Genomic DNA, 57,671 nt, shown 5'->3' with positions numbered 1-57,671 from the left:
TTTAGTATGAAATAGTGCCATGCGTTTTACTCTCCCTCCTACTAGTAGAAGAGAAGTTGTGATGGAATACGCCAACGATATCAGCGAAGTGCTCCTGCTCCTGCAAGCGGAGCGCTTTTGAATTTAAAAATTCAGCGAAAACTCAGTAAATGTTGCGCCTTCGGTTTTTTCCGGTTCGACGACGGGCGCCGGCTCAGCTTTTTTGTTTGGGGACTTCTGATTGTTGATTAACCAATACAAATTGCTCGGTGAATCGGCGTGCGATAGTGCTTCTTGCTGGCTAATGATGCCAGCTTCGATTAATTGCATTAACGCCTGCTCAAACGTCATGGAGCCTGGTGCCAGACTTTTTTCCATGGCTTCTTTAATCTGGCTGATTTTGCCTTCTTCGATTAACTCTGCAATGTAGCGCGTATTTTGCATAATCTCTACCGCCGGAACGCGTTCGCCATCAACGTCTGTGACTAAACGCTGCGAGACGATAGCAGTCAGGGTCGATGCAAGGTCTTCTAACAACGCGGGGCGATTTTCAAGAGGGTAAAAGCTGATCACGCGGTTTAGCGCGCGATAGGTATTGTTGGCGTGTAACGTAGAGACCACCAAGTGACCAGACTGCGCATAGGCTAGTGCCGCCGTCATGGTTTCTTTATCGCGGATTTCACCGATCAAAATGCAATCTGGTGCTTGCCGCAAAGCGTTTCTTAGTGCCGCATTCAAACTATTGGTATCGGTGCCGATTTCGCGTTGATTGATGATAGAACGCTCATTCTTGAACAAAAATTCAATCGGATCTTCCAGCGTCAGAATATGGCCTGTTTGCGTTTTGTTGCGTTCATTGAGCATGGAGGCGATGGTGGTCGATTTACCCGAACCAGTGGCCCCCACTACCAGCAGCAGACCGCGTTTGCGCGCGATCAGTTCAGTTAATACAGGCGGCAAACCGAGCGACTCAAATGGTGGAATATTGGCTGGAATATAGCGAATAACGGCTGAAATATTACCGCGTTGTTTGAATGCGGATAAACGGAAATTGCCCACGCCGGGTACCGGTAATCCCATGTTCAATTCGCCGTCGCGATCGAGGTCTGCCAATTGCGTGCTCGGCACCACTTCTTTGAGCAGCATCATGATGGTCGGTGTATCCATCAATTGCTGATTAACGGCGATTAATTGCCCCTTAATCTTGATATGGATAGGTGAGTCAGCCGTTAAAAACATATCCGCTGCATTTTTTTCCTGCATCAAGCGAAACAAGCGATCCATGGCCATGATGATGTTCTTCTTATGATAAGTTGGTGCACGATTATAAATGAATGGCGATGTGGATTTGAAGAAATCGACACCGCCATTTCGGGCTTACTTAGAGCAGCATTGTTGCGCTTTTCAGCCCAACCTGCGCAAAATTACGCTTCGCGCAGCAATTCGTTGATGCCAGTTTTTGCACGTGTTTTTGCATCCACACGTTTAACGATCACTGCGCAATACAAACTATATTTGCCATCAGCCGATGGCAGGTTGCCAGAAACAACGACCGAGCCGGCCGGGATGCGGCCATAAGTCACTTCGCCGGTAGCGCGATCATAAATCTTGGTCGATTGGCCGATATACACACCCATCGAAATGACCGAGTTTTCTTCTACGACCACGCCTTCAACGATTTCTGAGCGTGCGCCGATGAAGCAGTTATCTTCAATGATGGTTGGGTTTGCTTGCATAGGCTCTAACACACCACCAATACCTACGCCACCAGACAGATGCACGTTTTTACCGATTTGGGCGCAAGAACCGACAGTAGCCCAGGCATCGACCATCGTGCCTTCATCGACATAAGCGCCGATGTTGACGAAAGAAGGCATCAACACAACATTTTTGCCAATGAAGCTGCCGTGACGCGCTACTGCCGGCGGCACTACACGGAAGCCGCCTTTAGCGAAATCTTCGGCGGTGTAATTAGCAAATTTAGTTGGCACTTTGTCATAAAACTGCATGTTGTCGCCAGCCGGCATGACGAAGTTGTCTTCCAGGCGGAATGACAACAAAACTGCTTTTTTGATCCACTGATTCACCGCCCAGTCGCCATCTATTTTTTGCGCTACGCGCAACGTGCCTTGATTGAGTTCGGCGATAACTTTGGCAACTGCTTCGCGGACATCTGCGGGGGCAGTTTTTGGAGAGAACTCAGTGCGTTGTTCCCATGCGTCGTTAATAAATTGCTCTAATGATTGCGTCATGATGTGCTTCTTTAAGTAAGTGATGTGAATAAATAAAATGAATACGTTGCTAACTATGCTGTTCGGTATTGATCAGAGTCCGCGGGCAAATTTAACGATCCGTTGTGCGGCTTCGAGGCATTCGTCGACTTCCGCTACCAACGCCATGCGTATGCGTTGCTGGCCGGGATTGAAGCCATGAGCGTCGCGTGCCAGATAACTGCCCGGTAAAACCGTTACATTATATTCGGCATACAGCCGCTTAGCGAATTCGGTGTCGGAAATGGTGGTGAGCTTATCAACTTTGGCCCACAAATAAAATCCCGCATCCGGCAAGTTAACATCCAGTACTTCTTGTAGCAACGGTGTGACTTGCTGGAATTTGGCGATGTACTTGGCACGGTTTTCGATCACGTGCGTTTCGTCATTCCAGGCTGCGATCGAAGCGGACTGTATGGATGGGCTCATTGCTCCACCATGATAGGTGCGATAGAGTAAAAATTTCTTCAGGATCGCAGCATCGCCAGCAACAAAGCCCGAACGCATGCCAGGAACATTGGAGCGTTTAGATAAACTGGAGAAAGTAATCAGACGCGGATAGCCATCGCGCCCCAGTTTATGCGCAGCTTCAAGACTACCCAAAGGGGCTTCTGCTTTGAAATATATCTCGGAGTAGCACTCATCGGCGGCGATCACAAAGCCATAGCGATCCGATAAGGCAAATAATTCTTTCCAGTCGTCCAGCGTCAGCACTGAGCCGGTCGGGTTGCCGGGTGAGCACAGATAGAGCAATTTGACTCTGGCCCAAACATCGGCAGGTACGCTGCTGTAGTCAGGAACAAAATTACGCGCAGGGTCAGAATTCACGAAATACGGTTGCGCGCCTGACAGATAGGCAGCACCTTCGTAGATTTGATAAAACGGATTGGGACACATCACCAACGCATCGCGATCAGATGGATCAACCACAGTTTGCGCCAATGCAAACAAGGCTTCGCGCGAGCCATTTACCGGCAGAATTTGTGTTGACGGGTTTAACGGTGGTATCGCGTAACGACGTTGTAACCAGTTTGCAATTGCGGCACGCAAAGGTTCTGAGCCGATAGTGCTGGGATACGTCGCCAGCCCATCCAGATTATCCGTCAATGCTTGTTGAATAAATGCTGGTGTCGGATGTTTGGGTTCACCTATGCCCAGGCTGATAGCGCTGTAGGCAGGATTCGGCGTGACGTCGGAAAATAAGGCGCGTAATTTTTCAAACGGATACGGTTGCAGACGGTCTAGTAATGGATTCACGTAGTAATCGATGAAAGGATGGAAGGGGAATCGGGGTACATTGCTTGTTAATATGTTAAATAACAAAGCATTAAACGAACTAAATTACATTATATACAGAAGCGCAAGCGGAGTGATTTGTAGTGCCGTGATTGTCATAATTTTGCATAGTGAATGTTATGATGCAGAATAATTGCGGGGCTGGTTTGCTCGTTCCTTTGGATTTTGAAGTTGGCGGAACTCATTTTCGCTTAATTTGACAGGAAAAATCGATAACGTGCGTTTAACTTCTATTAAATTATCGGGATTTAAATCTTTTGTCGACCCAACCAATTTTCAGGTGCCAGGCCAGTTAGTCGGCGTGGTGGGACCGAATGGTTGCGGAAAATCCAATATTATTGATGCCGTACGCTGGGTATTAGGTGAGTCCAAGGCCTCAGAGCTGCGCGGTGAGTCGATGCAGGACGTTATTTTTAACGGTTCTACCAATCGCAAGCCCGCCGGGCGGTCATCGGTCGAGCTGGTGTTTGATAACAGCATGGGCAAAGCCGCCGGACAATGGGGACAATATGCGGAAATTGCAGTCAAGCGAACACTGACGCGTGACGGCACCTCGACGTATTACATTAACAATCAAGCGGTGCGTCGCCGCGATATTCAAGATATTTTCATGGGTACCGGTCTTGGTCCTCGCGCTTACGCGATTATCGGACAAGGCATGATTTCGCGGATTATTGAAGCGCGCCCGGAAGAGTTGCGGATTTTTCTGGAAGAAGCCGCTGGCGTTTCAAAATATAAAGAACGTCGTCGCGAAACGGAAAATCGCCTCAATGACACCCGCGACAATCTGCTGCGGGTGGAAGATATTTTGCGCGAATTAAATGCGAATCTGGAAAAACTCCAGGCGCAAGCCGCTGTTGCGCAAAAATTCCACGAATTGTCGGGCGATCAGGAAGAAAAACAAAAACTGTTGTGGCTACTGCGTAAGAACGAAGCAAAAGCCGAACAGGAAAAGCATTTCCGCGATATCGAAAAAGCGCAAACTGATCTGGAAGAGCAAACAGCCAAGTTACGGCACGTCGAAGCAGAACTCGAGCACATGCGGCAAACGCATTACGACGCCGGTGACCGCATGCATCAGGCGCAAGGCCATCTGTATCAAACCAACTCCGAAATCGGCAGTCTGGAAGCGCAAATTAAATTCGTCATTGAATCGCGCAATCGACTGCAATCACAACTCAACTCATTAACCGCGCAACGCGACCAATGGCAGCGTCAAGGCACGCAACATCAGGATGAGTTGGCCGAAGCTGAAATGCATCTGGAAGAGTTAGCCGCACGTGTTGAACAGTCGCAGGCGACATCGCAGCAACACAATGATCAACTGCCAGCACTGGAACAGGCGTGGCGTGAGTCGCAATTAAAAAGCACGGAATCGCGTGCCAAGATCATGCAGTTTCAACAGCAGATAGAACTGGAATCTACGCATCAACGCAATGCCTCAAACATTCTCAATGGTTTGGTCGGACGGCGCGAGCGTTTGCAGCAAGAAAAGAGTGGCTTAAATCTGCCAGACAATACGCATCTGACGAATCTGAAGATGCAATTGGAAGAAAAGCAAGCCGGGCAGGAAGAAGTCAGCATGCAGTTGGAAGAAGTCCAGGAACAACAGCCGCGTCTGGAAGAAGAGCGACGTAGTGCGCAGCAACAAGTGAATACCGAAACGGCGAATAACGCGCAGCTGGAAGCACGCTTAACGGCACTGAAACAATTGCAGGAAAATGTACAGAGCCAAGGCAAAGTACAGCCGTGGTTGCAAAAGCACGAATTGGCTGAGTTGCCGCGCTTGTGGCAGAAGCTAAACATTGATCAGGGCTGGGAAACTGCGCTGGAATCGGTATTGCGCGAGCGGACTTCAGCATTGGAAATGTCGAATCTGGATTGGGCAAAAGGATTTTTCAACGATGCACCACCGGGGAAGCTGGCATTGTTTTCGCCAAATAGCATTGCTAGTGGTGCGTCAACAGCCAATGCAGACACGCCTTTCGGCTTCAAACCATTTTTGAATCTGCTGCAATTAAACGATCCGGGTTTGCGCGCCCTGATGCAAGATTGGCTGCACAATGTTTTTGCCGCAGACGATACGATAACTGCATTTGCTGATCGCAGTAAATTGCCACTTGGCGCATGTTTCGTGACGCGTCAAGGTCATGTGATCAGCAAAACCAGCGTGCGTTTTTATGCTTCGGATTCAGAACAAGACGGCATGCTGGCGCGCCAGCAGGAAATTGATAACATCACCAAGCAACTCCGTGCCCAGCATATGTTGGCAGATGAAGCGCGTGCCCGTTCGGTACGCGCCGATGCAACGTTGACGCAGGCGACACAACGCTTGCAGGAACTGCGTCAGCGCCACAACGGTTTGACGCAAGCGGTACATGGTTTGCAAATCGAGGTAATGAAATTATCTGAATTGCAGGAACGCTTCAATCAACGCAGCACGCAAATCGCTTCGGATCTGGCTGAAATTGCAGCGCAAGAAACTGAGCAGCAGCAAGTCAAAATGGAATCTGAGGTCAAGTTTGAACAGCTTGATGCCGAACTCTCTGAAATGCAGGAAAAGCATGAAGACGGTCAGACCACCTATTTGCTGAAAGAGCAGCAACTGAACGATGCGCGTAATCGTCTGCGCGAATTAGAGCGCAGTGCGCAAGAAACTGAATACGCCGAAAAAACGCATCGGAACAAGATAGAAGAATTAAAACGCAGTATCGCCACCGCCTTAGAGCAGGCGGCGCAACTTTTCGCCAATATGCAGCAAGGACATTTGGAGCTGGAAAGTCTGGACGATCAGGCAGCGCAAGCGGGTCTGCAGGACTTGTTGGATAAGCGTACCGCACAAGAACGTGCGTTGGCCGATGCGCGACATGAACTGGATCAGGTCTCACAAAATCTGCGACAGCATGATGAAGCGCGCATGCGCGCCGAACAAAGTCTGCAACCGCAGCGCGACCGTATCATGGAACTGCAATTGAAAGAGCAGGCGGCGCGTTTAAATCAAGAACAATACGCTCAGCAATTGGTTGAATTCGGTGCTGATGAAGTGGCATTGAGTGAAAAATTGCACGCGGACTTACGTCCTTCGTATCTGCAAGGCGAAGTGACGCGCTTAACCAATGCAATTGCTGCTTTAGGTGCGGTTAACCTGGCGGCGCTGGATGAGTTGGCCCAGGCATCCGAGCGCAAGAATTTCCTCGATGCGCAAAATGCTGACCTGACAGAAGCGATCAATACGCTGCAAGATGCGATCCATAAAATCGACAAGGAAACGCGCGAATTATTGCAAGATACCTTCGATAAAGTGAATCATCATTTCGCCGAATTGTTCCCGATTTTATTTGGCGGTGGTCAGGCTAAATTGATTATGACTGGCGATGAAATTCTGGACTCTGGTGTTCAAGTGATGGCACAGCCACCAGGTAAAAAGAATGCGACGATTCATTTGTTGTCCGGTGGTGAAAAAGCATTGACTGCGACAGCTTTGGTGTTCTCGATGTTCCAGTTGAACCCGGCACCATTCTGCTTGCTTGATGAGGTTGACGCGCCATTAGATGATGCGAATACCGAGCGCTTCTGCAAGATGGTTAAACAGATGTCAGCGCATACGCAGTTCCTGTTTATTTCGCATAACAAAATTGCGATGGAGATGGCAAATCAATTGATTGGCGTGACGATGCAAGAGCAGGGCGTATCGCGCATCGTGGCGGTGGATATGGAATCGGCGAGAGGATTTGCGGAGTCAGTGGCGGCTTAGAATAGGCCACTGGTTTGGCATCCGTATATCCCTGCTGTCGCCTGCGGGAGCAGGGATATACCCATAAATTTGTACTTAGTAAGATTTTGTATAGATGTTTAGTAATGGATGGCGCATCAGCGATAATCCATATTTGATTGTTAACCATGTTTGATACACATGCAACGCTGCATATCCGCGAGTATGGTGTGTCTGTTTAAGAAGGCCTCAGTAGCATGATGGATCTACAAACCAGTCTGTTTTTTGCCGGCGGCGCGATTATTATCGGCGTCATTTCTTACAATAAATGGCAAGAATATAAAGCTAAGAAAACCGTCGAACGGGCGTTTTCTTCATCGCATGATGATGTCTTGATGACGCCACCGACGACGCCGCCGGATCAGTCATCTGCCCCTTTGGAGCGGCATGAACCAAGGTTGTTTGATGCGGAAAGTACCGCCGTACCATTGACGGCTGCAGATATCCCGCAAGACGTGGAATTGACCGCCGAGCAGCTGGCAACCGAGCCACAGCCGGTACCGGAAGTTGAGCACGATATCCTTCCGGAATTACCGATAGATGCACTGATCGACTGCACGATTCCCTTGGCGTTGGAAACGCCGCTGCGCGGCGATAAAATATTGCCGATTTTGCAAAGTTTGCGCTATGTTGGCAATAAGCCAGTCAATTTTATTGGCGAAGACAGCCATGGGGACTGGGAGGCGATTGCCCATGGTGGCGTGTATCAGACGTTGATGGCTGGCGTCCAGATGGCGAATCGCAGCACGCCATTAAATGAAATTGAATATTCAGAATTGCTGGCCAGCTTACGTCGCATTTGTGATGATCTGGGAGCGGAGCCAGACGTGCCAGAAATGACCGAAGTGATGCAAAGCGCGCGTACTTTGCATCAGTTTGTGACGGAGCATGATGCACAACTGGGCGTCAATATTCAATCGAAAGGCGCGGCCTGGCCAATTAACACATTGCTGTCGGCATTGACCCGACAAGGATTTGATGCACGCCCTGATGGCCGTTTAGTGATGTCGGACGGTGACAACGGTATATTATTTTCGCTTTCCACTAATACCACTCAGGCACAGGAAATTACATCACGTCTGACCTTATTGCTTGATGTGCCGCGTGTCGCGCAAGCGCGTGACGGTTATGGCGCCATGGTGGCTTGCGCCCGTTCGTTAGCATCCCGCTTGGGTGGTGTGGTGGTTGATGACAGCAATCAGCCATTGGTCGATGCCCAGCTAACAGAAATCGCTGATCAGGTTGATGCGTTTTATCATGATATGGATGCCGCCGAGATTCCGGCTGGTTCGGTTCGTGCTTTGCGTTTGTTTAGCTAAAACGGAAAATAAAAATAAAGCAGATCGGAAACGCAGTGCGTTTTCCGATCTGCGCTGTCGCCCGTTTCAAACATCACGATTCAAACATCTTGATTCAAACATCTTTTATGCCATCAAATTTATCTGATACCACTGCCGATTGGCGTGCGCGTGCCGCTTGGTTGAGCACGGAATTAAATCGCCACAATCATGCTTACTACGTGCTTGATATGCCGTCGATTCCAGACGCCGAGTACGACGCGTTATTTCGCGAATTACAAGTTTTAGAGCAACAGCATCCTGAGCTACAAACTGCCACATCCCCTACGCAGAGAGTTGGTGCTGCGCCGCTACCGCAATTTGATCAGGTAACGCATTCGATTCCTATGCTGTCGTTGGGTAACGGCTTTGAAGATACCGATATTGTTGAATTTGATAGACGTGTACGCGATGGTTTAGACACGCATGCTGATGCCGAAATTGAGTACGCCGCAGAATTGAAATTTGATGGCCTGGCAATTAATTTGCGTTACGAAAATGGTGTGCTGGTACAAGCGGCCACGCGCGGTGACGGTGCAACTGGTGAAAACGTGACCAGTAATATTCGCACCGTACGTGCGATCCCGTTGAAATTACTTACCGAGTATCCACCTAAAGTGTTGGACGTGCGCGGTGAAGTTTTGATGTTCAAAGCAGATTTCGCCAAGCTGAATCAACGCCAGCGCGATGCAGAATTAAAAGAATTCGCCAACCCGCGCAATGCTGCCGCGGGCAGTTTACGACAGCTCGATTCACGGATTACCGCACAACGTACTTTGCGTTTTTTTGCTTACGGTGTCGGCTTGTTAGAAGGTGCCGATATGCCGTCGTCGCATTCGGCTTTGCTGGACTGGTATAGCGAACTTGGACTGCCTGTTTGTAATGAGCGTGCAGTCGTCAAAGGTGCGGCGGGATTGCTGGCATTTTTCCGCGATATAGGCACCAAGCGACCGCAGTTGCCATATGAAATTGATGGCGTGGTCTACAAAGTCAATCGCTTGCAACAGCAACAGATGCTCGGATTCGTTTCGCGTGCTCCGCGCTTTGCGTTGGCACATAAATTTCCGGCTGAAGAAGCGACCACGCAAGTGTTGGATATCGAAGTACAAGTTGGACGGACTGGCGCAATCACACCAGTGGCGCGTTTAGCACCGGTGTTTGTCGGTGGCGTCACGGTGACCAATGCGACATTGCATAACGAAGACGAAGTACGGCGTAAAGATATCCAGGTCGGCGATACAGTGATTGTGCGCAGAGCCGGCGACGTTATTCCCGAAGTGGTCGCCTTCGTGCCAGAACAACGCCCAGCGACGGCTAAACCATTCGTGATGCCGGCAGCGTGTCCGGTTTGCGGGTCGGCGATTATCAAGTTGGAAGATGAGGCGATTGCGCGTTGTTCCGGCGGTTGGGTCAAGTGTGCGGCGCAACGCAAGGGCGGTTTACAGCATTTTGTTTCACGTCGTGCGATGGATGTAGAAGGTCTGGGTGATCAGTTGATTGAACAATTGGTCGATAAACATATCATCACGACGGCCGCTGATTTTTATAAGCTGGGGATATTAAAACTGGCTGAACTGGACCGGATGGCCGACAAGTCGGCGCAAAATGTCGTGGCCGCATTGGAAAAGTCGAAACAGACAACTTTTGCGCGCTTTATCTACGCTTTGGGCATACGTCATGTTGGTGAAGCAACAGCGAAAGAGTTGGCCGGTCATTTTCCTTCCATGGATGCTTTGATGCAGGCATCGGAAGAGAAATTGCTGGAAGTCGCTGATATCGGGCCGGTAGTTGCCAAGTCTATTTTGAATTTTTTTGCTGATCCATTGAATGTTGAGTTGGTAGAGCAATTGCTGGCTGCTGGTATTTATTGGCCGCAGAACTCCCCAACAGAAGTACAGTCTAAACATCTATTGGGTAAAATTTTTGTTCTTACCGGAACATTGCCAACCTTGAGTCGCGATGAAGCAGCTGCGTTGATTGAAGCTGCGGGCGGCAAGGTCACAGGCTCGGTTTCTAAGAAAACCAGCTATGTTGTTGCTGGTGCTGAAGCAGGTAGTAAACTGACTAAAGCAGAGGAATTAGGTGTGGCTATCTTAGATGAAGCTGCGCTACGCACACTTTTAGAGAGTAACGTAGGAGCAAACGAGTGATGAAAAAAATTAGAAAAGCAGTCTTTCCTGTCGCCGGTCTAGGCAGCCGTTTTTTACCGGCGACCAAAGCACAGCCGAAAGAAATGCTGCCCATCGTTGATAAACCTTTAATTCAATATGCGGTGGAAGAAGCCATCGCGGCTGGTGCCACCGATTTAGTCTTTATTACTGGTCGCAACAAGCGCGCGATTGAAGATCATTTTGATACCGTGTATGAACTCGAAAGCGAACTTGAGGCTGCAGGAAAAACACGTTTACTGGAACTCGTGCGTAATGTGATTCCAAGCCATGTTAATTGCATCTTTATCCGTCAATCAGCGCCATTGGGTTTGGGGCATGCTGTGTTGTGCGCGCGTCCGGTAGTCGGTGATGAGCCGTTTATGGTGTTATTGGCCGACGATTTTATGGATGTCGACGCTGGTCAGAAGCCAGTGTTGGCGCAAATGGTTGACGTCTATGATGAGGAAGGTAGCAGCGTATTGGCCGTTCATGAGGTGCCGCTGGCAGAAACCAAACAATACGGGATAGTCAGCATTGACCCATACAAAACCGATATTGAAAAAGTTAACAGTATCGTTGAAAAGCCAAAACCAGAAGATGCACCATCAACATTGGCGGTGGTTGGCCGCTATATTTTGACCAATCGGATTTTTGATTGTTTAACCAAGATCGGCAAAGGCGCGGGTGGTGAAATTCAACTCACAGACGGTATTGCGGCGTTGATGGAAAAAGAACGCGTGCTGGCTTATCGTTACGCGGGCCAACGTTATGATTGCGGTTCCAAGCTGGGTTATTTGCAGGCGACTTTGGCAATGGGTTTAAAGCATCCGGAAACCGGTGAAGAGTTCGCAAAGTATATTAAACAGTTCCAATAAGTTGATTGAGGTGATGTCATGACAGTGCGTGAAATTCTCAAAATGGGTGATCCCCGTTTGCTGTTGCAAGCAAAGCCCGTGACCGATTTTAATTCTCCGGAATTGAAATCGCTGATCACCGATATGTTTGAAACCATGTACGCTGCCAACGGCGCAGGTCTGGCAGCGCCACAAATCGGCGTGGATTTACAAGTCGTGATTTTTGGATTTAAAAACAATACGCGTTACCCGGACGCAGAGCCGGTCCCGGAAACAGTGCTGATCAATCCTGTTTTGAAGCCTCTGTCGGATGTGATGGAAGATGGTTGGGAGGGTTGTTTATCGGTTCCTGGAATGCGTGGCGTGGTGCCGCGCTGGAGTAAATTGCATTACGAAGGACGCGATCAACATGGCAATGTGATCAGTCGTGACGTCGACGATTTTCATGCGCGTGTAGTACAGCATGAATGTGATCATTTGAACGGCATTTTGTATCCGATGCGGATTAAGGACTTTACACAGTTTGGTTATACCGAGGTGTTGTTTCCTGAGTTAGACGTGAATTACGACGATTAAAGAAATTAAAGCAATTAAAAAAAGCCCTTCATGAAAATGAAGGGCTTTTTTATTGTTGAGCGTGTTGAGTTCAACCTTCTGCAATCCGTTTCGCAATATGGTCCAAAGCTTCCTCAACCTGATCCACCAAAATCAAGCACAAGTCATCCTTTTCCAGCTTAGCCAAGGCCGCATCAATCGCAAAAAATTCACCAGTGATTTCTTGACTGGCAGTGGTGCGGCTGGCGCCTTTTAAACCTTCACGTAGCAGCGCTATTACTTCACCATCGGCCCGACCGCGTTGCGCTTGATCCTGATACAAAATCACTTCATCGAAAGCAGCACCTAGCAATTCAGTCTGCTGGCGGATATCTTCATCACGGCGGTCACCGGCGCCGCTGATGACAACGGTACGTCGTTTGGCAGGCATGTTGTTAACTGCCGCAACCAAGGCAATCATGGCATCCGGATTGTGACCGTAATCAGCGATGACTGTTGCACCGCGATGATCGAAGACATTGAAGCGTCCTGGAACGGTGGCAGCGTCGTTAATGAACGAGCGCAAACCTGCGCGTATCACATCCCAATCAAGATTGAGCGCCCATGCAGCAGCAGTGGCAGCCATGACGTTTTCAATCTGGAAGTGGATAGTACCGTTACGGGTAAGTGGAATGTCACTTAATGCCAGACGGATTTCCTGATTGCCTTCCGTAGCAACAATCGTGTCGCCATCCAGATAAACCACGCGATGCCCTTGCGCTCTGTGTGTGGTCATTACCGGATTATGGTTGTCGTTCGAGAAAAACGTGACCGACCCGGGGCAAACGCTGGCCATCGCGGTGACCATGGGATCGGTTGCATTCAATACTGCAGTCCCGTGAGGGGCGACGTTTTCAACGATGACGCGTTTGACGACGGCGAGGTCTTCTACCGTGCTGATGAAGCTTAAACCGAGATGATCTCCCATGCCGATGTTGGTTACCACTGCAACATCACAACGGTCAAAGCCCAGCCCTTCGCGCAAGATGCCGCCGCGCGCAGTTTCGAAAACGGCCGCATCGACATCAGGGTGCATCAATACATTGCGCGCGCTGCGTGGACCACTGCAATCGCCGGTGTCGATGCGCTGCTTTTCAATATACACGCCGTCAGAGTTGGTCATGCCTACACGTAGACCTTTGCAACTGAGCAGATGAGAAATCAGGCGGACAGTGGTGGTTTTACCATTGGTGCCAGCGACGGCAACCAAGGGGATGCGGCCATTGTCATCACCTTCAAACATCGTGTCGACAATCGCTTTGCCGACAGCACGACCTTTGCCATACGATGGATGCAAATGCATGCGTAAACCAGGCGCTGCGTTGACTTCAACGATTCCGCCTTCTTGTTCTTCCAACGGTTTATGGACGCTGTTGCACACTACATCGACGCCACAGATATCCAGGCCGACCATTTGCGCTGCCGCGATAGCACGTGCTGCCATTTGCGGATGCACGTCATCGGTGACATCGGTGGCGGTGCCGCCAGTGGAGAGGTTGGCATTATTGCGCAGCACTACGCGCACACCCTGTGCCGGGATTGCATCGGCTGTGTAATTTTGTTTGGCGAGTGTGGAGAGTGCAATCGGATCCAGGCGAATTTTCGTTAACGTAGTTGCATGGCCATCACCACGTAAAGGATCGCGATTGACTTCATCGACTAGCTGGCGGATGGTGCTGCTGCCGTTACCGATGACCAGTGGCGGGTCGCGTCTGGCTGCGGCAACTAACTGATTGCCGACTATCAGTAAGCGGAAATCATGACCGGGCAGGTAACGTTCGACGATCACTTCTGAACAGATCTCAGCAGCAATTTCAAAGGCTGCAAACACTTGCTCGCGGGCGCTGATGTTGACGGTGATACCTTTACCTTGATTGCCGTCGCGTGGCTTGAGTACCACTGGCGCGTCTATTTCCTGCACCGCTTCCCAGGCATCGGCAGCATTATCGACCACGCGGCCCTTCGGTACTGGAACACCAGCGGCATTCAGCAGCATTTTGGTGAGCTCTTTATCCTGTGCGATGGATTCCGCAATTGCGCTGGTAAAACTGGTTTCTGCCGCTTGGATTCGACGTTGGCGACTACCCCAGCCAAATTGCACCATGCTACCTTCAGTTAAACGGCGAAATGGCACGTTACGCGCAATGGCAGCGTTGACGATAGAGCCAGTGGAAGGGCCTAAGCGGACATCTTCGTCCAGTTCGCGCAAACGCGCCAGGGCATTGGCGAGATCAAACGGTTGATCTTGGAGTGCCGCATTGCATAAGGCTTCGGCTAGTTCAAATGCGAGTTTGCCGACCGCCTCTTCGCTGTATTCTACGATGACTTGATAGACGCCCGCGTCAACGGTTTGTACTGTGCGGCTGAAAGTGACTGGGCAGCCAGCTTGTGCTTGCAGCCCGAGAGCCGTACTTGTCAATGCATGTGCCAGCGAAATAGTGTGTGCAGGGTCTGTGGATTCCAAAATGCCGAGGTGCGGGAAGCGCGCTCGCAAACGGGTTTCAAAGTCATGCAGATTAGTAATCGACTGTTCGGCTTCGGAGCACGACACGATGGCTTCGATAGAAGTATGGCGACTCCACAAATTTGGACCGCGTAAAGCGCGGATACGTGATACGTCCATCAACAGGTTTCCTGAAAATTTTTGGTTAGTGTTTTTTGTTGACTACTTATTGACTACTTATTGATTACCTAATTTCGCATAACTTTTAATCGACTTCTTTCATAACCTATTTCCCAGCAAATTGATACTCACCAGTCTGGCTGCGCATGGTTGTTATAGTCGCGAAAGAAGTCTAATGCATTAAGCTTGCTTGCGGGTTTTGCTCGATGTCCTATGTGCTGCTTCATGAAAGGTTTCAATTCCGGCACGAATAAGATCGATAGAAATATCAAGAGCCCAAGCTGCCGCAACGGCGGCTAATACATTTTCAGTTTGAAATGGTGGCTGGCCATCTGCAGTCAATGGAATTGCAGCAACTCGTGCCAGCATGATTTCATTCTTGCCCGCCGCCAGCATTATTTGTCCATGACGCACAAAAACCGCGCGTTTACCTTGTTCCAGATGATAGTCGAGAACCGGCAACGCTTGGTCCGCGCCAAAGAAAATTACTTCGCCATCACATAGTGCGGCCATGTCCGCAACTAACGGGTCGGCTGCATTGAGGACGGCAATCCCGCCAGATAAGACAATATCAACCTGCGTGCGCAGCACTCTGGCCATGTGCTCCGCATCTTCTATGTAATATTCCGGCAGGTTATCGTCAGGTGCGATATTGGTGACGACGCCGACCTGACAGCGGTCATAAGCTAAGCCTTCGGCGAGTATGGTGGTGCTACCGTTTTCAAAGACCGCAGCCTCGACAGCGCGGTTGAGTAATACGCGGTGTGCCGCAGCCCAATTGGCGCAATCACCTTTTTCAACGCGCTGATTGGCGTAATACAAACCATCGCCGCAAGCTAAGCCTGTGTGTTTGCCACTCAAATTAAGCAGTGTTGCAATCAGATGGGAAACCACCGTCTTGCCATGTGTGCCGGTGACGCCGACGATAGGAATACGGCCATGCGCAGCATCGCTGTTTTCGCCTTTGATGGCTTCACTTTTAAACAGATGATCAATGATGGCATTGCCGATGGGCTGCACATTGCCTGCTGCAGGCTTCAAATGCATGAGCAAGCCAGGGCCAGAATTGACTTCTACTATGGCACCACCTTGTTGTTCCAATGGCTGGGAAATGTCTTCTACCACCAGATCAACGCCGGCAATGTCGAGTCCAACAATGCGTGCCGCTAATGACGCTGCCGCTGCAATGCTAGGGTGTACTTGTTCGGTCACATCATTGGCGACGTTACCATTGCGCTGAATCAGCACTTGTTTGCCCGCGGCTGGAATAGAGTCAGAGGTATAACCTTGTCGTTCTAATTCCATGTCGATGGATGGATCATCGTTGATTTGCACGGGATTAAGAGGGTGTTCTTCACTTTCGCCGCGTCTTGGATCGCTGTTTAACTGACTGTGTACTAAAGCGGTAATCGTCGAACTGCCATCGCCGGTGATTGCAACGGGTTCGCCAACCGCTGCTGCCGCCAGTTTGCCGCCGACGATCAACAAACGATGCTCGTTACCGCGTACAAAACGTTCTACGATGACGCCGCTGCCTTCTTGTTCTGCGTTGACGTAAGCCTTTTCAATTTCCGCTTGCGTGTTCAAGTCGATGAAAACGCCGCGGCCATGATTGCCATCAGTGGGTTTGATGACGACCGGCAGGCCGATATCTTGCGCTGCGTCCCAGGCGTCAGCTGCACTATCAACCGTGCGTCCTTCCGGAATCGGTACACCGCAGGCTTGTAATAAACTTTTGGTGAGATCTTTGTCGCGCGAAATACTTTCGGCAATCGCGCTGGTTTGGTCGGTCTCAGCAGTCCAGATACGGCGCTGGCCGGCACCATAACCTAGTTGCACCAAATTGCCGGCAGATAAACGTATGGAGGGAATATGCCGTTCGGTGGCAGCTTTGACTATGCATGCCGTGCTAGGGCCTAAACAAAGAGAATCCACCATCGTGCGCAAGGTGGCGACGGTGGCCGCGACATCATATGGTTTGTTCTCAATGGCAGCCATCACCAGATCGCGCGCCGCATACAGGGCTGCACGGGTGATGGTTTCGTGACGGGCGCGCACAACTACTTTATAGACGCCTCGTTTGGAAGTTTCGCGCGCTTTGCCAAAACCTGCATGTAAGCCAGCTAAATTTTGTAATTCTAAAGTGACATGTTCAAGGATGTGACCAGGCCAGGTACCTGTTTCCAGACGTTGGATAAAACCACCGCGTTCACCGACGCTGCAACGATGCTCAATTAATGAAGGTAGCTGGGCAGTCAGTCGCTCATTAAAGCCCGGAATCAGATTTGACGGGCATTCTTCCAGCTCTCCGATATCTATCCAGGCTTCAAGTGCCGGGCGGTATGTCCAGATATTGGGACCACGTAAGGAGATGATGCGAAGAATTTCTATGTTTTTCATTAGTGGTCTGTGTTTATGGGGCAGTTTGTATAATTGCAATAAATCGCAAATGAGCTGCAAAATGGCCTAACAGTTGTAACGGTTTACATCGCAAATGGTTTACAAGAGATACCTATGAGCGTGTAAATAAATATATTTTCGTATGCAGCGCTTATGAGAAAGCCATTAAAATACCGGCAGGATACAATAAGATCAGATATGTTGCCTCGAAGATATCTAGCATTCCTATAGTATCAATAAGTCATTAGCTTAGTGTTGTCCATATTCGGATAAACACTTTCTTTATTTTCTATGTACCCTCGTCCTTTTTTGGGCTCCCTACCGTCCAGATGACTCGCGAATCTCACACACCATTTTTAAAAAATACCACGCAAACTCTGCCGGAACGCTGGCGTTCTGCGGTGCAGGAACAATTAAGCGTCGGTGAAAATATCACTTCCTGGTTGGAGCTTGATCTCGATAGCAAGCTACATTTTACGCGTGGTTTAGTAGTTGTAACAGATAGTCGTGTTCTCTCCAAGATGGCAGAGGATACGGATTGGCAAAGTTGGTCGTACCGTTTGGAATCCGGGTTAACTATGCGCCACCATGACTACGCTGGCGTCGGCAGTCTGGAATTGCATAATGCACAACAGCGTTTGGCGTGCTGGCGTTATACCTTGAGCCAAAATATTGCGGCTTTACGTTTACGCAACGATTTCGATCGGCAGCGTGACGCGCATGACGTCGGTCAAGTGGTGCAAGCTAAAGAAGAAAATGTTTGTCCGCAATGCAAAGCACCTTTGCCACCAGGGGAAGAAGAGTGCGCGATCTGCCCTGCGCCGCAGGATGCCAAATCGTCGCGCTGGGCTTTATTGCGTCTGGGGCGCTTTGCCAAACCATATAAGGTGCAACTGATCATTGGTTTTTCGCTGACCTTGGCCTCCACGGCTGCGGCGTTAGTACCGCCTTACCTGACGCGGCCGTTGATGGACAATGTGCTGATTCCTTATCAGAGTGGTATTGCCATTGATCCCAAGCTGGTGATTTGGTATATGAGTTTGCTGTTCGGCTCTTCTTTGCTGGCATGGGGTTTGGGTTGGGCGAGGACGTATATTCTGGCGCTGGTGAGTGAGCGGATAGGCGCTGATTTACGCACCACTACCTATGAGCATTTGTTGCGATTATCACAAGAATATTTTGGTGGCAAACGCACTGGTGATTTGATGTCGCGCATAGGTTCTGAAAGTGACCGCATCTGTGTTTTTCTGTCCCTGCACTTATTGGATTTTGTGATCGATGTGTTAACGATCATTATGACTGCGGCGATTTTGCTTTCCATTGATCCGTGGTTGGCCGTAGCGACCTTATTACCGCTGCCATTTATCGCATGGATGATTCATGTCGTGCGCGATAAATTGCGTCATGGGTTTGAGAAAATAGATCGCATCTGGTCGGAGGTCACCAATGTACTGGCTGACACCATTCCTGGTATTCGCGTGGTGAAAGCCTTTGCCCAGGAAAAACGGGAAGCAACGCGCTTCAAAGAAGCGAATTATCATAATTTGGAAGCGAATGACAGACTCAATAAAATCTGGTCACTGTTCACGCCAACTGTGACGTTCTTAACTGAAATCGGTTTGCTGGTGGTGTGGATGTTTGGTATCTGGCAAATCTCACAACACCACATCACCGTCGGTGTATTGACCTCATTTTTAGCTTACAACGCGCGTTTTTACTCTCGCCTGGATTCGATGAGTCGTATCGTTTCGGTGACACAAAAAGCGGCTGCTGGCGCCAAGCGGATTTTTGAAATTCTGGATCATGTTTCCAGTGTTCCTGAACCGGCAAATCCTGTGCATCTCGACAATGTCAAAGGTGCGATTGAATTACGCGATGTCGGCTTCCGTTACGGAAATCGTGCGGTCATGCGAGATGTGAGTTTGCAGATACGTCCCGGTGAAATGATTGGTCTGGTGGGACATAGCGGTTCCGGCAAGAGTACTTTGGTTAATTTGATCTGTCGTTTTTACGATGTTGCAGAAGGTTCGATCAAAATTGATGGTGTCGATATCCGTTCGATACCGATTTCTGAATACCGTCGAAATATTGGTCTGGTGTTGCAAGAACCATTTTTGTTTTTTGGGACGATTGCCGACAATATCGCTTATGGCAAGCCCAATTCAACGCGCGCAGAAATCGTCGCTGCTGCCCGTGCCGCCCATGCTCATGAGTTCATTTTGCGTCTGCCGCAAGGCTATGATTCTTTGGTCGGTGAGCGCGGACAAGCCTTGTCCGGCGGTGAGCGCCAACGCATTTCGATAGCGCGTGCTTTATTGATTGATCCGCGTATTTTGATCATGGATGAAGCGACTTCCTCGGTCGATACCAGCACTGAAAAAGAAATCCAGAAGGCACTCGATAATTTGGTGCTCGGTCGCACCACGATTGCCATCGCCCATCGTTTATCTACCTTGCGCAAAGCAGATCGTCTGGTGGTCATGGACAAAGGTGAGATTGTTGAAATCGGCAGTCACGACGAATTGATGTTGAAAGAGGGCGCTTACTATCGCCTGTATCAAGCGCAATTACGTAATGTGGATGAGGAAGAAGAGTTGAAAAATTGGGATGGTGTTAGCGTGAAAAATACGGAAACGGTTGGGTAAAGGAAAACAAAAAATGACCATCCATAATTTTCAACTTATGCGCAATACGTTTGGCCGTCTGGTATTCACCGCAGCAAGTGGTGAAGCAGTCGAAGGTGTGTTGCCAGTGCGGGCATTTCCGATTACAGCTCCTGATGATGGAATATCTTTAGTTGACGCCGAAGGACAGGAGCTGGCCTGGATTAGCCATTTGAGTGAGTTGCCTGAGCCTACTCGCGTGATGATTGAGGAAGAGTTGAGTAGCCGTGAATTCATGCCTGAAATAAGCCGTATTCGCGAGGTTTCGAGCTTTACCGCGCCTAGTGATTGGAGCGTTGTCACCAATCGAGGCGATGCTACTTTTACGCTGAAGGGTGAAGAGGATATTCGTCGTATTGCTGGCGGTGCATTGTTAATCGCTGATAATCACGGTGTGCATTTTGTGATTCGTGACGTCCAGCAATTAGACAAGGCCAGCCGTAAGATTTTGGATAGATTTTTGTAAGGTATTACCCGCAATCTAATCAACGTCATTCCCGCGCAGGCGGGAATCCATATGGCTAGATTATTGGTGTGCGTAACACCAGCTGCTGTTTAAAACTGCTCATCAATATTCAAATACCGCCATTGTCCAGTTGGCAAATCTCCTAACTTCACTTGACCGATTCTGACCCTTTTTAATCCGGTTACCTCTAAGCCGACCGCATCACACATGCGACGAATCTGGCGCTTTTTACCTTCTCTGAGAATGAAGCTGAGCTGATCGTCATTTTGCCATTTGACGATGGCGCGTTTGAGAGGTTTGCCATCTAAAGACAGGCCAAAATTGAGTCGGCGCAGATCGCTATCTGGAAGTTTGCCTGGTTTGGTATAGCGCACGCGCACTAAATACTCTTTTTCTATGCTGGTATCTTCACCGATCAGTTGTTTGGCGATGCGCCCATCTTGCGTGAGTACCAATAATCCCACCGAATCAATATCAAGACGACCGGCCGGCACCAGGCTACGTAATTGGCTGCCGTGGAAATCTTGCACGGAGCGATCTTCGCTCCAGCGGCTGGCGGCGTTGACTAGAACCACCGCAGGTTGATAGCCGTCTTCAGCCTGACCGCTGACATAGCCAACCGGTTTGTTGATTAAGATGGTGACACGTTTTGCTTGCTCGGCTTTGGCTTGACGCTCTACCGTGACGGTCTGGTGCGGTGCCACTTTGCTACCAAGCTCTGAGACAACAACGCCATCGACGCGCACCCAGCCTCGTGCAATCCATTCATCGGCTTCGCGGCGAGAGCAGAGACCGAGTTCGGACATGCGTTTAGAAAGGCGTAATGTAGTTGGTTCGGTCATAGAATGTAAATCTTAAAAAATAAAATCAAATATAAATTGCGATTAATAAATAGCGATTACGAGTAGGGCTTAGAACAAATAAATAGGACTGGTGCAAAACTGCGCTGCGCCGGTATTTCTTGATCATGCGTCTCATGACGTAGATGTAAAAAAATGAGGTTGGGCTTGCCGGTATTCAGGTTTAATACTTTTCGTTCTTGAGCTTCGCGCTTTTATGATCAAGAAATACCGGCGCAGCGCAGTTTTACGTAAGTCCTAATAAGATAACTCAAATATGTAATGCCTCAAGCAAATCTGTTTCAAGTTGCAATTGACTGCGACTGTGACTCAGCACCGCACCATCAACCAGAAACACGTCTTCTACTCGCTCACCCAACGTCATGATTTTGGCAGTGTGCAAATTGATTTTGTATTTTGCCAGTACATTGGCCACTGAATAGAGTAAACCAGCGCGGTCGTTGGCGGTAATCGCGAGTAGATAGTACTGACCTTTTTCATCCGGTCGCAAGTCCACCGTCGGCGTCACAGGAAAGGTGCGCGACAAGCGTGAGAGTCGTCCTTGAGATGGTGGAGGAAGCGGCAAATGTGCTTGCAATAAGCTAGTCAATTCGTGTTCAATCAAATTGATAATATCGCGGTAATGATTGGCAAAAAGTGGTGCATTCAACAAAAAAGTATCAAGAGCATAACCGTGTTTGGTGGTATGAATTTTGGCATCCAGGATGCTGAAATTTTTGCTGTCAAAATAACTGCAGATGCGCGCAAAAAGATCTTCTTCATCCTTGGTATACACCGCGACTTGCAAGCCTTCGCCGATAGGAGCCAGGCGTGCCTTAACGATAGGTTTGAGGCTATCGACTTTGTCGTAAAGTGATCGGGTCTGCCAGGCGATATCTGCTGCATCATGGCGCAGGAAATAGGCTACGTCGAGTTGTCTCCACAAAGATTCATGCGCATCGTTAGGCAAGCCGTATAAGCGTAATGTTTTCAGCGCGTCCTCTTGCGTGTTCTTCAGTTCACGCTCAGTAGAGGGCGTTTCGCCGCCAAGCACGCGCAGAGTGATGCGGTACAAGTCTTCCAGCAGTTTGCCTTTCCATGCATTCCATACTTTCGGACTGGTGCCGCGAATGTCCGCGACAGTCAACAAATACAGGGCCGTCAAGTGGCGCTCATCTTTGACAGTTTTGGCAAATTCCATAATCACTTCAGGATCCGATAAATCCTGCTTTTGTGCGATTTGCGACATGGTCAGATGCTGTTGCACCAGAAACACCACTAACTCGGTATCCTCTTCCGGGAAACCATGTTGTTGGCAAAATTGCCGTGCATCGGCCATGCCTAGCTGCGAATGATCGCCGCTACGGCCTTTGGCGATATCGTGGAACAGGGCGGCGATATAGAGCAACCAGGCACGTGGAAAATTGGCGATGAGCTGGCTGCAAAATGGGTATTCATGCGCATGCTCACTCATCGTAAAACGGCGCACGTTACGTACCACCATTAATATGTGTTGATCGACGGTGTAGACGTGAAATAAATCATGCTGCATCTGGCCGACGATGCGTCGGAAATTAGGAAGATAGCGCCCTAAAATACTGGTCTGATTCATCGCGCGCAATGCGTGTGTAATACCTTGCGGTGCTTGAATAATCTGCACAAACAAGGCGCGATTGGCGGGATCGCGGCGGAATTTCGAGTCTATTTTGAATCGTGCATGCCATAGCGCACGCCTGGTGCGTACTGTCATGTCTTTGATGTCACTATGTTGCGCCATCAGCAAAAACAATTCCAGCATGGCCGATGGCGTGACTTCAAATTGATCGTCACACGCAATATCAATGAAGCTGTTAATCCGGTTAAAGCGCGGATTGATAGGTTGCGGCACATTGGGCTGCGGGAATAGATAATTCTCTATGTTTTGGAGTAACACCAAATTGAGTTGGGTAACGGCTTTGGCGGCCCAGTAATAGCGCTGCATCAGATATTCGCTGGCACGGCGAGTATCTGTGGTTTTAAAGCCCAGCGTTTCCGCAATTGGTGTTTGGACGTCGAACACCAGGCGGTCTTCGCGCCGATTGGCGTAAATATGTAAATGGATGCGTATGTCTTTGAACGCACGTTCTTTTTGCGTTAATTGTCTGGCTTCTGTCGCTGTAATAAAGCCTTGTTTGGCTAATTTGATCCACGAATCTCCCAGTCCTGCGGCGCGGGCAACCCAAATAATGACTTGCAAATCGCGCAGTCCTCCAGGGCTTTCCTTGCAATTTGGCTCCAGGCTATAGGGCGTGTCTTGATATTTTGCATGGCGTTGTCGCAATTCCAGCATTTTGGCTTGGAAAAATGCTGGCGCGTCCATGGCGGCTTGAAAACGCTCTTGTAATTGTTTAAAGAGTGCCTTGTTGCCGATGACGAGGCGCGCTTCTAACAAGCTGGTCTTGACAGTGATGTCGGCAGCCGATTCGTTCATGCACTCGTCGACGGTGCGTATGCTGTGTCCGATTTCGAGGCCAATATCCCAGAACAATTGCACCAACTGCTCTAATTTGTTTTGAAACTCTGCGTCAGGTGCGTTACTCAACAAGATGAGTAAATCAACATCGGAATACGGGAACAGCTCACCGCGGCCATAACCACCAACTGCAACTAAGGCAGCCGAGGCCGGCAGGCTTAACACTTTCCACGCATGTGTCAGAGCAACGTCGACGCTTTGCCTTAGATGAGTGAGTAGCTGCTCCGGTTTGCCATCACGCATAAAATCGTCAATGATGTTTTGCCGTTTGGTTTTAAGCTGAGTTTTGAGAACTGTAGCGAGTGTTGGCATGTGGCGTTGCAGATGCAAAGGTGAGGATTGCATGATTATTGCTCAGCTTGCAATTGATGAGCAAAACGATTTCCGGCAAGGTGGGAGCGAGCTCAGCATCTGTCATGCCGCAATTTGAGCTGCCCCCGCAAATCTGTTGATGATGAAGGTCTTTTTAATGGGCCCTCCTTATACCGTGGTTTGCTGAATAAAAGCCGGAGGCGGTGGCGTACCTTCCGAAATGGTGAGTATTTCGTAGCCCGTTTCAGTGACCAAAACAGTATGTTCCCACTGAGCTGACAGGCTGCGATCCTTGGTTTTAATGGTCCAGCCGTCACCCATTTCTTTAATGTCGCGGCGACCAGCGTTGATCATCGGCTCTACGGTGAAAATCATTCCTGCTTCTAATTTCTCTAAAGTTCCTGGACGACCATAGTGCAAAACCTGTGGTTCTTCATGGAAAACTTTACCAATCCCGTGACCGCAAAATTCACGTACTACGCTATAGCCGGCTTTCTCCGCATGCTGTTGAATTACATAACCAATATCACCTAAATGCGCGCCGGGTTTGATCTTGGAAATACCTAGCCACATACATTCATAAGTGATGTCGCCCAAGCGTTTAGCCATGATAGATGGCTCGCCAGCATAATACATCCGACTGTTGTCACCATGATAACCATCTTTGATGACAGTAATATCCAGATTAACGGCGTCACCGTTTTTAAGCACTTTGTCACCTGGAATGCCGTGACAGATCACGTCATTAACTGAGGTGCAAATAGCTTTTGGGTAAGGCGTGTAGCCTGGTGGGCAATAGTTTAGCGGCGCTGGAATCGTGCCTTGTACATTAACCATGTATTCATGGCAAAGCCTATCTAGCTCACCTGTGGTGACGCCAACTTTAACAAAGGGAGTAATGTAATCGAGCACCTCAGCGGCTAAACGACCTGCGACACGCATGCCAGCGATATCTTCAGGTGTTTTAATGGAAATAGAAGTCATGATAGGGGAAATAAAGACAAAATAATAAGGTTTGATATAGAAATGCCATGAATGTCATATAGGCATCAGGCGATTTTTTAAAATAGCGAAAATTCAATCTGATGATGATTATAGACGAGCGAAGCAAATTTAGCTGGGACATATGCCGCTGGGTACTTGAATAGGGAGGGGATTTTGGGGTAGAATCTTGGGTTAGCTTAATTCGATGAGTTTGCTAATTGTTGTAAGTGTTGAAGTTTGTTGAAAACAAAGTTCTTTGAAATCGCGAATCAGCTCGACAAGGGTGTTTTCCCCAATTTATTCATGCGGGAAAATAACTGAGTTGATTCAAGACCTAACCCTGGAGAAAATTATGTCAGTAACTATGCTCGAAATGCTGGAAGCCGGTGTCCATTTTGGTCACCAAACTCGTTTCTGGAACCCAAAGATGGCGCCGTACATCTTCGGTCATCGTAACAAAATTCATATCGTCAATCTGGAAAAAACCCTTGGTATGTACCAAGAGGCGATGAAGTACATTCGTCAATTGTCATCTAATCGCGGCAATATCCTGTTTGTCGGTACTAAGCGTCAAGCGCGTGAAATCGTTGCTGCTGAAGCAGTACGTTCAGGCTCACCATACGTTGACCAACGTTGGTTGGGCGGTATGCTGACTAACTTCAAAACCATCAAAACTTCGATCAAGCGCCTGAAAGAAATGGAAGCATCGATCGCTGACGGTTCAGTTGAAAAGTTGAGCAAAAAAGAAGCGTTGTTGTTCCAGCGCGAAATGATCAAATTGCAAAAAGCAATCGGCGGCATCAAGGATATGGGCGGCATTCCTGACGCTATTTTCGTGATCGACGTTGGTTACCACAAAGGTGCTATCACTGAAGCGGCTAAATTGGGTATCCCAGTTATTGGCGTAGTTGATACTAACCACTCACCAGAAGGCGTTACTTTTGTTATCCCAGGTAACGATGACTCATCTAAAGCGATTGCTTTGTATGCTCGTGGTGTTGCAGATGCAATTATCGAAGGCCGTGCCAATGCAGTGAACGACGTTGTTGAGTCGATCAAAGGCGCTGCTGATGATTTCGTCGAAGTAGACGAAAAAGCATAAGTGTTTGATTTGAGGTAATGCATCTCAATAAAAAAGGGGCTAGTAGTTGCCCCTTTTTTTGTATAGCGAATGCGTAGGCTGAGCCTGAACATTCGTAAAGCGTTTTAAATTGATAGTCCGAATATATTTGATTGATGGTGTAGCGGATCATAGTGGCAGGACGAAAGCATATGGTCTTTCGTGAAGCACAGATCCTCGCACCGCTAGCCCTAGGAGAATGATATGGCAGCAATTACAGCAGCACTGGTAGGCGAACTGCGCGCAAAAACTGATGCGCCAATGATGGAATGTAAAAAAGCGCTGACTGAAGCAGACGGCGATATGGCTAAAGCAGAAGAAATTCTGCGCGTAAAATTGGGCGGCAAAGCAGCAAAAGCATCATCACGCGTAACTGCAGAAGGCGTTGTTGCAGCATATATCGCTGGTGGTATCGGCGCGCTGGTTGAAGTTAACAGTGAAACAGATTTCGTTGCTAAAAATGACGAATTCATGGCATTGGCAAATGCATGCGCCAAGCTGGTTGCAGAAAACAATCCAGCTGATGTTGCCGCATTGTCGGCATTGCCTCTGGATGGTGGTACGGTTGAATCTGTGCGCGCGGCGTTGATTGGCAAGATCGGTGAAAACATGTCGATCCGTCGTTTCAAGCGTTTTGAAACAAGTACTAAACTGGCTTCTTATTTGCACGGCACACGCATTGGTGTGATGGTTGAGCACGATGCGGCTGACGAGCAAGTTGGTAAAGACGTAGCGATGCACATCGCAGCGATGAAACCAGTATCACTGTCATCTGACGATGTACCTGCTGACCTGATCGAAAAAGAGCGTTCGGTAGCAACATTGAAGGCTGCTGAATCTGGCAAGCCTGCAGATATCGCCGCGAAAATGATTGAGGGTTCAGTTCAGAAATTCCTGAAAGAAGTTTCTTTGTTAAATCAACCTTTCGTTAAAAACGACAAGCAAACAGTTGAGCAAATGCTGAAAGCGGCAAATGCCAATGTGAAATCGTTCGGTATGTTTGTGGTTGGTGAAGGTATTGAAAAAGTCACTACTGACTTTGCTGCAGAAGTTGCAGCAATGACCAAGTAAGGTAAGTGAAGAAAAAGCGGGCCGCAAGGCCCGTTTTTTTGATCGCATCAAATTTGGGGAAGTGAACAAATGGGAGTGCGCAATATTTGCCCCCTTCACGGATTCAAAAAATGCGTGAAAATGTACGTGAATGAATTGTTGAATGATTCATTGAATTAGTTGTTATTTATTAATCGGATAGACCAAGGGCCAAGATCATGACAAAACCAGCGTACAAACGTGTTCTCTTGAAACTTTCCGGTGAGGCTTTAATGGGCGATGACGCCTATGGCATCAACCGTGCAACGATAGATCGTATGGTGGCCGATGTCGCCGAAATTGCTAAATTAGGTGTTGAATTGGCGATTGTGATCGGTGGCGGCAATATTTTCCGCGGCGTAGCACCTGGCGCGCAAGGAATGGATAGAGCGACTGCCGACTACATGGGTATGTTGGCGACAGTGATGAACTCACTGGCATTAGCCGACGCGATGCGTCAGGCTGGCATGACTGCACGCGTGATGTCAGCGATCAGTATTGAGCAAGTCGTCGAGCCTTATGTGCGACCGAAGGCATTACAATATTTAGAAGAAGGCAAAATCGTCATTTTTGCAGCTGGCACAGGAAATCCATTTTTCACTACCGACACAGCCGCCGCATTGCGCGGTTCTGAAATTGGCGCAGAAATTGTTCTCAAAGCGACTAAGGTAGATGGCGTATACAGCGCAGATCCCCACAAAGACCCAGCCGCAACACGTTATTCGAGCATCTCATTTGATGAGGCAATTACTAAGCGCTTACAAGTAATGGATGCGACAGCATTCGCCTTATGCCGGGATCAAAAATTACCGATCAAAGTGTTCTCCATCACTAAGCCGGGCGCGCTAAAGCGCGTCATTATGGGCGAAGATGAAGGTACATTGGTGCACGTTTAAAGTGATAGCGTAGTTTGAATTTGCAGTGTGAATTGTAGTTTCGTTTTATATTAAAGATTGTCTTCAGAAGGAGAGCAGCATGAGTATTGCTGATGTCAGGAAAAATACAGAAACAAGAATGCTAAAGTCGCTTGAGACTTTGCGTGCCGATTTGGCGAAAGTGCGTACCGGTCGTGCTCATACGGGTATTTTGGATCATGTCCAGGTTGAGAGCTATGGCGTGATGTCTGCTTTGCCAAACGTGGCCAACTTAACCTTGCTTGACGCGCGCACAATCGGTGTTAAGCCATTTGATAAGAAGCAGCTTGCTGCCATTGAAAAAGCCATTCGTGATGCTGATTTGGGCTTGAACCCGTCGACCCAGGGCGACATTATTCGTGTGCCAACACCAGCTATGACAGAGGAACGTCGTAAGGAAATGGTTAAATTGGTCAAGGGTGAAGCCGAAGATGCAAAAATCGCGATTCGCAATATTCGTCGTGATGCGAATGAAGCTTTGAAGAAGTTGGTTAAAGATAAAGAATGTTCGGAAGACGATGAGCGTCGTGCCCAGGATGACATTCAAAAACTGACAGACAAATCTGTTGCAGAAGTAGATAAACAAGTTGTCGATAAAGAAAAAGAAATTTTGACAGTGTAAAAATCTTGTAGCTGTCTGAGAATTGGTATATTTCGTTTATGGGACTTACGCAAAAACGCCACAGCGGCGTTATGACTGTCGTACGCTTTTACTGCCTTCGTCGTCATGCCTTGCTGTAGCGCTTTTGCGTAAGTCCTGGTTTATAGTGGTAATGTTTTATACCAATTCTGCATATTCATTTTCTTATTTAATTTTTCATGACTCGTTCCAGTTCAACACAAATGCAGCCACCTGACGCGGCGATGCCTAAGCACATTGCCATTATTATGGATGGCAATGGCCGCTGGGCGACGCGGCGATTTTTGCCGCGTTTTGCAGGGCATGGCAAAGGCGTTGAGGCGGTACGCGGAATTGTTGAAGCTTGCGTTAAGCGTGGTGTGCAATACTTAACGCTATTCGCATTTAGCTCTGAAAATTGGCGTCGTCCTGAAGAAGAAGTTTCTTTGTTGATGCGTCTTTTTGTCACCGCGTTAGAGCGTGAAGTAGGGAAGATGCATGCCAATGACATACGTCTTAAAGTGGTCGGCGATCTCAGTCGTTTCGATGCCAAGTTACAAGGCATGATCGCTGAAGCCGAACGTAAGACTGAGAATAATGTCGGACTGACTGTCACGGTTTGCGCCAATTACGGCGGTCGCTGGGATGTGATGCAAGCTGTCAGAAAAATGATGGCCGCTGGCTATAGCGCTAGTGATTTGCAGGGCGATGATAGCGAAGAAAAGCTGGCTCGGCATTTGGCGATGGCTTATGCGCCGGAGCCTGATCTTTTTATTCGCACTGGTGGTGAGCAGCGCGTTTCCAATTTCTTGCTGTGGCAATTGGCCTATAGCGAACTTTACTTTACCGATACCTACTGGCCAGATTTTGATGCGGTGGAATTAGATAAGGCCATTACCTCATTTCAGCAACGTGAACGGCGATTTGGCCGAACCAGTGCACAACTAACTCAGTTGGACCATCAAAAAAAGGCTTCATGATGCTAAAAACGCGTGTGCTCACTGCGTTGGTGTTACTGGCAGTATTGCTGCCGATTCTCTACTTTGATTATTTCCCCGGATTTGCTGTTGTTGCCGCATTATTTTTTGCTGCGGCGATTTGGGAGTGTGCTCGCCTGTTTGGGAGTGCAGAAAAGCGTGCATTAGGCTATGGCATCATTGCATTAGGCTTATTTGCCGTCACTGTGCTAAAGGGCGGCGGCGCAAATATTGGCGTATTGTTTACGCTTTGTGTGGCGATTTGGGCCGTACGTTTTGTGCCTTCGCTGGCGCTGGGATTGCCACCGGTGGCGAGTTTCGGTAATCGTATTGTCGGTGTGACCTACGCAATCGCTATCTTCGGCTGCTTTGTTGCGATTCTGGCTTTATTCATTCATTCCCCTCTGTATCTGTTATCGGTAATGGCGATCGTATGGGTTGCTGACATTGGCGCCTATTTCTGCGGGAAAGCTTTTGGTAAGCATAAGCTGGCGCCATCTATTTCTCCCGGCAAGTCTTGGGAAGGAGCGATTGGCGGATGGTTGTTGGTCTTGCTGATTTCACTGGGAATTTGCTTGACGCCTGCTGCAGTGGTTTTAAGAGATACTTTGCCGGTGAGCCTATACGCTGTTTGGGGCTGGATGGGACTGGTCGGCATGATGACTTTGTTGGTAGCTGCCAGCGTAGTGGGTGATTTGTTTGAGTCACAGCTGAAGCGACGCATAGGGATGAAAGATAGCAGTAAATTGTTGCCTGGTCATGGTGGGGTGCTAGATCGCATTGATGCGCTCATCCCGGTATTGCCGTTGGTGACTTTATTAAGCTTTTGGTTTTGAGGGCACGTATGGAAAGTCGCGCGGAAAATGATCTGCACATGCAAAAAGCGTCTTTGCAGAATATCACTATTCTTGGTTCGACTGGCTCGATTGGAGTGTCGACTTTAGATGTTTTGGCGCGTCATCCTGAGCGCTACGCGGTATATGCTTTGACAGCCTATTCTCACATTACGCGCCTGGCGGAGCAGTGCGAAAAATTCCAGCCGCAGGTAGCCGTGGTCGGTACGTCGGAATCGGCGGCGCAGCTAAGTCTGTTATTACAAGCCAAGGGCTTGAAAACGCAGGTTACGTATGGCGAGCAGGCGTTATGTGACGTAGCCAGTGCAGCCGCGTGCGACACAGTAATGGCGGCAATTGTCGGTGCCGCTGGTTTGGCGCCATCCCTGGCCGCAGCGCGTGCCGGCAAAAAAATTCTATTGGCGAACAAAGAAGCGCTGGTCATGTCTGGCCAATTGTTCATTGATGCGGTTCGCAGTAGCGGTGCTACATTGCTGCCGATCGATAGCGAACATAATGCGATCTTCCAATGCTTACCGCATGCCTATCAACGGGATCAAAAGCAACGTGATCCTCGTGCCGTTGGCGTTGAAAAAATTCTGCTGACCGCATCTGGCGGACCTTTTTTGCATCGGGCGGTTGAAACGCTGGATGCCGTTACGCCAGATGAAGCGGTAGCGCATCCGAATTGGGTAATGGGGCGGAAAATCTCGGTCGATTCAGCGACTATGATGAATAAAGGTCTGGAAGTCATCGAGGCGCATTGGTTGTTTGGCGCCGCGGCGAGCCAGATCGAGGTAGTGATTCATCCGCAAAGTGTGATTCACTCCATGGTTTCCTACGTTGATGGTTCAGTTCTGGCGCAGCTTGGTAACCCTGATATGCGTACGCCGATCGCTCACGCATTGGCCTACCCGGAACGTATCGCTTCTGGCGTGCCTGCGCTCGATTTGACCGTCATCGGTCAGTTGCAATTCACGCGTCCGGACTTTCTGCGCTTTCCTTGTTTGAAGCTCGCGTATGATGCGTTGATTGCAGGTGGATCTGCTGCAACTATATTGAACGCTGCGAATGAAATTGCTGTCCAAGCTTTTCTTGACGGAAAAATTGGATTTCGTATGATAGATCAACTCATTGCGCGCACTATGGACAAAATATCGTCTTGTTCCATCACCGATATTGATGCGTTGCTGGAACAAGATCAGTTTGCACGGTTAACAGTACGTTCATTCATTTCCTGATGATACTTTTACAAACATTATTGGCGTTCGCAGTTGCGTTAGGTTCGTTGATTATTGTTCACGAGCTTGGGCACTATTGGGTCGCGCGTTTGTGCGGGGTAAAGGTTTTGCGCTTTTCCGTCGGTATGGGCAAGGTGATTTTTTCACGCCGTTTTGGTGCCGACCAGACTGAATGGGCCATTTCGATTTTGCCGCTGGGCGGCTACGTCAAGATGCTCGATGCGCGGGAACAGGATATTGGCACGATTGCGCCGGCTGATTTGCCGCGAGAATTTACACGCCAATCCGTGTGGCGTCGAATTGCCATCGTTGCGGCCGGTCCCTTGGCTAATTTTCTGCTCGCCATCCTCTTATTTGCCGGTATTTACATGCACGGTACTCCTGAACCATTGCCGAAGTTGGGGCCGGTGGCAGAGCAATCGGTAGCCTACCAGGCGGGTTTGCGCGGTGGCGAATTGGTGACAGCCGTTAATGGCGAGGCGACTCAAACCTGGGATGACATGCGTTGGAAGTTGACGCAAGCTGCTGTCGATCATGCGACTGTCAAACTGGACGTACAACATCCTGATGCGAATTCTGCCGGTGGCAATATTCTGGATACTGTTAATCTCCCGCTTGATAGTATTACTACCCAAGATTTAGAGAGTGATTTCTTAGCGAAGCTAGGTATTGTTATCGCTTTTTCCAAGGCAAAACTCGAAAAAGTCTTGCCTGATGGCGCTGCAATGAAAGCGGGCCTGCATGATGGCGACGTGATTACCAGTATTGATGGTAATCCTATTGCTGACGGTATGGCTTTGATCGATAAAGTGCGCGTGTCGGCCGGTCAGACTTTGCATGTAGGTGGCCTGCGTAATGGACAAGACGGACAAAATTTCCAACTGGACTTGGTCCCGGAAGCGCAAGAGCGGGATGGCAAGGTTATCGGTCAGATAAAAGCGGAAATTTCATTCGCGCCAGAAATGATCGTTGCTACTAGTCCGCCGCTGGCCGCATTGGTAAAAGGGGCTCAAAAAACCTGGGATACCAGTATTTTGACCTTGAAGATGCTTGGTAAAATGCTAACTGGTCAAGTTTCGGTCAAAAATATTACCGGCCCAATTACGATTGCTGATTACGCCGGACAGACTGCAAGGATAGGGGTAATTAGTTACCTCAGTTTTATTGCCTTTATCAGCCTCAGCCTAGGTGTAATGAATTTGCTACCTATCCCAGTTTTAGATGGGGGTTTTTTGCTGTATTATTCGGTGGAAGTTTTAACTGGACGTCCCGTTTCCGAACGGATTTGGGGAATTGCCCAGCGTGCAGGTTTTGGTGTTTTGATGATGTTGATGGTCGTCGCTATGTTTAACGATATCGTTAGACTAATATTTTAATGTTGTGTTGGTAGCGCATGTTGGTACGTGTTCTCCAAAAACTGTTTATACGTTGTTGTCCCGCCTTGTCGTACAGTCATACTGCCGGCGTAGGGATGTCTAGTCTAAATAATTTTTGGAAAACACTTTAGGAACGATAACAGCGATAGCCAGGCACCCCCAAGTTTTTCCTGATCGACTTAGGCCGATCAGGACATTGATAACAAACGATTGCTAATGAAATTACATTCCCAGCATTTCCCCTTGTCGATATTTTCACGTCGTTTAGTTGCTGTAGCGGCCTTTGCATTGTGTTCCGGCCAAGCGATGGCGATACAACCATTTGTGGTTAAAGATATCCGAGTCGAAGGTATTCAACGTACTGAAGCTGGTACGGTTTTTAGTTATCTGCCGGTAAAAGTTGGCGATACTTTGACCGATGAAAAAGCAACTGCAGCGATCAAAGCACTGTATGAGACTGGATTTTTTAAAGACGTCCGGATCGAGGCGGATGGCAATGTCCTGGTCGTTTCGGTGGAAGAGCGCCCGTCGATCAACAATGTCGTTTTTACCGGTACTAAAGAATTTGATAAAGATCAGCTGACCAAAGCCTTGAAAGAAATTGGCGTTGGTGAGTCGCGAATTTATGACAAGGCGCTGGTTGATCGTGCTGAGCAAGAGTTGAAGCGCCAATACCTTTCGCGTGGTTTGTATGGCATGAAAGTGACGACAACGGTAACGCCAATTGAGCGTAATCGCGTCAATATTGATTTTGCAGTGGATGAAGGTCAAGTTTCAAAGATTAAAGAAATCGACTTTGTCGGCAATAAGCTCTTTTCAGATAAAGAATTGCGCGAGCAACTGGCATTACGTCCACCAGGTTGGTTTACGTGGTACACCAAAGCCGATCAATATTCCAAAGAAAAGCTGACGGCTGATATTGAAAGCCTGCGATCGTTTTATTTGAATCGCGGCTATATCGAAATGCAAGTTGATTCTAGTCAGGTGTCTATTTCACCTGATAAAAAAGATATTTATGTCACATTGAATATCACTGAAGGCGATAAATTCACCGTTTCTGACGTCAAGCTGGACGGTGAAATGTTTGGCTTGGACGATCAATTGAAATCCTTGGTTCAGTTGAAAAAAGGCGAAGTTTTCTCTGGTCAGAAGTTGACAGAGACGACCAAGAGAATCTCTGACCGTCTGGGTAATTTCGGTTATGCATTTGCCAATGTGAATGCCAATCCAGTACTCGACCGGGCTAAAAAAGAAGTTGCTTTCACGATCACAGTGGATCCAGGCAAGCGCGTATACGTGCGTCATATTAACGTGGCAGGTAATACTAAAACGCGCGATGAAGTGGTGCGCCGCGAATTCCGCCAGTTTGAAGATTCCTGGTATGACGGTTCGAACATTAAGCTTTCACGCGACCGCGTAGACCGCTTGGGTTATTTCAAAGATGTGACTATCGAAACACCAGAGGTACCGGGTACAACGGATCAGGTTGACGTCGTTATGTCTGTGACTGAGAAGCCAACCGGTAACGTGACGGTGGGTGCAGGGTTCTCTCAAGTTGATAAAGTCAGTTTGACTGGTTCTATTCAGCAAGAGAATGCTTTTGGTAGCGGTAACACGATTGGACTGAGCATCAACACCAGTAGCACTTATCGGACTGCGGTATTGTCACAAACAAATCCGTACTTTACCGACGATGGTATTAGCCGCACGTATAATTTGTACTGGCGCACGCAAAGTCCGCTTGATACGCAGACAGGTGACTATAAAGTCAGAACAATTGGTGGTGACATCAAGTTTGGTGTTCCATTCTCGGAAGTCGATACCATTTTCTTTGGTGTAGGTGCTGAAAATACCGGCGTTGATACTGACAGTACTAGTCCGGATATTTATCAACAGTATGTGGACGATTTTGGTCACACCAATGCCGATGGAAGCGGCTCCGCCAATACCACGAGTTTCCCACTGACTGCCGCTTGGCAACGGGATAGTCGTGACAGCGCGTTGGTGCCAACCAAAGGGCGTTACCAACGTTTTAACCTCGAAGTCTCGGCTTTAGGTAGTTTGCAGTACTATCGTGCAAGTTACCAGCATCAGTACTTCAAGCCATTGTTTGGCAATGCCGTGACATTAGCGTTGAATGGTGAAGTTGATTACGGTGCGGGTCTTGGCGGTAAGCCTTTCCCGGTATTTAAAAATTATTATGCTGGTGGTATCGGTACTGTACGTGGTTATGAAGGTTCGACATTGGGTACTACTGTCGACCAATACGGGCAATCGATGGGTGGTTCCAAGCGTTTGTATGGCAATATGGAGTTACAATTCCCATTCCCAGGCTCAGGCAAGGACAGAACTTTACGCTGGTTTACTTTCCTTGACGGCGGTCAGGTTTATGCTGATAAGCAACCTATGTCCTTCAGTGAGTTGCGTTACTCCGCTGGTATTGGTTTGAGTTGGGTATCGCCAATCGGGCCGTTAAAAATAAGCTGGGCGCAACCTTTGAATGCGAAGAATAATTTTGATGCAACCACAATCGGCGGCGCTACGACAAAAGCTTCCGATCAGGTACAGCACTTCCAGTTCCAATTGGGAACAGGGTTTTAATTAAGCATCATCAATTTGCTTAATTGAAATTTGTATTGAAATTGAATAACGGAGAACGACCTTGAAGTCTCTCAAACAATCATTTATTTCACTGAATGCGGTTGCTTTATTGGCAGTTTGCTTAGTGTCGGGGGTGACTAGTACAGCAGTTTATGCTGACGATGCGTCACCAGCATCACCATCCGGTGGTTCCAAAATTGGTTTTGTCAGCAACGATCGCATCATGCGTGAGGCTTTGCCAGCTAAAGCGGGCTATGCAAAAATTCAAGCAGAATTTTCTAAGCGCGATAAAGATTTGCAGGATTTGGCCGCACGAGGTAAAGCTGCTGCAGATAAGTTGGACAAAGATTCTGCGGTGCTGCCGGAGTCGGAACGCTTAAAGCGGCAACGTGAGTTGGCTGACATGGATAAGGATTATCAGCGTAAGCTACGCGAATTCAATGAAGATCTAAATCAACGTCGCAATGAAGAAACGGCAAACGTTGTGGAGCGCACCAATAAAGTCATCAAACAGATCGCTGATTCTGAAGGTTACGATATTATTTTTCAGGACGCTGTCTATGCTAACAAGCGTATCGACATTACCGATAAAGTGCTGAAAGCACTCAACAAATAATGGGATTTACGCAAAATTGTCCTTGCGGCGTTACCCCTTCTGGCCGTACTAAAGTACGGTCTTCGTTGGGATGCCTTGCCGGGACAATTGTACGTAAGCCCTAGAATACAAAGGCCACTATGAGCACTCGGCTGAAACAACTGGTCGAAAGCTTAGGCGGCCAATTGATAGGTGATCCGGATATTGAAGTGTCCGGCATTGCGCCACTCAGTGATGCTACCGCATCTCATATCACTTTCCTCTCTAATGCCAAGTTTCGTTCGCAAGCGGCACAAACGCAGGCTGCGGCGTTGATATTATCGCCTGCTGACGATGCTATTGTGAGTGCCAGCTATCAAGGCGCTCGTATCGTTACGGCAAATCCCTATGCTTACTTTGCGCGTGCAGCGCAATTCTTTGTGGCTCTACACGCGCAAGTTGTGATCGCAGGTATTCACGCAAGTGCTACGGTAGCGCCGACAGCTAACATTGCTGCAAGTGCTGTTATTGGTGCCAATGTGGTGGTGGATGCTGATGCCATCATAGGTGAACACGTGCAGATTGCAGCTGGCTGCGTGATTGGTCGTGGCGTTAAAATCGGCGCGATGACGCAACTGTATCCGCAGGTGACGATTTATGCAGGATGTGAAATTGGTCAACGCGGCATTATCCATTCCGGTGTTGTGATTGGTGCCGACGGTTTTGGCTTTGCCAACGAAAGTGGCACTTGGATCAAGATTCCTCAAACCGGGCGTGTGCTCATCGGTGATGATGTCGAAATTGGTGCCAACACCACGATAGATCGTGGTGCTTTGCAAGATACGGTAATAGAAGAGGGCGTCAAGCTGGATAACCAGATTCAGATTGCCCACAATTGTCATATTGGCGCGCATACTGCGATTGCGGCATGTGCCGGTATCGCTGGTAGCGCTAAAATCGGTAAATATTGTTCGATTGGTGGTGCTGCAATGATCCACGGCCATATAACGATAGTCGATCATGTCCATGTTTCAGCCGGCACACTGGCGTTACGCTCAATATTGGAGCCCGGACAGTACACAGGTTTCTATCCAGTTGCCAAGCATGGCGATTGGGAAAAATCAGCCGCATTGGTACGTAATTTGACCTCTATGCGTGAGAAAATCCGGTCTCTAGAAAAAAACATGAAGCAGCTGACTGAACAACATACAGAGCAGCAGCGATTCATAGAAAATACAGAAAATTCAATTAAAGAAGAATCCAATGACTAATCCAAATCCTAGCGCTAACGGCCTTCCGGGCGGCACTCTCAATATCAACCAGATCAAAGAATATCTGCCACATCGCTATCCTTTGCTGCTAGTTGATCGCGTATTGAGCTGGGAGAGTGGCAAGACCATCACGGCGATCAAAAATGTCACCGCCAATGAAGAATTCTTCAACGGCCATTTTCCAAATAAGCCGGTAATGCCCGGTGTCTTGACGATTGAGGCATTGGCGCAAACAGCCGCCTTGTTATCGTTTTTGAGCGAAGGCCGTAAGCCGGATGAAAATACCGTGGTGTATTTTCTGGGTATCGATAATGCGCGTTTCCGCCGACCTGTTGAGCCGGGCGATCAGATTAAGCTGGAAGTCGAAATTCTTCGTGTGGTGCGCGGCATCTGGAAATATCATGCAAAAGCAACGGTGGATGGCGAACTGGCAGTAGAAGCTGAATTCATGTGCACGATGCGCCATGCAGTGACGCCTGAAGTCACCCCGGCCGCGAAATAATTGGTAACCAAGATGACGCGTATTCATCCAACAGCAGTGATTGCTCCAGAAGCGACACTTGATAGCTCTGTCGAAGTCGGCGCTTATGCGGTAATTGGTCCTCATGTCACTATCGGCGCCGGTACCAAAATCGGGCCGCATGTTGTGATTGAAGGGCACACAACGATAGGCCGCGACAACACTTTCTTCCAGTTTGGCTCCATCGGCGCAGCGCCACAAGATAAAAAATTTGCGGGCGAACCAACACGCCTGGAAATTGGCGATCGCAATACCATCCGGGAATTTGTCACGCTCAACCTCGGGACTGTGCAAGACGGCGGCCTCACCAGTCTGGGAAATGACAACTGGATTATGGCGTATGTTCATGTCGCTCATGACTGCCATATCGCTAACAATACGATATTGGCCAATAACGCTACCTTAGGTGGACATGTCCACATAGGGGATTGGGTGTTTCTTGGCGGGTTTACGACGATTCATCAGTTTTGCCATATCGGCGCGCATGCCATGACGGGATTTACGGCCGCGGTCAGTCAAGATGTTCCGCCGTTTGTTACCGCTGTCGGAAATCGTGCGGTTCCTGCAGGGATTAATAGCGAAGGCCTTAAGCGGCGTGGTTTCACCAGCGAGCAGATCATGGCGATCAAGCGAGGTTATAAAATGATTTATCGCGCTGGTCATTCCTTGGATGAGGCTAAGGCGGCACTCGAAGCAGAAGAAATTAAGTCACCAGATGCGGCCGAATATCTGCGCATGCTGCGCGATTTCATCTCCAAGTCCAGTCGTGGCATCATTCGCTGAAGTGGTTACGCCATATAGCACTAACCATTCTGGCGGCATGTCAGCTGCTAATTTGACTGATGTTACCGTCGCCATGGTCGCCGGTGAGACTTCCGGCGATCTATTAGCGAGCCGCTTATTGTCCGGTCTGCGCCCACACTTGCCAGATGCGGCACTGCATGGCATCGGCGGCCCCAAGATGGCTGAATATGGCTTTGAAAGCTTTTGGCCTATGGACAAGCTGGCGGTGAATGGCTTGTTTGAAGTGTTAGCGCATTATCGCGAGCTCAAAGGTATACAGATTGCGTTGCGTGATCGTTTGCTGCGTGAAAAACCGGACGTCTTTATTGGTGTCGATGCCCCGGATTTTAACTTTGGCTTAGAAACACAGCTTAATCATGCAGGCATTCCGACTGTCCATTTTATTGGGCCATCGATTTGGGCATGGCGTGGCGGGCGGATTAAAAAGATTAAGCGCTCCGGTTCGCACATGCTCGTCGTGTTTCCATTTGAGGAAGCGATTTACCACCAGGCGGGTATCCCGGCAACCTACGTAGGTCACCCTTTGGCGCAAGTGATTCCCATGGTGCCTGATGTTGCTGCGGCACGCCAGGCGCTCGCTTTGCCTGTCGATGCCAGAGTGGTTGCCATCATGCCAGGCAGCCGCATGTCAGAATTGAAGTACAACACCGTTAGCTTTGTCGGAGCCGCAAAATTATTGGCGCAGCGTGACCCAGGCCTGCGCTTTATCGCACCGATGGTGGGTGAGAAGCAACGACGTCTGTTTATGGAACTGATCACTGAAGCTGGTTTGCAGGATGTGCAAATTCAGTTAATTGATGGGCAGTCGCATACCGCAATGGCGGCGGCCGATGCGGTGCTGGTGGCATCAGGCACCGCATCGCTGGAGGTGGCACTGTATAAAAAACCTATGGTGATCGCTTACAAAATGATGGGCGCGACTTATCAAATCATGCGTCATCTGAGTTATCAGTCGTGGATAGGTTTGCCCAATATTTTGGCGCGTGAATTTTTAGTCCCGGAACTGATACAACATGCTGCCACACCGGAAGCGTTGGCAGAAGCGCTCTGGAAGCAACTCGACGATGTGCCGCATCAAATCATGCTGCGAGAACGCTTCACTGCCATGCACCATACTTTATTGCGCGATACGGCGAATGAAAGTGCGCAAGTGGTGTTGAAAATTATTGAGCAGCGTGCACGGAAGTGATGCCCATCAGTGATTCACGTAAATACATGACATGTAATGACAAATAACCCCAACCAAGCATTATTCAATTTTGACGATACCACCGAAATCATCTGTGGCGTAGATGAGGCTGGTCGCGGTCCATTAGCAGGCCCCGTGTTTGCGGCAGCCGTCATTCTCGATCCGCAACGACCAATCATCGGTTTGCGTGACTCAAAAAAATTAACCGCAGTACGACGTGAAGCATTGGCAGAGCAAATCAAAGAATGTGCTTTAGCATGGTCGATCGCACAATGTTCGGAGCAGGAAATTGACACACTCAATATTTTGCAAGCCACCATGCTGGCGATGCGGCGTGCCGTTGAAGGGCTATCGCGCACGCCAACATTGGCACTGATAGATGGCAATCGTTGCCCGGTGATGGTGATACGTGCAGAAGCGATTATCAAAGGTGACGATAAAGTACCTGCCATTTCGGCAGCATCGATTCTCGCTAAAACGGCGCGCGATGCGGCATTGGACGTATTGCATGATCTCTACCCACACTATGCTTTTGATCAGCACAAAGGTTATCCAACTGCGTTGCATTTAGAACGTTTGCGTTTGCATGGCGTTTCGCCGGTACATCGACTATCTTATGCGCCAGTGCGTGCCGTGTTAGCTGCAAACACTTGATTTGCGCGATATTGTGTCTATCTTATTTGTAGTCATCTTCACTAAAATCTCATGAAATTAATCACCTCTCCTTACAACGCGCTCTACAAAGAATTGAAGCTACTTGCCACCAGTTCGCAAGAGCGACGCAAGAGAGGGCGTACTTTGCTCGATGGGATACATCTAAGTCAATCCTACCTGCAACATGGCGGTTCGCCAGTGCTGTGCGTTGTCAGCGAAAGTGCAATAGCGCATCCCGAGGCTGCAGACCTGATCGCGCAGTGCGAGTCTAGTGGTGTGGAATGTGTCGCTATGCCAGACGCTCAATACAAAGTATTGAGTCAGGTTGAAAACGGTGTCGGCTTATTGTTCATGATTGACACACCGCAATTTACTGCGCCCGCTGTATTAGCTCAATCAGCTGTTTTGTTGGATAACCTGCAAGATCCCGGAAATCTAGGTTCTATCTTGCGCAGCGCAGCTGCAGCAGGGATCAAGCACATTTACTGTTCATCAGGGACAGCGCTAGCATGGTCGCCAAAAGTGTTGCGTGCCGGGATGGGTGCGCATTTTTTATTGGAGATTTTTGAAAATGTAGATTTGTCAGCAGTCATGACGACTGCGCAATGCCCGATTCTTGCTACTAGTTCTTATGCGGAAAAGAGCATCTACGACGTTGATCTGACCGGCTCTGTAGCCTGGCTGTTTGGACACGAAGGGCAGGGGGTTGCTGAAGATTTAATGACGCAAGCGAGCCAGCAAGTCGTGATTCCGCACCTGGGGAAAATGGAGTCGTTGAATGTGGCAGCAGCAGCAGCGGTTTGTTTTTTTGAGCAAGTCCGGCAAACGCAAACTTAGTTCTGAAGTTTAATGCGATAGATGGGTAGAGTAGCAATACCCATCGCCAAAGTACGATACGTCCATTTTATAAACGTTTCTGAAGTACCTTCCACGCGAATTCACGTGTCATGGGATCATCCCAGCCATTGTTTATCCAAAATTGATTGCCAACATCGTTATTTGTGAAAACGAAGACACTGCAGTGAGGGATGTTCGCCTCGATCAGTTTTGATGTGCAAAACTGAACCATTTGACGCCCCAATCCTTTTCCACGCGCACTGTCAGCCACAGCCAGATGATAAAGCGATCCTGCGCGACCATTATGGCCACACAGTACAGCGCCGACAATGTTGTTATTTTTGTCGCTGGCGACCACGCTGAAGCCGGGATTTCGTTCCAGAAAGCTGGTGATCGCCTCTTTTGTATCGTTTTCATGAAGACTGAGTCCTTCAATTGACGACCATAAATCAAATGCATGTTGATAGTCGTCAGCGACGAATTCCCGTAATTCAAAATCAGAGGTAGAGCTCATTCGATATTAAAGATGGTTTATGGAGGGGCTAAAGTTTATCTTATAAAGATGGACTCAACTTTGCTTCAGCCATTTTTCATAAAACACACTGTGTCCCGAATCTGGATAGTCCAGCACGACGCCGCAGCGGCTAAAACCCGAACGTTCATACAGTCGCCAAGCGGCATCAAAACCTTGTACGGCACCTGTTTCCAGCACAAGCTGAGTGACACCTTTGTCTTTCGCCAGCTGAGTAATCGCATCCAGCAAAATCGCACCGATACGCTGGCCACGTACGGCCGGCAGCGTAAACATGCGTTTGACTTCACCAATATGGGCACCATGTATTTTTAGCGCACCACAACCGAGCGCGTTGCCACTCTCGTCGCGTGCAACGAAAACCGTCGTATCCTCACCCGCCATTTGTTCGACTGTCATCTTGAATTGAAATTCGACCGGCGATAGCGGTAAAAGATGGCTATTTAACGCCGCGACCAGTGTTCGGACGTCATCTTGCAGAGGTGTTTCAACGGTGATGGTGACATTCGATGTGATTGGACTATTCGACGCTACAGATTGGGACCTGCTCATTTCTTGCTCCTCTCAATTGTGAACACGGGCGCCAGCACATTTGCTAGCGTGTGAGTCGATGTAGAAGCAAGAAAAGCACCACCTGTTGTTAAAAGATTGTCGCTTCCGGCTTAATATCTTGCAAAATCGTCGCCGCAATTTCTTCAATCGACTTGGTTGTCGATGACATCCAGCGTATTCCCTCGCGTCGCATCATTGCTTCAGCTTCATTAATTTCATATCGACAGTTCACTAAAGCCGCATATTTGCTGCCAGGGCGACGTTCGTTACGAATTTCGGATAAACGTTCGGGCGCGATGGTGAGGCCGAAAATTTTTTGTTTATGCGGGATCAAACCGCTGGGGAGTTTATTGCGTTCAAAATCCTCAGGGATCAATGGATAGTTGGCCGCCTTGATGCCATATTGCATCGCCAGATATAAGCTGGTCGGGGTTTTTCCTGAGCGTGATACGCCAACCAGAATCACATCGGCATCTGCCAGATTTTTATTCGACTGACCATCATCATGCGCTAAAGAATAGTTGATTGCTTCAATCCGATTTTTATACTCTTCTGAGTTGGCGCTATTATGGCTGCGACCTATGGTGTGGGACGATTTGACGCCCAATTCATTTTCTAGCGGCTCAACAAAGGTCTGAATCAAGTCCATGTGCATTGCTTTTGCTTGCTGGATGACTTTGGATAAATCCGTTTTTACCAGAGTCGAAAACACAATCGGTAATTTGCCATCGACCTGAAAGGCTTCGTTAATTTTGCGTGTGGCGTCATGCGCTTTATCCAGTGTGTCGATAAACGGCAGGCGCACTTGCTTAAAACGCAACTCAAACTGTGTTAACACCGAATGACCAAAAGCTTCGGCCGTGATGCCGGTACCGTCAGAAACGAAAAAAACCGTGCGATTGGCGGCTGGGAGAGGGAGATTCGGTGTTTCTGACATAGTATTTGAACAATGAGTGATTAGAGTAGGCGCTTCAATGGCATATAAATAATAGGGCTTTATTACTAAAACAGGCAAAAAAATCAGTACAGCCTGTAAAATGGCGACCAACGATTAATTTAAACGTGTCCTGACGAAGAATAACAAAAAGCCAAGGGGCGCGTGGCGCAGTGTGAAGCGAGCTATGAAGATTTCTTACCATCAAACTAGAGGTTGTTATGTCCAATGCAATGCAAATGGGATTATCCCAGGGGGCTGCTTACGTCGTTCCCTTTGAAAATTTACGGATGACGGATGTTGATTCCGTCGGCGGCAAGAACGCGTCACTGGGTGAGATGATCAGCCAGCTGGCGACTGCCGGTGTCCGGGTGCCGGGTGGCTTTGCCACTACGGCGCAAGCTTTCCGCGATTTTCTGGCGTATACGCCAGAAGGTGGCGTTGCACTGGCGCAGCGCATCGCTGATCGCCTGGAAACATTGAATGTCGAAGATGTGCGTGCATTGGCGCAAGCAGGTAGCGAGATTCGTGAATGGATCGTGGCTACGCCATTCCAGCCACGTCTGGCACAAGAAATCAATGAATCGTATCAACGTCTGGTGGCCGATTCTGCCGCTGAGATGTCGTTTGCCGTGCGTTCTTCTGCCACTGCAGAAGATTTACCAGATGCGTCATTCGCTGGCCAGCAAGAAACTTTCCTTAACGTGGTCGGCATCGACAACGTGCTAGAAGCTATGAAGCACGTGTTTGCTTCGCTCTACAACGACCGCGCGATTTCATATCGGGTACATAAAGGCTTTACCCACGCTGAAGTCGCATTGTCCGCGGGTGTGCAGCGCATGGTGCGTTCTGATGTCGGCGCTGCTGGCGTGATGTTTACACTGGATACCGAGTCTGGATTTAAAGACGTGGTGTTCATCACTTCCAGTTATGGCCTCGGTGAAACCGTGGTGCAGGGTGCAGTCAATCCTGACGAATTTTATGTCCACAAGCCGATGCTGGAACAAGGCAAATTACCTATCATCCGCCGCAATATCGGTTCTAAACTGATCAAGATGGAATTCACTGGTGAAGCGAAAGCTGGTCGCTCAGTGAAGACTGTGGATGTGCCTATCGAGTTGCGTAATCGTTATTCTCTGAACGATATGGAAATCGTTGAGCTGGCTAAATATGCCGTCATCATCGAAAAACATTATCAACGTCCTATGGATATCGAATGGGGTAAAGATGGTCGCGACGGTAAGATCTATATCTTGCAGGCACGCCCGGAAACCGTGAAATCGCAGGAGAAATCTACAGATGCGCAACAACGGTTCAAGCTCAAAGGTAGTAGTCATGTACTGGTAACTGGTCGTGCTATTGGCCAAAAAATCGGCGCCGGTCCGGTGCGGGTGATTCATAACGCATCTGAAATGGAGCGCGTACAGCCAGGCGATGTATTGGTAGCGGATATGACGGATCCTAACTGGGAACCGGTCATGAAGCGTGCCGCAGCGATTGTTACCAATCGTGGTGGCCGTACCTGTCACGCAGCGATTATTGCGCGCGAATTGGGTGTGCCTGCGGTGGTCGGTTGCGGTGACGCGACTGACATTCTAAAAGACGGTACTTTCGTCACAGTCTCTTGCGCTGAAGGCGATGAAGGCAAGATTTACGACGGCTTACTGGAAACTGAAGTAACCGAAGTGGCGCGTGGCGACTTGCCTAAGTTGCCGCTGAAAATCATGATGAACGTGGGTAATCCACAACTGGCGTTTGATTTCCAGTCGATTCCTAACGAAGGCGTTGGTTTGGCGCGTTTGGAATTCATTATCAATAACAATATCGGTGTGCATCCTCGGGCGATTCTTGAGTATCCGAATATTGATACTGATTTGAAAAAAGCCGTGGAATCCGTAGCGCGTGGTCACGCTTCACCGAAAGCGTTCTACGTCGATAAATTGGCCGAAGGGATTGCTACGATTGCTGCAGCCTTCTGGCCGAAAAAAGTCATCGTGCGTTTGTCTGACTTTAAGTCGAATGAATACAAGAAGCTGATCGGCGGTTCACGTTACGAGCCGGATGAAGAAAATCCGATGTTGGGTTTCCGTGGTGCGGCACGTTATCTGTCGGCTGACTTTGCTGCGGCCTTTGAGATGGAATGTCTGGCGATGAAACGCGTGCGTGAAGACATGGGTTTAACGAATGTCGAAATCATGGTGCCGTTTGTTCGTACCTTGGGACAAGCAGAAAAAGTCATCGGTTTGTTGGCGAAAAATGGTTTGGTGCGTGGCGAAAATGGTTTGCGCGTCATCATGATGTGCGAAGTGCCATCGAACGCGATTCTGGCCGATGAGTTCCTCGATCATTTCGATGGCTTCTCTATCGGTTCCAATGATCTGACGCAATTGACGCTGGGCCTGGATCGTGATTCAGGTATGGAATTGCTGGCGGCTGATTTTGATGAGCGTGATCCGGCGATCAAAGCCTTGTTGAAAAAAGTAATCTCCACTTGTATCGCCAGAGGCAAATACGTAGGCATTTGCGGTCAAGGTCCATCCGATCATCCGGACTTTGCGGAATGGTTGATGAAGGAGGGGATAGAAACGATCTCCTTGAATCCTGATACCGTGATTGACACTTGGAAGCAGTTGGCAGCGGCGCAATAAGTACATTGTTTCAATAGCTAAAAAAGCGAGCACTGGTTTCTAGTGCTCGCTTTTTTTTTTGATGCACGCAGGGCGGGTGTGGGCACCGCATTTTTGCTCACGGTCTTATGTTGCAGGTATCAAGGATAGGGGTATGCCTGAGCGACTATCTCTGATGTTAAATGCCTTCTTTCTGAGATTCGCCTTAACGAGCAAAAATGCGGTGCCCACACCCGCCCTGCGTACTCAGCGAGTTTTTGTAGATTTAAGAAAGTTGTTCTGACAAGGCCAAGCGTACTTGTTGTATCACACTCGCCCAGTCACCAGCCTGACTTTGTCGAAACAAGCGTGCGCTTGGATACCAGGGACTATCGTTACGCTCCAATAACCAGCGCCAATCGGCAGCACTCGGCAATAGTATCCACACCGGTTTACCCAATGCCCCCGCCAGATGAGCCACTGAAGTATCAACGCTGATGACGATATCAAGGTTGGCAATGATGGCAGCGGTATCGCCAAAATCTTCAATCCACTGCGCTTGACTATGAAGCTGTGGTGTCCGCTCTAAAAATTCTTTATCGCTGTTACGAATTTCTTTTTGTAGCAAGAAAAAAGATACGGCCGTTGCATTGCTATGCTGTGCACAATCGAGCAGCGGCGCAAACTGTTCAAGCGCGATTGAACGATTGTGATCTTTGTGTTTGTTGCTGTTGCCTGAGCCGATCAGGCCAATTTTGAATGCTTGTTGATGCTGCTGATTTTGTTGTTGCCAGCTTGTGCACTTGCTTGGCTCTGCTTTGAAATAGGCGTTGTAGTTATGCGTGACTGACGGCAGCAGCGTGGCGGAAATATTGCTCAAATCAGTTGCAAATACTAAAGGCAAGCTCATGAGTGGCGTTTGATAATCTACCTGCGGCACCGTTTTGCCAAGTGCAATGATTTGCAAGGGAATGCTGTTTGTCGGCAGCTGTTGATTCATGCTTGAGACGATGCTAACGAGTGACGGATTGACTTCTAATATCACTTCAGCACCCAGCGCCGCAACCATCAAAGCGTAACGACAGAACTGTATGGTGTCACCGAGTCCTTGTTCCGACCATAATAAAATACGTTTTCCTCGAATCGGTTCTTGTCCTTGCCACAATGGAAAATTGCTGTGACGAGTTTGTTCGGCATCACTTTTTTTCCAACGGGATTCATAATCAATCCAGCCGCTCGCAAAATGTCCTAGCGTCAGTTTCGATAGCGCTTGATTGTAGATGACGTCAGCATATGCCGGCATGATTTGCAGCGCTTTTTGATAGCTGACAATGGCTTCTTCGTGTTGACCTACAAGGCTCAAGGTAATGCCGTAATCACCCCATGCTTCTGCTTTATGTGGCGCCATCGCTAAACCTTTGGCGTGATCCAGTAACGCGGCTTCGTAGTGCTCCAGTTTATGCAGAATGACACCGCGATCAAGATAAAAAGTAGCTGACTCTGGATTGTATTCAAGCGCCTGATTGAGACAGACCAGCGCTTCTTGATGCTCCTCCAATTGGTCTAGCGTTACGCCTTTTTTGTACCAGTATTCCGCATTGCGCGGTTGTAGTGCGAGCGCCTTGCCAATACTGATGAGCGCATCTTGATAACGTTCTAATTGGTGCTGAAGCGTTGCGCGTTGTGACCAGCCGTAATCACTTTGTGGCACCTGCAATAGTGCTTGTTCATTGCACTCCAAGGCCACAGCAAAGTGTTTTAAACTAGCGAGAGTTGCACTTTTTGCAAATAATATGTCGGGTTTGTTGTGGCCTAGATCTAGCAGTGCCTGATATGACGCGAGTGCTTCTTCGTACGCTTCCATTTCAAATTGCACGCGCGCTAATTTGAAATGCACTGGCAACAAACGCGCGCTGTTATCTGCAGCCGCTGCAATGGCTTTTTTGAAAAAATGGATTGCCGCCAGCGGTTGATGCGTTGCCGCGTAGATCACAGCCAGAATATGCAGCGCATCAAATTGCATGGGCTCACTTCGCAAAATGGCAAGGAGCGTTTGCTCGGCTTGTTGATGACGGCCAGCTTGAAAATCTTTATAGGCTAGGGCAATCAAATCAGGAGTATTCATGGATGTCGGTGAGTGTGATCTTAAGTGATTTGCAACTTTACATCACTATTAGGGTCTTATTGTGAGTTAGACTATGCCACAGTCAATTCTTCCGGAGAAAAACAAATGGCCGATTGGGTTATATGGATGTTGATGGCAGGTGTATTGATCATCGCCGAACTATTTACCGGCACCTTCTATTTATTGATGGTAGCGCTGGGTTTAATTGCTGGCGGCCTGGCGGCGCTGGTAGGTTTTAGTATGGAATGGCAATTGCTGGTTGCCGCTGTGGTGGCGGTGTTGGCGACGGTAGGCCTGCGCCGTAGTCGTTTCGGTAAGCGTGATCGGGTTCAAGCTGAGCGTGATCCGAATGTAAATCTGGATATCGGTCAAAAAATCAATGTCAATGCATGGGAAGCGCCGATGGGAGCGGGTGGCGTTGCTAGTGCACGCGTGATGTATCGCGGGGCATTGTGGGATGTTGAGCTCGCACCAGGACAAGAGGCGCAGGCCGGCCAATTTGTGATCCAGGAAATTCGTGGTAGTCGGTTGATAGTCTCGAACACGAAATAATTTAAGTTTGCATCAATACGTAAGTCCGCATAGCTGTTTATATGTCGTTGCCCTCGCAGTTATGCGGAATTACTTAACAAAGAGAGGAAATCACTATGTTCGGAAGCGTATCCATCATTATTTTATTCATTGCGATTATATTCGTGGTCAAGACTGTTAAAGTCGTGCCGCAACAACATGCTTGGGTAGTTGAACGTTTGGGGAAATATCATGCAACTTTAGGTCCAGGTTTAAGCATAGTTTTACCTTTTGTCGATCGTATCGCCTACAAGCATATTCTCAAAGAAATTCCACTGGATGTACCGCCGCAAGTCTGTATCACGCGCGACAATACGCAGTTGCAGGTGGATGGTATTTTGTATTTCCAGATCACCGATCCTATGCGTGCATCGTATGGCTCATCAAATTATATCGCTGCGATTACGCAGTTGGCCCAAACTACTTTGCGCTCGGTGATCGGTAAGATGGAACTGGATAAAACCTTTGAAGAACGCGACCACATCAATACCACCATCGTGAATGCGATTGATGAATCTGCCGCCAACTGGGGTGTCAAAGTGCTGCGTTATGAAATCAAAGATTTGACGCCGCCGAAAGAAATTTTGCACGCGATGCAAGCGCAAATTACTGCAGAGCGTGAAAAACGTGCTTTGATCGCGGCATCAGAAGGCCGCAAACAAGAGCAGATCAATATTGCCACTGGCGAGCGCGAAGCATCCATCGCCAAATCAGAAGGTGAAAAGCAAGCGTCGATTAATCGTGCGGAAGGTCAGGCGGCAGCGATTTTGTCGATTGCTCAGGCTAGCGCTGAAGCGATTCGCAAAACGGCAGCAGCGATGCAAGAACCGGGCGGCCAGGATGCCGCAAGTCTGAAAGTCGCAGAACAATATGTCGCAGCATTTTCGCAGCTGGCTAAGACGAATAACTCGATTATTGTTCCGGCTAATTTAGGCGATATCAGTAGTTTGATCGGGACCGCGATGCAAGTCGTGAAATCGCAGTCTGTTGCAAAGAAAATCTAAGCTTCTGTAAATATTTAAATATTTAAATATTTAAAAAAATGGCACCGGCGAAATGTTTTCGTCGGTGCCATTTTTATTGGATTTTTTAGCCGTCGAAATTAACGGTCGCGGCCACCACGGTAATCATTACGACCGCCATGATGATTGTCATAGCCTCTGCCATTGCCATGGTAGCCATTGTTGCGCGGTCCTTGTGCCCAGCCACCGCGATTTAACTCCCAGCGACCACCGTGTTGCACCCATTGCGGGCGATTATATTGATAGCCTGGGCGGGCGCGAGCCCAATTGCCCGTACGCCATACGTGACGGCCACCAACCCAATCCCAATAACCCGGCGCCCAGATATAGCCTGGACGTGGAACGGGAACAACCTCATAACGTGGCGGTGGTGGCGCACCACCAATAATGATGTTGACGCCTACTTGTGCATTGGCTTGCGCTGGAATAAAAGCCATGCTACTCGCCGCGATTAGCGCAACGGCGTAGGTAGCTTGAAGTATGCGTTTCATAAAATTCCTAAAAGAGATGATGTTGTGAAACTATACATCTCGCCAATATTTCTTCAAGAAGCGATGCAACTCGTTACACTCGTTACAAAGCCAATATCGCTATAGAATTGCGCCCTTATGACAAATAAATGGAGATCACCATGACACGACCATCAGCAAACCACATCGGTGCCGCCGCCGCGTTACCAAGGCTACCAAGCTGGACTATCGTCGAAGGACGTGATGCGATTCAGAAAACGTTCAAGTTTACTGACTTTAATGCGGCATTCGGTTTTATGGCGCAGGTCGCGCTTTTAGCCGAAAAAATAGATCACCATCCTGAATGGTTCAATGTTTACAACCGCGTAGAAGTATTGCTGGCAACGCACGATGCCAATGGTGTGACGGAATTGGATGTCAAAATGGCACAATTTATGGATAGCATCGCATCTTGATATTTTTTATAGTGACGCCTCACCTTGGTTGGCAAAAAGTATGAAATTAGTATTAGCACCTATGGAGGGGTTGGCCGATCCCATCATGCGTGATGTGTTAACCAACATCGGCGGTATCGACGAATGCGTTACGGAATTTGTGCGTGTCACCGATACGCTGCTGCCTGATAAAGTTTTTTATCGCTTAAGCCCCGAACTAAAGCAGGGTAGCCGCACGCGCTCTGGCACTTTAGTCAACTTACAGTTGTTAGGTTCAGATCCGCATTGTCTGGCTGATAATGCGGTGAGGGCTGCCAGTTTGGGCGCGCCTGCCATTGATCTTAATTTTGGTTGCCCGGCACCTACCGTGAATCGTCATCGGGGCGGGGCAGTGCTGCTTGATGAGCCGGAAGTTATTTATGAGATTATCAAGGCGGTACGTACTGCAGTGCCTGCCAACACGCCGGTGACGGCTAAAATGCGCCTCGGTTATGCGGATAAATCGCGCGCTTTGGACTGCGCCTTAGCGATTGAAAGTGCCGGTGCAGCGCAACTTACAGTTCATGCCCGTACGAAAATCGAGGGTTATAAACCACCCGCGCATTGGGACTGGATCGCTCGTATTCGAGAGGTCGTCAAACTACCATTGGTCGCCAATGGCGAAGTGTGGACGGTTGCTGACTGGCATGGAATCCGTGCCGCCAGTGGCTGTGATACGGTGATGATAGGACGCGGTCTGGTGGCGTCCCCGGGATTGGCGCTGGCAATCAAAGCGGAAGGCACATCAGCACCGATAGGTTTGCCGGGCTGGACGCAGATATTACCTGTGTTGCAGGATTTCTTTGCTCAGTGCAGGCAGGTTGACAATCAGTACGCTGTGGGACGCTTGAAACAGTGGCTGGCACAACTGAAACGTACCTATCCGGAAGCGGTGCAATTGTTTGCGCTGATTAAGGCGGAGCGGCAGGCAGATGCCGTTCTGCATATATTGGATAGTCAGGGATAACAGCCCTCTTAAATGTGGTTGTGCGAATGTTGTATAATACTGCCCCATTACCTAACCCACTGATTTAATTAAATAAGTTTAAGAAAAGCGATACGAAAAAGATGCTCTCCACAGCAAATATCACGATGCAGTTTGGCGCTAAGCCTTTGTTTGAAAACATTTCCGTTAAGTTCGGCGATGGCAACCGCTATGGTTTGATTGGCGCCAACGGTTGCGGCAAATCGACCTTTATGAAAATATTGGGCGGCGATTTAGAGCCAAGCGCAGGTAATGTGATGCTCGATTCCGGAGAGCGTTTAGGTAAATTGCGCCAAGATCAATTTGCTTTTGAAGATATGCGCGTGCTCGATGTCGTGATGATGGGGCATACCGAAATGTGGGCGGCCGCCGCTGAGCGCGATGCGATTTATGCGAATCCTGAGGCGACAGACGACGATTACATGAAAGCCGCCGATCTCGAAGCGAGATTTGCTGAGTATGATGGTTATACCGCCGAAGCGCGTGCTGGTGAGTTGCTGCTGGGTGTCGGCGTCGCGATGGATCAACATCAAGGCCCAATGAGCAATGTCGCGCCGGGTTGGAAATTGCGCGTATTGCTGGCGCAGGCTTTGTTCTCGAATCCGGATATTCTGTTGCTCGACGAACCGACCAATAACCTCGATATCAACACCATTCGCTGGTTAGAAGATGTGCTGAATCAGCGCAATTCCACCATGATCATTATTTCCCATGATCGTCACTTTTTGAATCAGGTATGTACACACATGGCCGATATGGATTACGGCACATTGAAAGTGTATCCGGGTAATTACGATGACTACATGCTGGCTTCATCGCAAGCACGTGCGCAACAGTTATCTAACAACGCCAAGGCCAAAGATAAAGTCGCTGAGTTGCAAGAATTCGTGCGTCGTTTTTCTGCCAATAAATCGAAAGCGCGCCAGGCTACATCACGCGCCAAACAAATCGACAAAATCAAAGTTGAAGACATTAAGCCGTCTAGCCGCGCCAATCCATTCATCCGTTTCGATGGCGAGAAAAAACTTCACCGCTTGGCTGTAGATGTGCAAGGTATTAGCAAAGCATATGACCGTCCGTTATTCAAAAATTTCAACATCATGGTTGAAGCGGGTGAGCGTATCGCCATCATCGGCGCCAACGGCGCGGGTAAAACCACGCTATTGCGTAGCATCGGCGGGGAAGCTAACTGTGGTCTGGATGCCGATAGCGGTATGGTGAAATGGACCGATAATGCGGACGTTGGTTACATGCCGCAAGATCCTACCGAAAATTTTGCCACCGATAAAACACTGACCGATTGGATGGGCCAGTGGACTAAAGAAGGCGACGACGATCAAGCCGTACGTTCGATTTTGGGGCGTTTGCTGTTCAGTGGCGATGAAGTGAAAAAATCGGTGCAGGTATTGTCCGGTGGCGAAAAAGGCCGCATGACTTACGGTAAATTAATGTTGGGCCGTCACAATGTATTATTGATGGATGAACCAACGAATCATATGGATATGGAGTCGATCGAATCGCTCAATATCGCGTTGGATAAATATGCCGGCACGTTGATTTTCGTTTCACATGATCGTGAATTTGTTTCGTCATTGGCGACACGCGTATTGGAAGTCAAGGAAAATGAAGTGATTGATTTCCGCGGTTCGTATGAAGACTATTTGAATAGCCAAGGGATTGAATAATTCCCTGGAGTAGTTCTGAAAAATAAAAAAAGCGCACATATTAGTGCGCTTTTTTATTTTGGCTTTACTTCCCCTTCGCCGAGTTTGTTATTCCGCCGGCATTCCCATATAAAGTAACTGATCCAGCCTGTCACGCAGACTGCGAGTAGTTTCTTTGCCTTTTGCTTTCAATATTGCTTCTAAATAAATTGTGCGCAAAGCACGGAAATCGTCGACAGAACTAGCTTTTTCGACTTTCAGTTGCAAACTGTAGCCACGCAAACCGATCATGCTTTTGATGGTTTCGTTATAGAAGTTGTAGATAGCTTCATACTGGGTTTGACCTTCGGGCAGTATGGCCCTTGCTCTTGCGGCAGAGCTAATTTCAGTGGTCTCCTTCGTCTGCGTGATTGGCGAGACGCTTTCACTTAACTGAGGGGGCTGTTGTATTTGTATCATGCCAGCAGCTAACAACTCAGACAGATGTTCTTGCCCAAGACCAAGGCCGGCTACTTTGATCAGCAGCGCTTCCATGCTGGTCTTTCCGTCAACTAACAGCAATAATGTCCGTAATCGCGGCGCCAGATTGTTTCCGCGTAACAGTATTTCTTCGCGACCCCGTTCGGTTTTGTCAAAAAGTGTCATTCCCTGTACCCCTTTTTTTATAGGTTTCTTACCGGAAATAGTAAGGTAAATTTACCTTTATGGCAATATTTCAATATTGCAGCAGTGAATCAAGGTTCGCAGTAGAATTACTCTCCCGTATTTAATGCACATTCTTTTTATGGCAATGCGCCGATATCTATTGGCATTTTGTACCCACAACGTCTTTGCGTAACATCACACAGATCACTTCCATGCATTCTGAAATTATTAAAACTGTTGAATTTGAGCGCCCCATCATGTCACCGTTGTCTTCCGGTGCAAGTTGTACTGCACAAGCGTGGGCGCGCGTGCCAAGTACACCGACACCGCAGGAAAAAGAAGTTCTAAAAGCACGTATTAAGCGTTTACTAAAAGAGCAAAAGGCAGTGCTGGTGGCGCATTATTATGTCGATGCTGACCTACAAGATTTGGCCGAAGAAACCGGCGGCTGTGTATCTGACTCGTTAGAGATGGCGCGTTTTGGTCGTGATCATCCAGCCCAGACTTTAGTGGTCGCTGGTGTCAAATTTATGGGAGAGACTTCCAAAATTTTGAGCCCGCACAAACGCGTGCTGATGCCCGATCTGGATGCGACCTGTTCGCTTGATTTGGGCTGTCCTACCGATGAATTTACCGCCTTTTGTGATGCCCACCCAGATCGTACGGTCGTGGTGTATGCCAATACCAGTGCAGCTGTGAAAGCGCGGGCTGACTGGATGGTGACTTCTTCAATTGGTCTGGATATTGTCGCGCACCTGCATGCGCAAGGTAAAAAAATTCTCTGGGCACCGGATCGACATTTAGGTGGCTATATCCAGAAAAAAACCGGTGCGGATATGCTGTTGTGGCATGGATCATGTCTGGTGCATGATGAGTTCAAGGGGATAGAGTTAGGACTGCTGCGCCGTGAGCACCCGAATGCCAAAATTCTGGTGCATCCGGAATCGCCGCAAGATGTAGTGGATCAGGCTGATGTGGTTGGTTCGACTTCCCAATTAATCGCTGCTGCGCAAAACCTGGATGCGGATGAATTTATCGTTGCCACTGACAATGGTATCCTCCACAAAATGCGCATGGCGGCACCGGGAAAGCGTTTTATCGATGCACCTACCGCAGGCAACAGCGCAACTTGCAAAAGCTGTGCACATTGCCCTTGGATGGCGATGAACGGTTTGCAAAATCTGGCAGACGTGCTCGAATCTGGACGTAATGAAATTCATGTCGATGCTGATATTGGGCGCAAAGCGATTATCAGCATAGATCGCATGCTAAATTTTGCCGCTGACCGTAAAGCAAACACACGGCCAATCAGCGATTTATCAAAAGAAGAAAAACTGTTTTCAGGGATAGGACCAGCATGAGCGATGCAATCCACAGTGGCAGTACAAGTAGTAGTACATTAAAAAATCGCTTTGCGCCTTTCGATACTGCGCTGCAAGCGGCATTCCAAAATAATATTCGCGCTGCCATTACTGAAGATGTAGGGCGCGGCGATTTCACCGGCATGTTGGTGCCGGAAGATGGCATCGTGCAGGCGCGAGTAATCGTTCGTGAGAGCGCTGTCTTATGTGGCGCGCCGTGGTTTGAAGCAGTGATGCAGCAACTCGATGGTCGTATCCAGATAACCTGGCATTATGCCGAAGGCGACTTAATGCAAGCAGATAGCGAAGTGTGTCATATCAACGCACCCGGGCGCGCTTTGCTGACTGCGGAACGTACCGCACTCAACTTTTTGCAATTGCTGTCTGGTGTGGCGACGGCCACGCGTGACTATGTCAATCTGATCGCAGATACTGACGCGAAAATTCTCGACACGCGCAAGACATTACCAGGCTTACGCTTGGCGCAAAAATATGCGGTGCGCGTCGGCGGCGGCTACAATCAACGTCTGGCTTTGTACGACGGGATTCTTATTAAAGAGAATCACATCGCTGCTGCTGGCGGCATCAGCGCTGCCATGCGTGCGGCGCAGGATTTGCAAGCTGGCGTGACTATCCAGGTGGAAGTCGAAAGTCTGGCGCAACTTGAAGAAGCCTTGCTTGCAGGTGCGACTTCTGTTTTGCTCGATAACTTTAGTCTGGCCATGATGCGCGATGCGGTCACACTGACAGCTGGCAGAGCATTGCTGGAAGCTTCCGGTGGGATTAGTATGGATACCGTACGGGCGATTGCCGAAACAGGCGTCGATAGAATTTCGATTGGTAGCTTGACGAAAGATATCCGGGCGACGGATTATTCTTTGCGAGTGCTGGAATAAAGCAAACCGAACGAGGCAGGATGGGGGAAGCACAGCGTTACCCATCCTGCCTGATGTGATTTTTGCAGTTCCGACTAACGTTAGTTCTCATGGGGAAAAACGATGCAGATGCGGCTATGGATGAGATATACCAGCAGTTTCCTTTTCTCTCTTGTTATTGCAGCCTGTAGTCAAAATCCCATAACCACCGCTCCTCCAATTGCGGTCACCCAGGCGCCATCAGCGGATACGCTACCAGCATCGCCGCTGGCAACAGCGCCAACTGCCCCGGTAATCGTTCCTAGTCAACAAGAAGTCAAAGCAGAGCGCCGTTTTGATCGCTGGGATATTAATGGTGACGGCAAAATCACGCGCGAAGAATTCCGAATTGCGATGATCAAGCGTTTTTATAAGCGCGACAAAAACAAGAGCGGCAAGCTGAGCCCGGATGAAGTTGTCGCGTTACGGTTACCCGCTGGCGAGTTGCCAAAAGGGGGAATCACGGTTGCGCAATTTCAAGCTGCGGTGGATAGAGCTTTCGATCAACTTGATCTGAACCACGACGGTTTTATTACACGGGATGAATACGATCGGGTACGGCGTAGTCAAAAAAATACGATGCCGCTGCCGGCAGCAACTCAAACACAACCATCCGGGAGTCAGCCATGAATAACGTCGTGATGAGATTGCGTGCCTTATTTTTGTTGGGGATGGCGATACCTTCCATGCTGCTGGTGCCACAAATAGCCTATGCGCGAGGCGATATCAGTTGCTCCTCATATCGTGGTGGTACCAATACGTGTCGTGCTGATACGCGAAATGGCGTGCGTTTGAGTCGTCAATTGAGTCGCGCTCCTTGCCGTGAAAATGACACCTGGGGTTATGACCGCCGTGGTATTTGGGTTGCCAATGGTTGTGCAGCTGAATTCTCACTGGGACGGAGCGGCAGTGACGATAACACTGCTGGTATCTTGATTGGCGTTTTGGCTGCCGGTTTGATTGGTGCCGCAATACTTAATCAAAACGACAATAGCAATAATAATTCGGCAAACCAATCGGGTGATCAATACGTCCAGCGTGATGACAATCCGGCTGATTACGGCAATAACTTTGGTTACATGCCCCAAAATGCTTCCCAAGGCGGTAATGTGGTGCGCTGCGAGTCTGCTCTCGGTGGTGGTGTAGTA

At 48.8% G+C, this 57,671-nt stretch carries 47 protein-coding genes (1 of these 47 cut by a window edge); 33 read left to right on the top strand and 14 right to left on the bottom strand.

The window, feature by feature from the left end; translation table 11 throughout:
• Positions 1-123 precede the first annotated feature (123 nt).
• The 3 genes from GEV47_RS05000 to dapC all read right to left on the bottom strand — a co-directional run bounded on the left by GEV47_RS05000 (position 124) and on the right by dapC (position 3,506).
• A complete protein-coding gene (locus tag GEV47_RS05000; RefSeq protein WP_153233567.1) occupies positions 124-1,269 on the bottom strand; it encodes a PilT/PilU family type 4a pilus ATPase in 1,146 nt (381 codons plus the stop codon).
• A 134-nt stretch (positions 1,270-1,403) separates the two neighbouring features.
• Positions 1,404-2,231 carry a 2,3,4,5-tetrahydropyridine-2,6-dicarboxylate N-succinyltransferase gene (gene dapD, locus GEV47_RS04995; protein ID WP_153233566.1) on the bottom strand — a complete coding sequence of 276 codons (828 nt, stop codon included), beginning with the start codon at positions 2,229-2,231 and terminating at the stop codon, positions 1,404-1,406.
• Between the two features lie 72 nt (positions 2,232-2,303).
• Positions 2,304-3,506 carry a succinyldiaminopimelate transaminase gene (gene dapC / locus GEV47_RS04990; RefSeq protein ID WP_322741543.1) on the bottom strand — a complete coding sequence of 401 codons (1,203 nt, stop codon included), beginning with the start codon at positions 3,504-3,506 and terminating at the stop codon, positions 2,304-2,306.
• A 256-nt stretch (positions 3,507-3,762) separates the two neighbouring features.
• On the opposite strand from dapC, the gene smc reads away from it, so the two are divergent.
• From smc to def, 5 genes are all read left to right on the top strand, one after another.
• Positions 3,763-7,299 carry a chromosome segregation protein SMC gene (gene smc / locus GEV47_RS04985; protein WP_322741542.1) on the top strand — a complete coding sequence of 1,179 codons (3,537 nt, stop codon included), beginning with the start codon at positions 3,763-3,765 and terminating at the stop codon, positions 7,297-7,299.
• A gap of 215 nt (positions 7,300-7,514) precedes the next feature.
• Positions 7,515-8,636, top strand: a complete 1,122-nt coding sequence (locus GEV47_RS04980; RefSeq protein ID WP_153233563.1) for a cell division protein ZipA C-terminal FtsZ-binding domain-containing protein — start codon at positions 7,515-7,517, stop codon at positions 8,634-8,636.
• Positions 8,637-8,743: 107 nt separating this feature from the next.
• The gene (gene ligA, locus GEV47_RS04975; RefSeq protein ID WP_153233562.1) at positions 8,744-10,804 is read left to right on the top strand and encodes an NAD-dependent DNA ligase LigA; all 2,061 of its coding nucleotides are present in this window, start codon (positions 8,744-8,746) and stop codon (positions 10,802-10,804) included.
• The gene (galU, locus tag GEV47_RS04970; protein ID WP_153233561.1) at positions 10,804-11,679 is read left to right on the top strand and encodes a UTP--glucose-1-phosphate uridylyltransferase GalU; all 876 of its coding nucleotides are present in this window, start codon (positions 10,804-10,806) and stop codon (positions 11,677-11,679) included. The genes ligA and galU overlap by 1 nt, the downstream gene beginning before the upstream one ends.
• 18 nt (positions 11,680-11,697) lie before the next feature.
• Positions 11,698-12,234, top strand: coding sequence for a peptide deformylase (gene def, locus GEV47_RS04965; RefSeq protein ID WP_153233559.1), 537 nt, complete (start codon positions 11,698-11,700; stop codon positions 12,232-12,234).
• Between the two features lie 70 nt (positions 12,235-12,304).
• On the opposite strand, the gene cphA is transcribed toward def, so the two are convergent.
• Entirely contained in the window at positions 12,305-14,875 is a 2,571-nt protein-coding gene (gene cphA / locus GEV47_RS04960; RefSeq protein WP_153233558.1) for a cyanophycin synthetase, read from the bottom strand.
• A 180-nt stretch (positions 14,876-15,055) separates the two neighbouring features.
• Positions 15,056-17,275: a cyanophycin synthetase gene (locus GEV47_RS04955; protein ID WP_153233557.1), complete on the bottom strand. Its 2,220-nt coding sequence runs from the start codon at positions 17,273-17,275 to the stop codon at positions 15,056-15,058.
• Positions 17,276-17,604: 329 nt separating this feature from the next.
• On the opposite strand from GEV47_RS04955, the gene GEV47_RS04950 reads away from it, so the two are divergent.
• Positions 17,605-19,920, top strand: coding sequence for a cyanophycin metabolism-associated ABC transporter (locus GEV47_RS04950; protein ID WP_153233556.1), 2,316 nt, complete (start codon positions 17,605-17,607; stop codon positions 19,918-19,920).
• A 13-nt stretch (positions 19,921-19,933) separates the two neighbouring features.
• Positions 19,934-20,404, top strand: a complete 471-nt coding sequence (locus tag GEV47_RS04945; protein ID WP_153233555.1) for a cyanophycin metabolism-associated DUF1854 family protein — start codon at positions 19,934-19,936, stop codon at positions 20,402-20,404.
• Between the two features lie 89 nt (positions 20,405-20,493).
• Here the strand turns inward: GEV47_RS04945 and GEV47_RS04940 are convergent, their stop codons facing one another.
• The 3 genes from GEV47_RS04940 to map all read right to left on the bottom strand — a co-directional run bounded on the left by GEV47_RS04940 (position 20,494) and on the right by map (position 25,051).
• Positions 20,494-21,246 (bottom strand): pseudouridine synthase, encoded by a 753-nt coding sequence (locus GEV47_RS04940; protein WP_153233554.1) that lies wholly within the window; start codon positions 21,244-21,246, stop codon positions 20,494-20,496.
• Between the two features lie 268 nt (positions 21,247-21,514).
• Positions 21,515-24,067 (bottom strand): [protein-PII] uridylyltransferase, encoded by a 2,553-nt coding sequence (locus GEV47_RS04935; RefSeq protein ID WP_153233796.1) that lies wholly within the window; start codon positions 24,065-24,067, stop codon positions 21,515-21,517.
• Between the two features lie 168 nt (positions 24,068-24,235).
• Positions 24,236-25,051, bottom strand: a complete 816-nt coding sequence (gene map, locus GEV47_RS04930; protein WP_153233553.1) for a type I methionyl aminopeptidase — start codon at positions 25,049-25,051, stop codon at positions 24,236-24,238.
• A 352-nt stretch (positions 25,052-25,403) separates the two neighbouring features.
• On the opposite strand from map, the gene rpsB reads away from it, so the two are divergent.
• The 16 genes from rpsB to GEV47_RS04850 all read left to right on the top strand — a co-directional run bounded on the left by rpsB (position 25,404) and on the right by GEV47_RS04850 (position 41,670).
• Entirely contained in the window at positions 25,404-26,153 is a 750-nt protein-coding gene (gene rpsB, locus GEV47_RS04925; protein WP_153233552.1) for a 30S ribosomal protein S2, read from the top strand.
• 222 nt (positions 26,154-26,375) lie between these two features.
• Complete coding sequence (gene tsf, locus GEV47_RS04920; RefSeq protein WP_153233551.1) at positions 26,376-27,242, top strand: translation elongation factor Ts; 867 nt, start codon at positions 26,376-26,378, stop codon at positions 27,240-27,242.
• 197 nt (positions 27,243-27,439) lie between these two features.
• Positions 27,440-28,156, top strand: coding sequence for a UMP kinase (gene pyrH / locus GEV47_RS04915; RefSeq protein WP_153233550.1), 717 nt, complete (start codon positions 27,440-27,442; stop codon positions 28,154-28,156).
• Between the two features lie 79 nt (positions 28,157-28,235).
• Positions 28,236-28,796 carry a ribosome recycling factor gene (frr, locus tag GEV47_RS04910; RefSeq protein ID WP_153233549.1) on the top strand — a complete coding sequence of 187 codons (561 nt, stop codon included), beginning with the start codon at positions 28,236-28,238 and terminating at the stop codon, positions 28,794-28,796.
• A gap of 197 nt (positions 28,797-28,993) precedes the next feature.
• Positions 28,994-29,773 carry a polyprenyl diphosphate synthase gene (uppS, locus tag GEV47_RS04905; protein WP_153233548.1) on the top strand — a complete coding sequence of 260 codons (780 nt, stop codon included), beginning with the start codon at positions 28,994-28,996 and terminating at the stop codon, positions 29,771-29,773.
• Positions 29,773-30,606 carry a phosphatidate cytidylyltransferase gene (locus GEV47_RS04900; protein WP_153233795.1) on the top strand — a complete coding sequence of 278 codons (834 nt, stop codon included), beginning with the start codon at positions 29,773-29,775 and terminating at the stop codon, positions 30,604-30,606. The genes uppS and GEV47_RS04900 overlap by 1 nt, the downstream gene beginning before the upstream one ends.
• A 53-nt stretch (positions 30,607-30,659) precedes the next feature.
• Positions 30,660-31,844 carry a 1-deoxy-D-xylulose-5-phosphate reductoisomerase gene (gene ispC / locus GEV47_RS04895; protein ID WP_194270590.1) on the top strand — a complete coding sequence of 395 codons (1,185 nt, stop codon included), beginning with the start codon at positions 30,660-30,662 and terminating at the stop codon, positions 31,842-31,844.
• Positions 31,844-33,220, top strand: coding sequence for an RIP metalloprotease RseP (gene rseP / locus GEV47_RS04890; protein ID WP_153233546.1), 1,377 nt, complete (start codon positions 31,844-31,846; stop codon positions 33,218-33,220). The genes ispC and rseP overlap by 1 nt, the downstream gene beginning before the upstream one ends.
• A gap of 216 nt (positions 33,221-33,436) precedes the next feature.
• On the top strand, positions 33,437-35,821 hold the full coding sequence (bamA, locus tag GEV47_RS04885; RefSeq protein ID WP_153233545.1) for an outer membrane protein assembly factor BamA: 2,385 nt from the start codon (positions 33,437-33,439) through the stop codon (positions 35,819-35,821).
• A 61-nt stretch (positions 35,822-35,882) separates the two neighbouring features.
• On the top strand, positions 35,883-36,437 hold the full coding sequence (locus tag GEV47_RS04880; protein WP_153233544.1) for an OmpH family outer membrane protein: 555 nt from the start codon (positions 35,883-35,885) through the stop codon (positions 36,435-36,437).
• 119 nt (positions 36,438-36,556) lie between these two features.
• The gene (lpxD, locus tag GEV47_RS04875) at positions 36,557-37,666 is read left to right on the top strand and encodes a UDP-3-O-(3-hydroxymyristoyl)glucosamine N-acyltransferase (protein WP_153233542.1); all 1,110 of its coding nucleotides are present in this window, start codon (positions 36,557-36,559) and stop codon (positions 37,664-37,666) included.
• The gene (gene fabZ, locus GEV47_RS04870) at positions 37,659-38,168 is read left to right on the top strand and encodes a 3-hydroxyacyl-ACP dehydratase FabZ (protein ID WP_153233541.1); all 510 of its coding nucleotides are present in this window, start codon (positions 37,659-37,661) and stop codon (positions 38,166-38,168) included. Before lpxD ends, fabZ begins: the two co-directional genes overlap by 8 nt.
• A gap of 12 nt (positions 38,169-38,180) precedes the next feature.
• Positions 38,181-38,969: an acyl-ACP--UDP-N-acetylglucosamine O-acyltransferase gene (gene lpxA, locus GEV47_RS04865; RefSeq protein WP_153233538.1), complete on the top strand. Its 789-nt coding sequence runs from the start codon at positions 38,181-38,183 to the stop codon at positions 38,967-38,969.
• Positions 38,970-39,006: 37 nt separating this feature from the next.
• Positions 39,007-40,179, top strand: a complete 1,173-nt coding sequence (lpxB, locus tag GEV47_RS04860; RefSeq protein WP_265588499.1) for a lipid-A-disaccharide synthase — start codon at positions 39,007-39,009, stop codon at positions 40,177-40,179.
• A 36-nt stretch (positions 40,180-40,215) separates the two neighbouring features.
• Positions 40,216-40,833, top strand: coding sequence for a ribonuclease HII (gene rnhB, locus GEV47_RS04855; RefSeq protein ID WP_153233537.1), 618 nt, complete (start codon positions 40,216-40,218; stop codon positions 40,831-40,833).
• Between the two features lie 51 nt (positions 40,834-40,884).
• Positions 40,885-41,670 (top strand): TrmH family RNA methyltransferase, encoded by a 786-nt coding sequence (locus tag GEV47_RS04850; protein WP_153233536.1) that lies wholly within the window; start codon positions 40,885-40,887, stop codon positions 41,668-41,670.
• 67 nt (positions 41,671-41,737) lie between these two features.
• Here the strand turns inward: GEV47_RS04850 and GEV47_RS04845 are convergent, their stop codons facing one another.
• The 3 genes from GEV47_RS04845 to ppsR form a co-directional block, all read right to left on the bottom strand.
• Positions 41,738-42,184 (bottom strand): GNAT family N-acetyltransferase, encoded by a 447-nt coding sequence (locus GEV47_RS04845; RefSeq protein ID WP_153233535.1) that lies wholly within the window; start codon positions 42,182-42,184, stop codon positions 41,738-41,740.
• Positions 42,185-42,238: 54 nt separating this feature from the next.
• Entirely contained in the window at positions 42,239-42,754 is a 516-nt protein-coding gene (locus GEV47_RS04840; RefSeq protein ID WP_153233534.1) for a GNAT family N-acetyltransferase, read from the bottom strand.
• 88 nt (positions 42,755-42,842) lie between these two features.
• Entirely contained in the window at positions 42,843-43,691 is an 849-nt protein-coding gene (gene ppsR, locus GEV47_RS04835; RefSeq protein WP_153233533.1) for a posphoenolpyruvate synthetase regulatory kinase/phosphorylase PpsR, read from the bottom strand.
• Positions 43,692-43,921: 230 nt separating this feature from the next.
• Here ppsR and ppsA point away from each other — a divergent pair, with 230 nt between their 5' ends.
• The gene (ppsA, locus tag GEV47_RS04830; protein WP_407646204.1) at positions 43,922-46,336 is read left to right on the top strand and encodes a phosphoenolpyruvate synthase; all 2,415 of its coding nucleotides are present in this window, start codon (positions 43,922-43,924) and stop codon (positions 46,334-46,336) included.
• Between the two features lie 244 nt (positions 46,337-46,580).
• Here ppsA and GEV47_RS04825 read toward each other — a convergent pair whose 3' ends face one another.
• Positions 46,581-48,419 carry a tetratricopeptide repeat protein gene (locus tag GEV47_RS04825; protein WP_153233532.1) on the bottom strand — a complete coding sequence of 613 codons (1,839 nt, stop codon included), beginning with the start codon at positions 48,417-48,419 and terminating at the stop codon, positions 46,581-46,583.
• A gap of 105 nt (positions 48,420-48,524) precedes the next feature.
• On the opposite strand from GEV47_RS04825, the gene GEV47_RS04820 reads away from it, so the two are divergent.
• Together GEV47_RS04820 and GEV47_RS04815 are read left to right on the top strand one after the other, a co-directional pair.
• The gene (locus tag GEV47_RS04820; RefSeq protein ID WP_153233531.1) at positions 48,525-48,971 is read left to right on the top strand and encodes an NfeD family protein; all 447 of its coding nucleotides are present in this window, start codon (positions 48,525-48,527) and stop codon (positions 48,969-48,971) included.
• A gap of 95 nt (positions 48,972-49,066) precedes the next feature.
• Positions 49,067-49,993 (top strand): SPFH domain-containing protein, encoded by a 927-nt coding sequence (locus tag GEV47_RS04815; protein WP_153233530.1) that lies wholly within the window; start codon positions 49,067-49,069, stop codon positions 49,991-49,993.
• Between the two features lie 98 nt (positions 49,994-50,091).
• On the opposite strand, the gene GEV47_RS04810 is transcribed toward GEV47_RS04815, so the two are convergent.
• Positions 50,092-50,502: a YXWGXW repeat-containing protein gene (locus GEV47_RS04810; protein WP_153233529.1), complete on the bottom strand. Its 411-nt coding sequence runs from the start codon at positions 50,500-50,502 to the stop codon at positions 50,092-50,094.
• A gap of 140 nt (positions 50,503-50,642) precedes the next feature.
• Between GEV47_RS04810 and GEV47_RS04805 the strand changes: the two genes are divergently transcribed.
• From GEV47_RS04805 to GEV47_RS04795, 3 genes are all read left to right on the top strand, one after another.
• Positions 50,643-50,936 (top strand): 4a-hydroxytetrahydrobiopterin dehydratase, encoded by a 294-nt coding sequence (locus tag GEV47_RS04805; protein WP_153233528.1) that lies wholly within the window; start codon positions 50,643-50,645, stop codon positions 50,934-50,936.
• Between the two features lie 40 nt (positions 50,937-50,976).
• Positions 50,977-51,921, top strand: coding sequence for a tRNA dihydrouridine synthase (locus GEV47_RS04800; protein ID WP_153233527.1), 945 nt, complete (start codon positions 50,977-50,979; stop codon positions 51,919-51,921).
• Positions 51,922-52,022: 101 nt separating this feature from the next.
• A complete protein-coding gene (locus GEV47_RS04795) occupies positions 52,023-53,624 on the top strand; it encodes an ABC-F family ATPase (protein WP_153233526.1) in 1,602 nt (533 codons plus the stop codon).
• Between the two features lie 87 nt (positions 53,625-53,711).
• Here GEV47_RS04795 and GEV47_RS04790 read toward each other — a convergent pair whose 3' ends face one another.
• The gene (locus GEV47_RS04790) at positions 53,712-54,248 is read right to left on the bottom strand and encodes a hypothetical protein (protein WP_153233525.1); all 537 of its coding nucleotides are present in this window, start codon (positions 54,246-54,248) and stop codon (positions 53,712-53,714) included.
• A 212-nt stretch (positions 54,249-54,460) separates the two neighbouring features.
• Between GEV47_RS04790 and nadA the strand changes: the two genes are divergently transcribed.
• The 4 genes from nadA to GEV47_RS04770 form a co-directional block, all read left to right on the top strand.
• Complete coding sequence (gene nadA / locus GEV47_RS04785) at positions 54,461-55,609, top strand: quinolinate synthase NadA (protein WP_153233524.1); 1,149 nt, start codon at positions 54,461-54,463, stop codon at positions 55,607-55,609.
• Positions 55,606-56,505: a carboxylating nicotinate-nucleotide diphosphorylase gene (gene nadC / locus GEV47_RS04780; RefSeq protein WP_153233523.1), complete on the top strand. Its 900-nt coding sequence runs from the start codon at positions 55,606-55,608 to the stop codon at positions 56,503-56,505. Before nadA ends, nadC begins: the two co-directional genes overlap by 4 nt.
• Positions 56,506-56,625: 120 nt before the next feature.
• Positions 56,626-57,153 carry an EF-hand domain-containing protein gene (locus tag GEV47_RS04775; protein ID WP_228124558.1) on the top strand — a complete coding sequence of 176 codons (528 nt, stop codon included), beginning with the start codon at positions 56,626-56,628 and terminating at the stop codon, positions 57,151-57,153.
• On the top strand, positions 57,150-57,671 hold the 5' portion of the coding sequence (locus GEV47_RS04770) for a DUF3011 domain-containing protein (RefSeq protein ID WP_153233521.1). The gene runs 147 nt beyond the window's last position; only the first 522 of its 669 coding nucleotides appear in the window; the start codon lies at positions 57,150-57,152; its stop codon lies beyond the right edge, outside the window. Before GEV47_RS04775 ends, GEV47_RS04770 begins: the two co-directional genes overlap by 4 nt.

The organism is Glaciimonas soli, assembly GCF_009497155.1.
GTDB lineage: Bacteria > Pseudomonadota > Gammaproteobacteria > Burkholderiales > Burkholderiaceae_D > Glaciimonas > Glaciimonas soli.
The sequence above is the reverse complement of the archived record's forward strand: the minus strand, read 5'-3'. Positions and strand labels throughout refer to the sequence as shown.

Coding starts and splice junctions, on each gene's coding strand:
- tsf (WP_153233551.1), top strand. CDS start 26,376: ATGGCAGCAATTACAGCAGCACTGGTAGGCGAACTGCGCGCAAAAACT.
- ppsR (WP_153233533.1), bottom strand. CDS start 43,691: ATGTCAGAAACACCGAATCTCCCTCTCCCAGCCGCCAATCGCACGGTT.
- GEV47_RS04980 (WP_153233563.1), top strand. CDS start 7,515: ATGATGGATCTACAAACCAGTCTGTTTTTTGCCGGCGGCGCGATTATT.
- nadA (WP_153233524.1), top strand. CDS start 54,461: ATGCATTCTGAAATTATTAAAACTGTTGAATTTGAGCGCCCCATCATG.
- rpsB (WP_153233552.1), top strand. CDS start 25,404: ATGTCAGTAACTATGCTCGAAATGCTGGAAGCCGGTGTCCATTTTGGT.
- cphA (WP_153233558.1), bottom strand. CDS start 14,875: ATGGACGTATCACGTATCCGCGCTTTACGCGGTCCAAATTTGTGGAGT.
- GEV47_RS05000 (WP_153233567.1), bottom strand. CDS start 1,269: ATGGCCATGGATCGCTTGTTTCGCTTGATGCAGGAAAAAAATGCAGCG.
- rnhB (WP_153233537.1), top strand. CDS start 40,216: ATGACAAATAACCCCAACCAAGCATTATTCAATTTTGACGATACCACC.
- GEV47_RS04825 (WP_153233532.1), bottom strand. CDS start 48,419: ATGAATACTCCTGATTTGATTGCCCTAGCCTATAAAGATTTTCAAGCT.
- GEV47_RS04955 (WP_153233557.1), bottom strand. CDS start 17,275: ATGAAAAACATAGAAATTCTTCGCATCATCTCCTTACGTGGTCCCAAT.
- fabZ (WP_153233541.1), top strand. CDS start 37,659: ATGACTAATCCAAATCCTAGCGCTAACGGCCTTCCGGGCGGCACTCTC.
- GEV47_RS04940 (WP_153233554.1), bottom strand. CDS start 21,246: ATGACCGAACCAACTACATTACGCCTTTCTAAACGCATGTCCGAACTC.
- ppsA (WP_407646204.1), top strand. CDS start 43,922: ATGCAAATGGGATTATCCCAGGGGGCTGCTTACGTCGTTCCCTTTGAA.
- ligA (WP_153233562.1), top strand. CDS start 8,744: ATGCCATCAAATTTATCTGATACCACTGCCGATTGGCGTGCGCGTGCC.
- bamA (WP_153233545.1), top strand. CDS start 33,437: ATGAAATTACATTCCCAGCATTTCCCCTTGTCGATATTTTCACGTCGT.
- GEV47_RS04840 (WP_153233534.1), bottom strand. CDS start 42,754: ATGAGCAGGTCCCAATCTGTAGCGTCGAATAGTCCAATCACATCGAAT.
- pyrH (WP_153233550.1), top strand. CDS start 27,440: ATGACAAAACCAGCGTACAAACGTGTTCTCTTGAAACTTTCCGGTGAG.
- GEV47_RS04945 (WP_153233555.1), top strand. CDS start 19,934: ATGACCATCCATAATTTTCAACTTATGCGCAATACGTTTGGCCGTCTG.
- lpxA (WP_153233538.1), top strand. CDS start 38,181: ATGACGCGTATTCATCCAACAGCAGTGATTGCTCCAGAAGCGACACTT.
- GEV47_RS04810 (WP_153233529.1), bottom strand. CDS start 50,502: ATGAAACGCATACTTCAAGCTACCTACGCCGTTGCGCTAATCGCGGCG.
- def (WP_153233559.1), top strand. CDS start 11,698: ATGACAGTGCGTGAAATTCTCAAAATGGGTGATCCCCGTTTGCTGTTG.
- lpxB (WP_265588499.1), top strand. CDS start 39,007: ATGTCAGCTGCTAATTTGACTGATGTTACCGTCGCCATGGTCGCCGGT.
- GEV47_RS04935 (WP_153233796.1), bottom strand. CDS start 24,067: ATGCCAACACTCGCTACAGTTCTCAAAACTCAGCTTAAAACCAAACGG.
- GEV47_RS04790 (WP_153233525.1), bottom strand. CDS start 54,248: ATGACACTTTTTGACAAAACCGAACGGGGTCGCGAAGAAATACTGTTA.
- GEV47_RS04775 (WP_228124558.1), top strand. CDS start 56,626: ATGAGATATACCAGCAGTTTCCTTTTCTCTCTTGTTATTGCAGCCTGT.
- GEV47_RS04795 (WP_153233526.1), top strand. CDS start 52,023: ATGCTCTCCACAGCAAATATCACGATGCAGTTTGGCGCTAAGCCTTTG.
- GEV47_RS04950 (WP_153233556.1), top strand. CDS start 17,605: ATGACTCGCGAATCTCACACACCATTTTTAAAAAATACCACGCAAACT.
- GEV47_RS04845 (WP_153233535.1), bottom strand. CDS start 42,184: ATGAGCTCTACCTCTGATTTTGAATTACGGGAATTCGTCGCTGACGAC.
- map (WP_153233553.1), bottom strand. CDS start 25,051: ATGACTTCTATTTCCATTAAAACACCTGAAGATATCGCTGGCATGCGT.
- frr (WP_153233549.1), top strand. CDS start 28,236: ATGAGTATTGCTGATGTCAGGAAAAATACAGAAACAAGAATGCTAAAG.
- GEV47_RS04900 (WP_153233795.1), top strand. CDS start 29,773: ATGCTAAAAACGCGTGTGCTCACTGCGTTGGTGTTACTGGCAGTATTG.
- GEV47_RS04800 (WP_153233527.1), top strand. CDS start 50,977: ATGAAATTAGTATTAGCACCTATGGAGGGGTTGGCCGATCCCATCATG.
- GEV47_RS04805 (WP_153233528.1), top strand. CDS start 50,643: ATGACACGACCATCAGCAAACCACATCGGTGCCGCCGCCGCGTTACCA.
- GEV47_RS04820 (WP_153233531.1), top strand. CDS start 48,525: ATGGCCGATTGGGTTATATGGATGTTGATGGCAGGTGTATTGATCATC.
- GEV47_RS04850 (WP_153233536.1), top strand. CDS start 40,885: ATGAAATTAATCACCTCTCCTTACAACGCGCTCTACAAAGAATTGAAG.
- galU (WP_153233561.1), top strand. CDS start 10,804: ATGAAAAAAATTAGAAAAGCAGTCTTTCCTGTCGCCGGTCTAGGCAGC.
- uppS (WP_153233548.1), top strand. CDS start 28,994: ATGACTCGTTCCAGTTCAACACAAATGCAGCCACCTGACGCGGCGATG.
- lpxD (WP_153233542.1), top strand. CDS start 36,557: ATGAGCACTCGGCTGAAACAACTGGTCGAAAGCTTAGGCGGCCAATTG.
- nadC (WP_153233523.1), top strand. CDS start 55,606: ATGAGCGATGCAATCCACAGTGGCAGTACAAGTAGTAGTACATTAAAA.
- dapD (WP_153233566.1), bottom strand. CDS start 2,231: ATGACGCAATCATTAGAGCAATTTATTAACGACGCATGGGAACAACGC.
- GEV47_RS04815 (WP_153233530.1), top strand. CDS start 49,067: ATGTTCGGAAGCGTATCCATCATTATTTTATTCATTGCGATTATATTC.
- rseP (WP_153233546.1), top strand. CDS start 31,844: ATGATACTTTTACAAACATTATTGGCGTTCGCAGTTGCGTTAGGTTCG.